The sequence below is a fragment of the Williamsia herbipolensis genome (assembly GCF_036153515.1).
Classification (GTDB): domain Bacteria; phylum Actinomycetota; class Actinomycetes; order Mycobacteriales; family Mycobacteriaceae; genus Williamsia_A; species Williamsia_A herbipolensis.
Map to the genome: position 1 here is coordinate 115,343 of NZ_CP108021.1, position 57,671 is coordinate 173,013.

Sequence of the window (57,671 nt, forward strand, 5' to 3'; positions counted from 1 at the left end):
GCGGCAAGAACGGCTCGAAGGGGTCGGCACCGCAGGCGCTCTACGAGGAGCCCGACCTCCTCGTCAAGGTCGTGCGCGACCTGTTCAACGAGGACTTCACGAGCCTCATCGTCGACGGCAACTCGGCCTGGGATCAGGTGCACGGGTACGTCGAGGCGGTGGCACCCGACCTCATGGAACGGCTCGAACGTTTCGAGAAGGCCCACGCCGACGCGCCGGACGCGTTCGTGGTGCACCGCATCGACGAGCAGCTCGCCAAAGCCCTCGAGCGCAAGGTGTGGCTGCCCTCGGGCGGCACGCTGATCATCGAGCACACCGAGGCCATGACCGTGGTCGACGTCAACACCGGCAAGTTCACCGGGTCGGGCGGCAACCTCGAGGAGACGGTCACCCGCAACAACCTCGAGGCCGCCGAGGAGATCGTGCGGCAGATGCGTCTGCGCGACATCGGCGGCATGATCATCGTCGACTTCATCGACATGGTGCTCGAGTCGAATCGCGACCTGGTGTTGCGTCGACTGACCGAGGCACTCTCCCGTGACCGCACCCGGCACCAGGTGTCCGAGGTGACGTCGCTGGGTCTGGTCCAGATGACCCGTAAGCGACTGGGAACCGGTCTGCTGGAGGCGTTCTCGTCGACCTGCACCTGCTGTAACGGTCGTGGCATCGTGGTGCACGCCGATCCGGTGGAGGTGCAGTCGGGGGACGAGGCGCCCCGTCAGGAGGGGTCGAAGCGGTCCCGTCGTGGCGGCAAGCGCAAGTCGGAGGCGTCGACCGAGTCGAAGCCCGCGCACAATCCCTCCGAACACCCGATGTTCCGGGCCATGGCCTCCCACGGCGACGAGCCCGCCGACGACTCGGGCCACGAGACCGCGGGCCACGAGACTCCGGCAACGGGCACCGCGGCCGACACGAGTGGTCCGGCCACCGAGGTCGAGGTGGTCGTCGAGACGGCGACCGACGCCGAGGTCGCCGTCGTCGAGGTGACCGGACCCGCGGAGGTCGACGCCTCCCCGGAGGTCGCCGACGACGTCGAGATCGCACCCGACGCCGCAGCACCGGAGACCGCAGCGCCCGAGACCGACGCACCCGAGACCGCGGCGCCCAAGCGGCGCCGTCGGGCTGCCCGTCGTCCCGCCGCGGCACCCACCGGCGGCGGCGAGGCCGTCGCCGGGACCGCGGAGACCCTGGCCGCGACGGTCACCACGACCACCCCGGTCACGACGATCACCGCCGCGAGCTCGGAGGAACCGACCGTGGCGGTGCGAACCCGCCCGCGGCGACGAGCCGCCGGTCGCCCCGCGGGACCGCCGGTCGAGGAGTGATACGAGGTGGGCGGGTCGCGGTTTGACCCGGCCGACGGCGCTCCCGTAACCTTGGACGGTCGCCTCAGGGCGAGCATGGTGACGCTGTGTCCGAAACCAGCGTGACGCCCCTGCGCGGAGAACGTTCCACGACAGACGGCGACCGAGCTCACCGAAGGCATCGTCGGATCCCACGCGGTGCGACCGTGACACCCGCACGACAGACAGACGCCAACAGCGCCCGCGCAACCGCGGGCGCCCGGACAACAGACAGTAAGAGGTAGTGCTTCGATGGCAACGTACGCGATCGTCAAGACCGGCGGTAAGCAGTACAAGGTCGCTGAAGGCGACCTCGTGAAGGTCGAGAAGATCGACGGCGCCGTCGGCGCGACGGTCTCGCTCCCGGTCACCCTCGTGGTGGACGGTTCGACGCTGACCACCGACGCCGCCGCGCTCGCCAAGGCCTCGGTGACCGGCGAGGTCGTCGAGCACGTCAAGGGCCCCAAGATCCGGATCCACAAGTTCAAGAACAAGACCGGCTACCACAAGCGCCAGGGGCACCGTCAGAAGCTGACGGTCCTCAAAGTCACCGGTATCAAGTAACGCGACGCGACTGCTAGAAGGGATCCACAGACATGGCACACAAGAAAGGCGCGTCCAGCTCGCGCAACGGTCGTGACTCCAATGCCCAGCGCCTCGGCGTGAAGCGTTTCGGCGGCCAGCAGGTCAGCGCAGGCGAGATCCTCGTCCGTCAGCGCGGCACCCACTTCCACCCCGGCGTGAACGTCGGCCGCGGCGGCGACGACACCCTGTTCGCCCTCTCGGCGGGTGCGGTGGAGTTCGGCGCCAAGCGTGGTCGCAAGACCATCAACATCGTCCCGGCCGCCGCGCAGGCCTGACGCGCGGCGTTCTGACCGGACAACGCTTCACGCTCCACGAGGGGCGGGCCAGGGTGATCGTGAACCCGGCCCGCCCCTCGTGGCGTTTGCATCCTTCTTCTCCACCCCCGCCGACCCGGCGAACCGAACACCCTGAGCACCGAGAAAGGCCCGCACATGTCGAGATTCGTCGATCGCGTGACCATCCACGCAACGGCGGGCAACGGCGGTCACGGCTGCTCGTCGGTGCATCGCGAGAAGTTCAAGCCCCTCGGTGGTCCCGACGGCGGTAACGGCGGAAACGGCGGCAACGTGACCCTCGTCGTCGATCCCCAGGTGCACACCCTTCTCGACTTCCACTTCCGCCCGCATGCGAAGGCGGGCAACGGGCGTCCCGGCGCCGGATCGAACCGGGACGGCGCCCACGGCGACGACCTCGTGTTGCCCGTCCCCGACGGCACCGTGGTCCTCGACGGTGACGGCACGATCCTCGCCGACCTCGTCGGTGCCGGCACCACCTTCGCCGCGGCCGCCGGTGGACGCGGAGGACTCGGCAACGCCGCCCTCGCCTCCCGTGCGCGCCGCGCACCCGGCTTCGCGCTGCTGGGCGAGGAGGGCGAGATCAACGAACTCGTCCTGGAACTGAAGTCGGTCGCCGACGTCGGGCTCGTCGGCTTTCCGTCGGCGGGCAAGTCGTCGCTGGTGTCGGTGCTCTCGGCCGCGAAGCCGAAGATCGCCGACTACCCGTTCACCACCCTCGCCCCCAACCTCGGTGTCGTCACCGCGGGCGCGGAGGTGTTCACCATCGCCGACGTCCCCGGACTCATCCCCGGCGCGTCGGCAGGCAAGGGCCTCGGCCTCGAGTTCCTCCGCCACCTCGAGCGATGCGCCGTGCTGGCGCACGTCGTGGACTGCGCGACCCTCGAACCGGGTCGGGACCCGCTGTCGGACATCGACGCCCTCGAGGCCGAACTCGCCGCGTACACCCCCGCGCTGAGCTCCGATCACGGGCTGGAGGATCTCGCGACCCGCCCCCGCGCGGTGATCCTCAACAAGATCGACGTGCCCGACGCCGCCGACCTGGCCGACCTGGTCCGTCCCGAGCTGGAGGAGCGCGGTTGGCCGGTCTACGCGATCTCCGCGGTGAGCCGGACCGGACTGAACGAGTTGACCTATGCGCTCGCCGACCTCGTACGCAGGCACCGCACGGAGAACCCGCCGCCGGTGCCGCGTCGCGCGGTCGTGCGCCCGAAGGCCGTCGACGAGGCGGGCTTCAGCGTGATCGCCGACCCGAACCAGCCCGGTGGCTTCATCGTCCGCGGTACGCGCCCCGAACGATGGATCAAGCAGACCGCCTTCGACAACGACGAGGCCGTCGGCTACCTCGCCGACCGGTTGAACCGGCTCGGTGTCGAGGCCGAGTTGGTGAAGCGAGGCGCCCAACCGGGTGCCCCGGTCACCATCGGTGCCGTCACGTTCGACTGGGAGCCCCAGGTGCCCAGCGGTGAGGACGTCCCCATCCAGGGACGCGGCACCGACGTCCGTCTCGACCGTCCCGACCGCATCGGCGCCGCCGACCGCAAGGTCGCACGCAAGGCCAGGCGTCATCACGCCGACGACATCGGCGCGGGGTGGGTGTCGATCGGGTCCGACGACACCGTCGACCCCGGCGCCGTCGCCCCCGCCACGACGTCGGAATCCGCGCAGAGCGACGACTGAGGGGTCCGGTGAGCACCTCCGAGAATCCGACGGTCCGCGCCGAGATCGCCTCGGCGCGCAGCGTCGTGGTCAAGATCGGTTCGTCGGCTCTCACCGACATCGACAGCGGTCTCGATCTCGACCGCCTCGACCGGCTGGCCGACGCCCTCGAGGCGAGGATGGCCGCGGGCAGTGACGTCATCGTCGTGTCGTCGGGCGCCATCGGTGCGGGCATCGCGCCACTGGGTCTCAAGCGCCGACCGACGGATCTCGCGACCAAACAGGCCGCGGCCAGCGTCGGGCAGCTCGCGCTCGCCCACGCCTGGGGCACGTCGTTCGCCCGCCACGGACGGACGGTCGGTCAGGTCCTGCTGACCGCGCACGACATCTCCATGCGGGCCCAACACGCGAACGCCCAACGGACACTGGACCGTCTGCGGTCCCTCGGCGCGGTGGCCGTGGTCAACGAGAACGACACCGTGGCCACCGACGAGATCCGCTTCGGCGACAACGACCGACTGGCCGCGCTCGTCGCCCACCTCGCTGGCGCTGACGCCCTCTTCCTGCTGTCCGACGTCGACGGCCTCTACGATGGCGACCCCCGCAAGGGGGACGCGCGGTTGATCCCCGAGGTCGCCGGACCCGCCGACCTCGACGGGGTCATCGCGGGCTCGGGTGGCGCGCTCGGTACCGGCGGCATGGCCTCCAAGCTGTCGGCGGCGCGCCTGGCCGCCGACGCCGGGGTACCGGTGTTGCTCGCCGCGGCCGCCGACGCCGGGGCGGCGCTGGGTGATGCCACCGTCGGGACCGCGTTCGCCGCGCGTCCCACCCGCATGTCGGCGCGCCGGTTCTGGGTGCGGCACGCCGCCGAGACCCGGGGACGCATCGTCGTCGACGACGGTGCCGCGGTGGCCATCTCGCGCCGCAAGTCGTTGCTGCCGGCCGGCGTCCTCGATGCGCACGGGCGGTTCTCGGCCGGCGACGTCGTCGACGTCGTCGACAGCGGGGGAGCGATCCGCGCGCGCGGCGTCATCGCCTACGACGTCGACGAGGTCGGGGAGATGGTGGGGAAGTCGACCGGCGACCTGCCTCCGGGCCTACGGCGACCGGTGGTGCACGCCGACGACCTCGTCGGGGTGTGAAGCGACGCCCGCGCCGATCCGCTCGACGAGCGCGGTGAGGACCTCGGCGCAGCGGTGGTCGATGGTGAGGTCGGCGAGGCTGTCGCCCCGGGTGCGGCCACGGTTGACGATGGCGACCGACTTGCCCTGTCGTTTGGCGTGTTTGACGAACCGCAGGCCGGACATGACCGTCAACGACGACCCGAGGACGATCAGGGTGTCGGCGGCGTCGACCATCGCGTACGCCCGGTCGACGACGTCGGCGGGAACACTCTCCCCGAAGTAGACGATGGCCGGTTTCAGCGGACCGCCGCACGCGGGACAGTCGATCATCACGAAGTCGTCGGTGTCGCCGACGGCGACGTCGGCGTCGGGGGCGACCTCGATCGCGCCGCGGCTGCGGATGCGCGCGGTGAAATCGGCGTTGAGGGGTTCGAGCATGCTCGCGAGGCGATGTCGCGAGACCTGCCACCCGCAGTCGATGCAGCAGACGCGGCCGTAGCACCCGTGCAGTTCGAGCACGGGGTGGTTGCCCGCCTTGGTGTGCAGCATGTCGACGTTCTGGGTGATCACCCCGGATACGAGCCCGAGCCGCTGCAGATCGGTGATGGCGTGGTGAGCACGGTTGGGTGTCGCGGCGTCCATGTGACGCCACCCGAGATGGTTGCGCGCCCAGTAGTGGGTGCGGAACTCCCGCGACGCCAGGAACGCGTCGATGGTCATCGGGGTGCGCGGCGCGGCGTCGGGACTGCGGTAATCGGGGATCCCGGAGTCGGTGGACATGCCCGCCCCGGACAGGATCACCGTGTGTCGGCCCGCGACGAGGGCCGACAGCCGCGCGACCGCGCCATCGAGGTCGAGGTCGATCTCGGTGGGTTCTCCCGGAGTCCAGGCGACCTGGCTACGCGTCCGCATCACCATCCACGGTACCGACGATGCGCCGATCTGCGTCGGCCGTCGACCGAGGTCGCGCCGGTCCGATCAGTAGGTGCTGTCGGGGGAGACGGTCGAGAGGAGTTCCTCGCCGGCCCGGAAGCGTCGGAGGTTCTCGGCGACCCACGGCGCCAGTGTCCGTGTGAGTCCCGAGGCGGGGTTGGCGACATGCGGGGTGACGATGATCCGGGGCTCGTCGAAGAGGGGGTCGTCAGGACCCGGGGGCTCGGGGTCGGTGACATCGAGGGCCGCACCGGCGATCTCGCCCGCGCGGACCGCCCGCAGCAGGGCGGCCTGATCGATGAGGGTGCCGCGCGCGACGTTGACGATCCAGGCGTGGTCGGGGAGCGCGGCGAGAACCGAGGCATCGATCAGGTGACGGGTCTCGGCGGTCGACGGCGCGGCGAGCACGACATGGTCGCAGCGCGGCCACACCTCGGCGACGCGATCGGCGGGCAGGGTCTCGCGGGCTCCGTCGACCCGACGACCGGATCGGTTGACGGCGATGACCTCGGCGCCGCACGCCACGAGTCGGGGGATCAGCGATCGGGCGATGCCGCCCGCGCCGATGATCGCCACGGTGGAGCCGTGCAGCGAGCGGATGGTGGTGTCGATGACCTGCTTGTCCCAGCGCGACGTCACGGCCGCGGGGATCTGACGCGGCCCGGCGAGCAGCAGCGCCAGGGCGTGCTCGGCGACGTTCTCGGCGTAGAAGCCCGACGCATTGGTCCATGTACGACGGTCGTCGATGAGTCCCGCCGCCATGAACTCCTCGATTCCGGCGAGTTTGAGTGCCACCCATTCGACGGCGTCGGGAAGGTCGGTGGGGAAGTCGTCGACACCTCCCGCCCACACCAGGACCTGCGCATCGGCCAACGAGACGAGCACCCCACCCGCGGATTCGATCGCGGCGGTGAGGTGCTCGTCGTGTCCCGGCGCCAGGGCGACCGGGGTTGTCTCGCTTGTCATCCCATGACGATAAGGGGTCAGTCGACGGTGACGAGCGGGTAGACACCGTTCTCGTCGTGGGTCTCGTTGCCGACCACCGGCGGGTTGAACACGCAGTACATGCGCAGCTCGGTGGTCGCGGTGACGGTGTGGCGCTCGTGGCCGTTCAGCAGGTACATGGTGTCGGGCCCCAGCGGGTACTCCTGGCCGGTCTCACGGTCGAGCAGCGTGCCCTCACCGGAGATGAGCCACACGGCCTCGACGTGGTTCGCGTAGTGGAACTCGTTGACGGTACCGGCCTTGATGACGGTCTCGTGCAACGAGAAACCGACCTTGTCGCCACCGAGGATGATCCGCTTGGAACGCCAGTTGCCGTTCTCGGCGACGATGTCGCGATCGGTGTCGGTGATCTCTGTGGTGGTGCGGACGATCATGGACGCGTTCCTTCCCGTTGCGGTCCGGCCCGGTCGGGCCGGGGACATGCGTGTGTTCTCCGAGTGCTCAGACGACCTTGGCGGTCGCCCGCGCGAGGATGTCGAGTCCCTGCTCGAGCTCGTCGTCGGAGATCGTCAGCGGCGGAAGCAGTTTGACGACCTGATCCGACGGCCCGGCGGTCTCGGTCAGCAGGTGCTCGTCGAAGGCGAGCGAGCACACCTTGCCGGCGTTCTCGGCGACCTCGAACACGAGGCCCTGGGCCATGCCGCGACCCCGGGTGCTGACGCCGTCGTACTTCTCCGACAGCTCGGTGAAGGCCTCGTGGATCCGGTTGCCCTTGGCGATGGTCGCCTTCTCGAAGGTGTCGTCGGACCAGAAGTGGTCGATGGCGGCCTTCGCGGTGACGAACGACGGGTTGTTCCCGCGGAAAGTGCCGTTGTGCTCGGCGGGGCTCCACACATCGAGATCGCGCTTGAACAGGGTCAGGGCCATCGGCAGGCCGTAGCCGCCGATCGACTTCGACAGGGTGACGATGTCGGGGGTGATACCGGCGATCTCGAACGAGAAGAACGGACCGGTACGGCCACAACCCATCTGGACGTCGTCGACGATGAGCAGGATCTCGTGGCGCTTGCACAGATCGGCCAGACCACGCAGCCACTCGGCGCGGGCGACGTTGACGCCGCCCTCACCCTGGACGGTCTCCACGATGACACCGGCGGGCTTGTTGAAGCCGCTGCCCGAGTCGCCGAGGACCTGCTCGAACCAGCGGAAGTCCTTCATGTCGCCGTCGAAGTAGTCGTCGTAGGGCATCGGGGTGGTGTGCACCAGCGGCACGCCGGCTCCGGCGCGCTTGAACGCGTTGCCGGTCACCGACAGCGCGCCCAGCGTCATGCCGTGGAAGGCGTTGGTGAAGTTGATGATCGCCTCGCGGCCGGTCACCTTACGGGCCAGCTTGAGGGCGGCCTCGACGGTGTTGGTGCCCGTGGGGCCCGGGAACATGACCTTGTAGTCGAGGTTGCGCGGCATCAGGATCGTGTCCTGGAAGGTCTGCAGGAACTCGCCCTTCGCGACGGTCGACATGTCCAGACCGTGGGTGATGCCGTCGCCGGACATGTACTCCAGCAGTGCCTCTTTGAGCACCGGGTGGTTGTGCCCGTAGTTCAGCGCGCCGGCGCCGGCGAAGAAGTCGAGGTAGCGCACGCCCTCGCGGTCGGTGAGCCACGAGCCCGACGCCTTCTCGAAGACGGCGGGCCAGCCGCGGCTGTAGCTGCGGACCTCGGACTCCCGCGTTGCGAATATGTCGGATGAGAAGGTCATTGTCGTCCTCAGATCTCCAGATGGTGAGTGGTCACGGCTGCGGCGAGATGCGCGCGCCGGGCGACACGGCTGTACCCGGGTACGCGGCGAACGTCGTCGTCCGCTCGCACTGGAAGGCGCGCCCGGACCGTCGTCTGTACATCCGGCACGCGAAACGGGGTCTAGGCGCGCGGCGCGATGGTGTAGAGGTCCTCGGGCTCATGGGAGTCCGGGAAGTCCTCGGGCGCGAAATAGTCGCGACGGCTGATCGTCATGTCCCGACGCTCGGCGAACGAGGTGAACAGCTTCTGCGACGCCTCGTTGTCCGGGCTGATCGTGGTCTGCATCCGAGTGATGGAGTCGGTCTCCACTCGGTCCATGAGCGCTGACAACATCCGTCCGGCGAGACCGAGACCACGCTGGTCGGCGTCGACCGCGACCTGCCACACCATCACGGTGTCGGGGGCCTGCGGGCGCACGTAGCCGGTCACGAAGCCGACGACGGTTCCGTCGACCTCGGCCACGATGCTCGTGCGCGCATAATCCTGGCACCACAGCACGTAGGCGTAGCTGCTGTTGAGGTCGAGGACCTCGGAGTCACGGGCGATTTCCCAGAGACGAACGCCATCGGCGACATCGGGCTCCCGGAAGGAGACCTCGGGTGTAGTGGTCAGGGTGGCACTCGTCTGTATGGGGGTCATGGCATCTCTGAAGTTAACAACGGGTCACACCGATGTCACCCAGAACCGGATATTTGCTGGTGAAAGCGCCTCTAAGCGCCAGTACAGACCCTCTTTGTGATACCCGTCACGAAGTGGCGTGCCACGTCGGTGCGACGGGGTCGTGTCATGCCCGAACGGCCGTCGCCACGTCGCGGGGACGTCGGCGCCCTGGCGCGACCACCGGGTAGGACAATCACGGGCATGAGGATCATCGCGGGTTCGGCGCGCGGACGCCCGATCACGGCGCCGCCCGCCGGCACCCGACCCACATCGGATCGCGTTCGCGAGTCGGTGTTCGCGATGCTCGACGCCCGCGTCGACCTCGATGGGGCCCGCGTCCTCGACCTCTACGCGGGGTCCGGCGCTCTGGGACTCGAGTCGCTCTCGCGGGGGGCGGTGCGGGCGGTGTTCGTCGAGTCCGATGCGAAAGCGGCGTCGACCATCGCCGGCAACGCCGCGCGGTGCGGATTCGCGGCCGCGTCGCTCGACGTGCGGCGACGACGCGTCGAGACGGTGGTCTCCGCCGCGGCCGACGACCGTTTCGACATCGTGTTCTGTGACCCGCCCTACGACGTCGACACCGAGGTCGTCGAGGGACACCTGCAGGCGCTCGCCGACCATGACTGGTGTGCGCCGGGCGCGTTCGTCGTGGTGGAGCGTTCGGCCCGGACGCCGCAGATCACGTGGCCGTCGGCCTTCACCCCCGAGCGTTCGCGACGGTACGGCGAGACCCGTGTCGACCTGGGCGAGGTGGCCGACCCGGAGCAGGAATGACGACCGCGGGCACCGGCGGGGGACTGCTAGCTTGACCGGTATGGCTGGAGCCGTCTGTCCGGGATCGTTCGATCCGCTCACCCGCGGTCACCTGTTCGTCATCGAGCGCTGCGCCCCGCGATTCTCCGAGCTGGTCGTGCTGGTGACGGTCAACCCGTCGAAATCGGGTCTGTTCGACATCGACGAGCGGGTTGCGCTGATCACCGAGTGCACATCGCACCTGCCGAACGTCCGCGTCGACCGTTGGCAGGGACTCCTCGTGGACTACCTCCGCACCCACGAGCTGACCACGGTGGTGAAGGGACTGCGGGGAGCGGTCGACTTCGAATACGAGATGCCGATGGCCACCATGAACCGCGACCTGGCCGACGTGGAGACCTACTTCATGCTCACCGAGCCCCGATGGGCGCACGTGTCGAGTTCGCTGGTGAAGGAGGTCGCGCGACTCGGCGGCGACGTCGAGGCGTTCCTCCCGCCGCCGGTGTTCGCCGCGCTCGGCGCCAAGCTCGCGCAGTAGTGCCGACGCGCCGACACACCGAGGCTCGCCTGCCCGGGATTCGTCGTACCAATGGGCACAATAGTCACAGGAACAACACCAACCACTCGAGTCGGGCTCGTCCCGGCCGAGAAACGAGGTAGCTGTGTATCGGGTATTCGAAGCTCTGGACGAACTGGGCGCCATCGTCGAGGAGGCGCGCGGGGTCCCGATGACCGCCGGATGCGTCGTCCCCCGTGGCGATGTGCTCGAACTCCTCGACGATGTCAAGGACTCCATCCCCGCTGAACTCGACGACGCGCAGGACGTGCTCGACCAGCGCGACAAGCTCATCGGTGACGCGCGTGCGCATGCCGACACCGCTGTCTCCGAGGCGACGTCGCAGTCGGACTCGATGGTCGCCCACGCGCGTGCCGAGGCCGACCGCATCCTGTCCGAGGCGAAGTCGCAGGCCGACCGGATGGTGGGCGAGGCCTCGGCCCACGCCACCGAGCTGGTCACCGACGCCACCGCCGAGGCGCAGCGAACCGCGGCCGGTGCCGCCCGCGAGTTCGAGGCCGTGACCGGCCGGGCCCGCGCCGAGGCCGCCCGGATGATCGAGTCCGGCAACGCGAGCTACGAGAAGTCGGTCGCCGACGGCATCGCCGAGCAGCAGCGACTGGTGTCGGAGACCGAGGTCGTCGCGGCCGCGAAGAGCGAGGCCGACCGCATCATCGACGCTGCTCACGCCGAGTCCGACCGCCTGCGCGGCGAGTGCGACGTCTACGTCGACAACAAACTCGCCGACTTCGAGGAGGTCCTCACCTCCACGATGCGCTCGGTGAACCGCGGCCGACAGCAGCTCCGCACCGGGGCCGGCGTGCACGACTACAGCGAGCATCCCCGCGCCGTGCGGGACGACTACCCGACCGGCGTCGCGGTCTGACCTCGTCTCCCACCTCGGGCGAGGTGGGAGACGGTGGCCCTTGCGGCGTATCGTCTACTCCCGTGTCCGATCAGCGTCTTCGATCGAGTTCCGCGGTCACCCCGTTTGTTCTCGACATCCGTTCCCTGGGACGTCGTCCCGGCACGATGACCCAGATCCATCGCACGGTCACCTGTGACCACAGCCTGGGTCTCGACCTCATCGCCATCCCCGCCGACAGCGAGATCGATCTCGACCTCCGGCTCGAGTCGGTCAACGAGGGAGTGCTGGTGACCGGCACGGTCAGCGGCGAGACCGAGGGGCAGTGCGCGCGCTGCCTCGATCCGGTGAGCGGCACGGTCAACGTCTTCCTCACCGAGCTGTTCGCCTACCCCGACAGCGTCACCGAGCAGACGACCGACGCTGACGACGTGCACCGCATCGTCGACGACAGGGTCGACCTCGAGCAGGCGGTCATCGACGCGGTCGGTCTCGATCTGCCGATGACGCCGCTGTGTCGCGAGGACTGCGGCGGCCTGTGTGTGGAGTGCGGCGTGCGACTCGACACCGCAGATCCCGAACACGGACACGAGTTCATCGACCCGAAGTGGGCGGCGTTGCGCGAGAAGTTCGCGGACCCGGCTTCTGCGGATGCACCCGGACCGGCCCGCGACGCGGCCGGCCCCACCGGGTGAGCACGGTGTCGCCGAAGGCCTCCGATCCCGCGGGCGCCGCGTCGCTGCCGGGGCTGCCCGATCTCGTCGACGATCCGACCGACCTGCTCGAGGCCCTCGGTCTCGACATCTCGCGCGGGCTCCTGACGCTCGCGCTGACCCACCGCTCGTACGCCTACGAGAACGGTGGTCTGCCCACCAACGAGCGGCTCGAGTTCCTGGGCGACTCGGTGCTCGGTGTGGTGGTGACCGAGACGCTGTATCTCACCTATCCGGACCGTCCCGAGGGCGAACTCGCGAAGATCCGTGCCAGCGTTGTCAACATGTACGCACTCGCCGACATCGCCCGCGGGCTGGGACGCGGCGGCCTCGGTCGCCACATCCTGCTCGGCCGCGGTGAGGAGCTCACGGGCGGTCGCGACAAGGCGAGCATCCTCGCCGACGGCACCGAGTCGATCCTGGGCGCGGTCTACCTCGACCACGGCTTCGCGACGGCGCAGCGCGTCGTCGGTGCCCTGTTCGCGCCCTCCCTGGATCGGGCCGCCGTGCTCGGCGCCGGACTGGACTGGAAGACCTCGCTGCAGGAGCTGACCGCCGAGCGCGGCCTGGGCGTCCCGCAGTACGAGATCACCTCCACCGGACCCGATCACTCCAAGGAGTTCACCGCCACCGCGGTCGTCGCCGGTGCGTCCATGGGTGTCGGTGCGGGCCGCACGAAGAAAGAAGCCGAGCAGAAGGCGGCCGCCACGGCATGGCAGGTGATCTCGGAGTCGAAGGCCGGCCCCACCTCGTGACCGGCGCGCTCATCCCGCGGGTGTGCGGTGCCTGAGCTTCCCGAGGTCGAGGTGGTGCGGCGCGGGCTCGACGCCCACGCCGTCGGCCGGACGATCGAGTCGGTCACCGTGCACCACCCTCGCGCGGTACGTCGTCATCTCCCCGGCGCCGAGGACCTCGCAGGTGTCCTCGCCGGCACACGCATCGTCGCGGCCCGCCGCCGCGGCAAGTATCTCTGGCTCGACATCGACACGTCGGCGTCCTCGTCGTCCGCGGTCGACCCGCTGACCGAGGCCGCCCCTGATGTGGCCCTCGTCATCCATCTCGGGATGAGCGGTCAGATGCTGGTCTGCGATCCCGCGACCCCGGACCCCACACACCTGCGGGTGCGGGCGGCCCTCGGCGACGGCATGGAGCTGCGCTTCGTCGATCAGCGGACGTTCGGCGGATGGTTCCTCGACGCGCACACCGACACCGACACCGGGGTCGGGATCCCCTCGACGATCGCGCACATCGGACCCGACCCGTTCGATCCCGCCTTCGACCCGCGGGCCGTGGTCGCCACATGGCGCACCCGACACACCGAGATCAAGCGGGCACTGCTCGACCAGACCGTCGTGAGCGGCATCGGCAACATCTACGCCGACGAGGCGTTGTGGCGCGCCAGGATCCACGGCGCGCGGCCGACCGACGAGATCGGACCGCGCAAGCTGAACGACCTCCTCGCCGCGGCGACCGAGGTGATGGAGCAGGCGCTGGCCTCGGGCGGGACGTCGTTCGACTCGCTCTACGTCAACGTCAACGGCCAGTCGGGGTACTTCGAGCGATCGCTGAACGCCTATGGGCGCGAGGGGCAACCGTGCCGTCGATGCGGACGCATCATGCGTCGCGAACAGTTCATGAACCGCAGCTCGTTCAGCTGCCCGAAGTGTCAGGTGCGTCCGCGCGGCGCCTGACATCCGCGCGGAGAAGAACTTAGCGAACCGAACTATAGCGTAGAAACACCGCCGCTCGCCGTAGGGATCCCGTAAAGGCGCCAGGTCGCGGCGTCGGAAGTCCGTTAACGACGGCGGAACCGGGGATCCGGATGGGTCACGATCGGGCTCGTAGATCGGACCACCTCGAGTCCGGTCCTTGCCGTTCGTCAGGAGATCGCGTGACCGACTTCGTCTTCGTGCTCACCATCATCGGGTTGTTCGGAGCCTGTGCACTGGTGCTGCGCGCCGTGTCGGGACGGATGTCGCGATGACCGCCTCGGGGACGGTCAACGTCATCCTCCTGGTCGCCGCGCTCGTGGTGGCCGTCTATCTGCTCGTCGCACTGGTCTTCCCGGAGAGGTTCTGACACACGTGAACCCCGCACTCGCCGCCGCCCTGCAGGTCGGCGTCGTCATCGTCGTCCTCGCCCTCGTGTACGTCCCCCTCGGCGACTACATGGCCCGCGTCTTCACCAGTGCCCGCGACCTTGCCGTCGAGCGCGTCTTCTACCGCGTGGTGCGGGTGGACGCGGGTCGGCAGCAGACCTGGGTCGGCTACACCGCAGCGCTCCTCGGCTTCTCGCTGGTCGGTGTCCTGTTCCTCTATGTGCTGCAACGTATCCAGGGTCACCTGCCGATGTCGGGGGGACGGCCCGGGGTGCCGGGCGCGATGGCCTTCAACACGGCGGTGTCGTTCGTCACCAACACCAACTGGCAGTCGTACTCACCCGAGGTGGTGATGGGGAACCTCACCCAGGCCGGTGGCCTGGCGGTGCAGAACTTCCTCTCCGCCGCCGTCGGCCTGGCGGTCGCGGTCGCGCTCGTCCGCGGCATCATCGCCCGCACCACCACCGGTGAGATCGGCAACTTCTGGGTCGATCTCGTGCGCGGTGTCGTCCGAATCCTGTTGCCGCTCAGCGTGCTGTTCGCGATCCTGTTCGTGGCCCAGGGTGTGGTGCAGTCGTTCCATTCCGGGTTCGACTTCACCGGACTCGGCGGCGGCAGCGGCCACGCCGTGGTCGGCCCCTTCGCCTCGCAGGAGGCCATCAAGGAACTCGGCACCAACGGAGGTGGCTCGCTCGCCACGAACTCCGCGCACCCGTTCGAGAACCCCACCCCGCTGACGAACATCGCCCAGATCATCGCGATCCTCGTGATCCCGGTGTGCCTCACGAGGACCTACGCCACGATGGTCGCCGACCGTCGGCAGGGCTACACCGTCCTCGGTGTCATGGCGACGCTGTTCGCCCTGATCCTCGCCGTCACTTGGTTCTTCGAGGAGCGGACCAACGGAGCCGCCGCCACCGCGGCCGGCGCGATGATGGAGGGCAAGGAACAGCGCTTCGGTATCCCGGCCTCGGTCCTCTACGCCGTCGCCACCACCGGCACGTCCACCGGTGCCGTCAACGCCCAACACGACAGCTTCTCCGCGGCGAGCGGCGGCGCGGTGATGTGGAACATGCTGCTCGGCGAGGTGGCGCCCGGCGGGGTCGGGACCGGACTCTACGGCATCCTCGTGCTGGCCATCATCGCGGTCTTCGTCGGCGGTCTGCTCGTCGGACGTACCCCCGAGTTCCTGGGCAAGAAGATCGGCCAGCAGGAGATCACGATGGCCGCCCTGTCGATTCTCGTGATGCCCGCACTGGTGCTCGTCGGGACCGCGATCACCGCGATCCTGCCGTCCACCAACGGTTTTCAGGGCAACAGTGGCGACCCCGGGACCCCGGGATCGATCCACGGATTCTCCGAGGTGCTCTACGCCTACGCCTCGGCCGCCAACAACAACGGCAGCGCGTTCGGCGGCCTCACCGTGACCAGCGACTGGTTCCAGGTGTCGCTCGGCGTGTGCATGCTGTTCGGCCGGTTCCTGCCCATCATCTTCACCCTCGCCCTCGCCGGACTGCTCGCGAAGCAGAAACCGAAACCCGCATCGACGGCGACCCTGCCCACCCACGGCCTGCTCTACGGCGGCCTGGTGACCGGCACCGTGCTCCTCGTGGCCGGTCTCACCTTCTTCCCCGCCCTTGCCCTGGGGCCCATCGCGGAGGCACTCGCATGACCATCACCGATCCCGGTCCCTCCGGACCGAGCACCTCAGATACCGCGGGTGCACCCGCGGTGTCGGACGACATGGCCGGCAGCGGGGCGTTCTCGCCGACCCAGCTCGTCCGTTCCCTGCCCGACGCCGTACGCAAGCTCACCCCGCGCGACCAGGCCCGCAACCCCGTCATGTTCGTGGTCTACCTCGGGGCCATCGCGACCACCGCGCTCGCGATCTACCAGCCGTCGTGGTTCTCGTGGGCCATCGCCTTCTGGCTCTGGTTCACCTCGCTGTTCGCCAACCTCGCCGAGGCGGTGGCCGAGGGTCGCGGGAAGGCCCAGGCCGCGAGCCTGCGGAAGGTGAAGCGCGACACCATGGCCCGGCGTCTCGGTGACGACGGGTCGATCACCGAGGTCCCCGGCTCGGATCTGACGATCGGTGACCGCATCGTCGTCGAGGCGGGCGAGGTGATCGCCGGTGACGGCGATGTCGTCGAGGGCATCGCCACCGTCGACGAATCGGCGATCACCGGTGAATCGGCGCCGGTGATCCGAGAGTCCGGCGGCGACCGCTGCGCGGTGACCGGGGGCACCGTGGTCCTGTCGGACCGCATCGTCGTCGAGATCACCACCATGCCCGGCGAGTCGTTCGTCGACCGGATGATCGCCCTCGTCGAGGGCGCGTCGCGGAAGAAGACACCGAACGAGATCGCCCTCGACATCCTCCTCGCGAGCCTCACCGTCATCTTCCTGCTCGCGGTCGTCGCCATCGGACCCATGCAGCAGTACGCGGGGTCGACCCCCGATCCGGTGAAGCTCATCGCGCTGCTGGTATGCCTCATCCCGACCACGATCGGCGCACTGCTGTCGTCGATCGGCATCGCGGGCATGGACCGGCTCGTCCAACGCAACGTGCTCGCGATGTCGGGGCGCGCGGTCGAGGCGGCCGGCGACATCGACACCCTGTTGATGGACAAGACCGGCACCATCACCTTCGGCAACCGCAGGGCCACCGCGCTCGTCCCGGCACCCGGCGTCGCGATCGGCGACATCGCCGGCGCGGCATGCCGTTCGAGCCTCGGCGACGACACCCCCGAGGGCCGCAGCATCATCGACCTCTGCCGTGAGCGCTACGGCGTCGACGTCGACGCGCTGCGACCCGCACCGGGCGCCGCCACCATCGTCGCCTTCACCGCCCAGACCCGGATGAGCGGTCTCGACCTCCCCGACGAGGGTGACCTGCTGATCCGTAAGGGGGCCGCTGACGCGGTGGTGCGCTGGGCCCGCGAGGGGGGAACGACCGTCGACGACGCGGTCACCTCCGCGGTCGAACAGATCGCGGCCGGTGGCGGCACACCGCTGCTGGTGGCCGACCGCGCAGGGTCGGCCCCGGTCCGTGTCCTCGGGGTGATCGCGTTGTCCGACGTGGTGAAACCCGGTATGGCCGAACGGTTCGCGCAGTTGCGCGCCATGGGCATCAAGACGGTGATGGTGACCGGCGACAACCCGCGCACCGCCGCGGCGATCGCCGCCGAGGCCGGCGTCGACGACTACATCGCCGAGGCCACCCCGGAGGACAAACTTGCACTGATCAAGACCGAGCAGACCGGTGGACGGCTCGTCGCGATGACCGGCGACGGCACCAACGACGCACCGGCGCTGGCGCAGGCCGACGTCGGCCTGGCGATGAACACCGGTACCTCGGCGGCCAAAGAGGCCGGGAACATGGTCGATCTCGACTCCGACCCGACCAAGCTCATCGACGTGGTCGCGATCGGCAAGCAGTTGCTGATCACCCGCGGTGCCCTCACCACGTTCTCCCTCGCCAACGACCTCGCCAAGTACTTCGCCATCCTGCCCGCACTGTTCACCGGCATCTACCCCCAGCTCCACTCGCTCAACGTGATGCGCCTGCACTCGGCGCAGTCGGCGATCGTGTCGGCGGTCATCTTCAACGCGCTCATCATCGTCGCGCTGATCCCGCTGTCGCTCAAAGGCGTTCGCTACCGGCCGTCGTCGGCCTCGAGGCTGCTCGGGCGCAACCTGCTCCTCTACGGCGTCGGCGGTGTGGTGTCACCGTTCGTCGGCATCTGGCTCATCGATCTCGTCGTCCGCTTTCTCCCGGGAATGGGGTAGCAGCACATGCTCGTCATCCGAAACGTCGTGCGCCAGTCGCTCGTCGGTCTCGCCGTGCTCATCGGCCTGACGCTGCTGTTGGGGGTGGCCTATCCCGCCGCGGTGTGGGGCGTCTCGCGCCTGACCACCCACTCCGCCGAGGGATCGCAGGTCACCGACGCCAACGGGTGCGTCGTCGGGTCGAGGCTGCTCGGCGTCGACGTCGCGGTTCCCGCCGGTACGCCCGACCCCTATCTGCACTCACGGGTGGTCGGCTCGGCCGACGACCCGTTCGCCCCCGGAGACCCGTCGGCGTCGGCGGCGAGCCAGCAGGGACCCAACAGCGAACTGCTCGCCAAGAACATCGAGGCACGCCGCGCGGCCATCGCGGCCCGCGAGGGCATCACGCCCGGGCAGGTCCCCGTCGACGCCGTCACCGGGTCGGGTTCCGGGCTCGACCCCGACATCAGCGAGTCCTATGCGGCGCTGCAGGTGCCCCGGATAGCACGCGTCCGCAATCTGACCCCGCAGCGCGTGCAGGCGGTGATCGACGCGCACACCTCCGATCGGCAGCTCGGGTTCCTGGGCCAGTCACGCGTGAACGTCCTCGAGGTCAACATCGCGTTGGGCGCCACGGCACCGAAGTGCGGGTAGCGGGCGGTGGCGGCGTCCGACGATGATCGTGTGGTGACCACCGGACCCGAGAGCGCCGAACGGCGCGGCACCCTGCAGATCTTCCTGGGCTGCGCTCCCGGCGTCGGCAAGACCTACGAGATGCTGGCGCAGGCCGCGACACTGGCGGCCGAGGGTGCCGACGTGGTCGCCGCGGTCGTCGAGACGCACGGTCGGACGGGCACCGCACGGATGCTCGAGGGCATCGAGGTCATCCCGACCGTGACGATCGAGTACCGGGGCACCGTCCTGTCCGAACTCGATCTGGAGGAGGTGCTGGCCCGCGCTCCCGACGTGGTGTTGGTCGACGAACTCGCGCACAGCAACGCCCCCGGCAGTCGCAACGCCAAAAGGTGGGAGGACATCCGCGACATCGTCGACGCCGGCATCTCGGTGCTCTCCACGGTCAACATCCAGCACCTCGAGAGCCTCAACGACGTCGTCGCCCAGATCACCGGCGTCACCCAGCGCGAGACCGTCCCCGACGAGATCGTGCGTGCGGCCGACGCGATCGAACTGGTCGACATCGCCCCCGAGGCGCTGCGGCGCCGCCTCGCCGCGGGCAAGGTCTACCCGGGTGAGCGCATCCAGGGTGCGCTGGTCAACTACTTCCGCCAGGGCAACCTCACGGCCCTGCGGGAGTTGGCGCTGCTGTGGCTCGCCGACCGGGTCGACGACTCGCTGGCCGACTACCGAGCCGAACACGCGATCACCGACACCTGGGAGACCCGCGAACGCGTCGTCGTCGCGGTCACCGGTGGCCCCGAGTCGGCGACCCTGCTGCGCCGCGCATCACGGATCGCCTCGCGGTCGAGCGCGGAACTGATCGCGGTGCACGTGGTCCGCGGCGACGGCCTCCTCGACCGACTCTCCGGGGAGATGCCCTCGCTCACCGAACTGGCCGCCGGTTTCGGCGCCCGGATCCACACCGCGGTGGGCGATTCCATCCCCGAGACCCTCCTCGACTTCGCCCGCGGCGTGAACGCCACGCAGCTGGTGATGGGGACCTCGCGCCGATCACGATGGCAACGACTCCTCGACGAGGGGACCGGGGCCACCGTGGTGCGGATGTCGGGGAAGATCGACGTCCACATGGTCACCCACGACCAGGCGCGACGACGCAACCGGCTCGACATCCGCGAGACCCGTCTGCACCGACCGCTGAGCTGGGTGCTGGCGGTGGTGGTCCCGTGCGTGGCGGCCGCCGCGATCTTCGGTCTCGACCGGTGGCTGGGGTTCGCCAGCGAGACCGCCATCTTCTTCGTGGTGGTGCTGGCGATCTCGATGCTCGGCGGTGTCGGGCCCGCGGCGCTCACCGCGATCACCTCGGGACTGCTGCTCAACTTCTTCTTCACCGCACCCCGCTACACGTTCACCATCGACAGCGTCGAGAACCTGTCGACGATCGTGGTGATGTTGCTGATCGCGATCGCCGTTGCCGTACTGGTGGATTCGGCGACCGTGCGGAGGCGGGAGGCCACCCGCGCGGCCAGGGAGGCCGAGCTGCTGACCACCTTCGCCGGGGCAGTGCTCCGGGGACAGGGCCTCGCCACCCTGCTCGATCTCGTCCGGACCACCTTCGATCAACGGTCGGTGTCGGTGGTGCGGATCGACGAGGGCGCCTCGGCACCCGTGGTCACCGACGCGGTCGGCGACGACCCGGCGACCGCCCCGGCGCAGGCCGACACCGTCTGCACCGTGCCGTCGGGTCCCTACGCGTTGCTGCTGCGCGGCCCGGTGGTGACCGGCCGCGACCGTCGGGTGCTGACCGCCGTCGCGTCGCAGGCCGCCGCGGTGGTGGAGCGCCGCCAACTAGCCGAGGAGGCCTCGAACGCCAAGGCGCTCAGCGAGACGGATCGACTGCGGCGTGCCCTGCTCTCGGCGGTGAGCCACGATCTGCGGACCCCGCTCGCCGCGGTGAAGGCCGCGGCGTCGAGCCTGCGCAGCACCGATGTGTCCTTCTCGGCCGAGGACACCGCCGAGCTGCTGGCGACGATCGAGGAGTCGACCGACCACCTCACCGCCCTGGTGGGCAACCTGCTCGACTCCTCGCGTCTGGCCGCCGGTGTGGTGCGACCGCAGATGAAGTTCGTCTACCTCACCGAGGTCGTCAGCCGCGTGCTCGTGGGAATGTCGGCGTACGACACGCGCCAGCTCGCGCGGGTGCGACTCGAACTCGGTGACACGCTCGTCTACGCCGATCCCGTTCTGCTGGAACGCGTGTTGGCGAACCTCATCGACAACGGGTTGCGGCACAGTGGGCGCGGTGACGGATACGGGGCAGAGGGTGAGGGCGAGGTGACCGTGTGCGCCGAGGTCGTCACCGAGGGTCCCGGCCAGGGCGTCGGCACCTCGACCTCGGTCACCGATCCCGACGCCCCGACGCGCGTGCTGATCCGTGTCATCGACCACGGCGCGGGCATCGCCCCGGCCGATCGCGAGCAGATGTTCGCCGCGTTCCACCGGGTCGGTGATCAGAACGCGAGTTCCGGTGTGGGTCTGGGTCTGTCCGTGGCGCAGGGGTTCACCGAGGCGATGGACGGTCGACTCGAGGCGGTCGACACCGACGGTGGGGGCCTGACCCTCGTCGTCGACCTCCCCGGCGCGCCGGGGGAACCACGACCGTCCGACGACCACCGCCTCGCGCGCGAATCCCTGGGGGGCCACTGATGTCACAACCGCAACCGGTCGAGCACACACGCGTCCTCGTCGTCGACGACGAGCCGCAGATCCTGCGCGCGCTGCGCATCAACCTGAACGCCCGTGGATTCGACGTGACGACCGCCTCGACCGGTGCCGGCGCACTGCGCGCGGCCGCCCAGACCAACCCCCAGGTGGTGATCCTCGACCTCGGCCTGCCCGACATCGACGGGTTCGAGGTCCTCGAGGGCCTGCGCGGGTGGACGACCGTCCCGGTGATCGTCCTCTCGGCGCGCACCGACTCCGGCGACAAGGTCCAGGCCCTCGACGCCGGCGCCGACGACTACGTGACCAAGCCGTTCGGGATGGAGGAACTGCTGGCCCGTCTCCGTGCCGCCGTCCGGCGTGCGAGCGCCCCCTCCCCGGGGCTGGAGGAACCCGTCGTCGACGCCGGGTCGTTCGTGGTGGACCTGCGCGCGAAGCTCGTCACCCGGGAGGGGACCGACGTCCATCTCACCCCGACCGAATGGGGTGTGCTGGAGATGCTGGTGCGCAACGAGGGCAAGCTGGTGGGGCAACGCGAGTTGCTCCACGAGGTGTGGGGACCGTCCTACGACTCGCAGACCCACTATCTGCGCGTGTATCTCGCGGGTCTGCGACGCAAACTCGAACCCGATCCGACGCACCCGCGCCACCTCATCACCGAGGCCGGGATGGGGTACCGCTTCGTCCGGTGAGCGGAATTCGGGGTCCCGGCACGGTGTTCAATGCTGCTATGAGCACCGAGAACACCACCCCCGCCGCCACGACACTCTGGGTCGAGCGCACCGGCACCCGCCGCTACACCGGCCGAAGCTCGCGCGGCGCGCAGGTGCTCGTCGGGTCCGAGGACGTCGAGGGCGTCTTCACCCCGGGTGAGCTGCTGAAGATCGCCCTGGCCGCGTGCACCGGGATGAGCTCGGACGCACCGCTGGCGCGGCGGCTCGGCGACGACTACGCCGCGACCGTGCGCGTCTCCGGCGCCGCCGATCGCGACGCCGAGGTCTACCCGCGGCTCGACGAGGAGCTCGACATCGACCTGTCCGGGCTCGATGCCGACACCGCGCAGCGTCTCCTCACCGTGGTCGCACGCGCCGTCGACGCGTCGTGCACGGTCGGCCGCACCCTGAAGGCGGGCACCGAGGTGTCGCTCACCCTGCCGACACGATGAGCGGGCCCTCCGACGACACCCTGCGGCTCACGGCGTGGGTGCACGGGCACGTGCAGGGTGTGGGGTTCCGTTGGTGGACGCGGGCGCGTGCGCTCGAACTGCGGTTGGTCGGGCACGCCACCAACCAGCCGGACGGCCGGGTGCTCGTCGTCGCCGAGGGACGACGCGACGCCGTCGACGGACTCCTCCGTCTCCTGCGGGGTGACACCACACCGGGGCGGGTCGATCTTGTGGTGGACGACGTCGGACCCGCCGTCGGGGGACTCGAGGGATTCGTCGAACGGTGAACCGAACCGACAGGTGAGGCGGAGGTTTCGCCCCGGTGACCGCCCGGCGACGACTGGGATGTCCACCGGTGGTGTGCGACGTGGGTAATCTCTACCGTCGTGCACCTCAAGAGCCTGACGCTGAAGGGATTCAAGTCCTTCGCGTCGGCCACTACCCTGCGCTTCGAGCCGGGGATCACCTGCGTCGTCGGACCGAACGGATCGGGTAAGTCCAACGTCGTCGACGCGCTGACCTGGGTGATGGGGGAGCAGGGGGCCAAGGCCCTGCGCGGCGGCAAGATGGAGGACGTCATCTTCGCCGGGACCTCCGGGCGCCCGCCGCTTGGTCGAGCCGAGGTCACCCTCACCATCGACAACTCCGACGGCGCCCTGCCGATCGACTACTCCGAGGTCTCGGTGACCCGGCGGATGTTCCGGGACGGCGCCGGCGAGTACGAGATCAACGGCAGCACGTGTCGCCTCATGGACGTGCAGGAACTGCTCAGCGACTCCGGCATCGGCCGCGAGATGCACGTGATCGTGGGGCAGGGACGACTCTCTGCGATCCTCGAGTCGCGTCCCGAGGACCGTCGTGCGTTCATCGAGGAGGCAGCCGGGGTCCTCAAGCACCGCAAGCGCAAAGAGAAGGCCGTCCGCAAACTCGAGTCGATGCAGGCGAACCTCGCCCGTCTCACCGATCTCACCGACGAGCTGCGTCGACAGCTCAAGCCGTTGGGTCGCCAGGCCGAGGTCGCCCGTCGCGCGCAGACCGTGCAGGCCGACCTGCGCGACGCCCGTCTGCGGCTGGCCGCCGACGACCTCGTGACCCTGCGGACCGCCATGGCCGAGCAGACCGCCACCGAGAGCCTCATCAGGGAGAACTCCGACCGCGTCGCCGCCGAACTCGATCGCGCGACGGCCGAGATGACCGACCTGGAGACCCAGGTCGCCTCGATCGCCCCCGCGGCACAGCAGGCCGCCGCGGCCTGGTTCCGACTCTCGGCCCTCGCCGAACGGGTCGACGCCACCCGGCGCGTCGCCTCCGAGCGGGTGCGCCACCTCGCCGAACCCGTGGTCGCGGCCGCCACCGGACGCGATCCCGACGAACTCGACGCCCAGGCGGCCGCCGCCGCCGAGGAGGAGGAGATCCGCGCCTACGCGGTCACCGAGGCCGACGATGCGCTCCAGGCCACCCGTGCGGCGCTGGCGGCTGCGGAATCGGTTGCCGCGCAGGCCGACAGGGCCCATCTGGCGGCGGTCCGCGCGGTCGCCGACCGGCGTGAGGGATTGGTGCGTCTGGAAGGTCAGGTCACCAACCTCGCCACCCGCGCGGGGTCGACCGACGCCGAGGCGGCCCGCCTGTCGGCCGCGATCGTCGACGCCGACCGCCGCGCCGACGAGGCGCAGGCCGAACTCGACACCGTCGCGGCGACCGTCGGCGACCTCGACGCGACCGAACGCGGCCTCGACGAGCACCACGAACGCAGCGTTGTCGCCCTCAACCACGCGAACGAACGCGTCGCGGAGCTGCAGGCCGCCGAACGCGCCGCCGAACAACGGGTCGCGTCGCTCACCGCTCGTATCGAGGCGTTGTCGACGAACCTCACGCGCAAGGACGGCGGCGCCTGGCTCCTGTCGAACGACGTTCGGGGACTGCAGGGTTCGGTGGTCGACCTGGTGAAGGTCGCCCCCGGCTACGAGGCCGCGATCGCCGCCGCGCTCGGTCCGGCCGCCGACGCTGTCGCCGCCGACGACACCGACGCCGCCCGCACCGCGCTCGCGACACTCAAGGACGCCGACGCCGGCCGTGCCGCCCTGTTGCTCGGCGGGTTGAGTGCGCCCCGGCGCCAGGGCCCCGCGCTGCCGCCGGGCGCGCGGTGGGCCGCCGAGGTGGTGACCGCCCCGGAGCAGTTGCGTGGCGCGGTCGACCTGCTGCTCGCCGACACCGTCGTCGCCGACAGCGACGCCGTCGCCGCCGACGTGGCCGCCCGCGTCCGTGAGGCCGGCGACCGACTGCACGTGGTGACCCTCGACGGCGACGTGCTGGGCCCGGGGTGGATCAGCGGCGGCTCCGACCGTCGGCCCTCGACCCTCGAGTTGCAGGCCGACATCGACTCCGCGAAGGCGGATCTCGTCATCACCGCCCACCAGGGCGAGGAGATCGCCGCGGCGCTCTCGGGCGCTCTCGGCGAGCAGGAGGCCCGCCGCCAGTCCGCCGACGACGCCCTGGTGGCCCTGCACGAATCCGACGCGGCGGTGGGCGCGGTCTACGAACAGCTCGCCCGCCTGGGTCAGACCGTGCGCGCCGCCCGCGACGAGTCGGCCCGCCTCGCCGCCCAGCGCAGCGCGATCGAAGCGGGCCGCACCACCGCCCTCGCCGAACTCGCCGAGATGGAGGAGCGGCTGCGCGCGGCGCAGGTGGACCCCGACGACGAGGGGACCGATCTCGACACCGACGGTGAACGTGTCGCCGCGGCCGGCGCCGTGGCCGAGGCCCGGACCACCGAGACCGAGGCGCGGCTGGCGTTGCGCACCGCCGAGGAACGCCTGGCGTCGGTGCGGGGACGTGCCGATTCCCTGCGCCGCGCCGCCGAATCCGAGCGCGAGGCCCGTGCCCGCGCCGAACGACAGAACCGCGCCCGGGCGCACGCCGCCGCAGTGGCCGAGGTGGTGGTGACCGCGGCCGACGACATCATCGTCCGCCTGAGCGGTGCGGTGGCCGATGCGCAGCGGACCCGCGACGACCTCGAGACCGCACGCACCGACCGTGCGGCGCTGCTCGACGCCGCCCGACGCCAGGTCGCCGAGCTCACCGGTGAACTGAACCGACTGCGCGATCGGCTCCACGCCGACGAGGTCGCCGGGGCGCAGGCGGCGCTGCGGGTGGAGCAGCTCGAGGAGCAGATCGTCTCCACCCACGCCATCGGCCTCGACGACCTGCTCGCCGAGTACGGCCCCGATGTGGAGTTGCCGCCGACCGAGCTCGAGATGACCGAGTACCGGCAGGCCGTCGAGCGTGGCGAGATCGTGGTCGCGCCGGCACCCATGCGATTCGACCGCGCGGTCCAGGAGGCGCGCGCCAGACGCGCCCAGAAGGACCTCACCACCCTGGGCAAGGTCAACCCGCTCGCCCTGGAGGAGTTCGCGGCCCTCGAGGAGCGCTACACCTTCCTCTCCACCCAGCTCGAGGACGTCCGCAGCGCGCGTCGCGATCTCCTCGACGTCGTCGACGACGTCGACGCGAAGATCCTGCAGGTGTTCACCGAGGCCTATGCCGACGTCGAGCGCGAGTTCGTCGAGGTGTTCAAGACCCTGTTCCCCGGGGGCGACGGACGGCTGGTGCTCACCGACCCCACCGACATGCTCACCACGGGCATCGAGGTGGAGGCGCGCCCCCCGGGCAAGAAGGTCAAGCGGCTCTCGCTGCTGTCGGGTGGGGAGAAGTCGCTGACCGCCGTGGCGATGCTCGTCGCGATCTTCCGGGCGCGGCCCTCGCCGTTCTACGTGATGGACGAGGTGGAGGCCGCCCTCGACGACACGAACCTGCGGCGCCTCATCCGGCTGTTCGAGCAACTCCGGGAACGCTCGCAGCTGATCGTCATCACCCACCAGAAGCCGACGATGGAGATCGCCGACGCGCTCTACGGGGTGAGCATGCAGGGCGACGGCATCACCACCGTCATCTCCCAGCGCCTGCGCGGGATCGACGTCACCACGTCGGGCGCCTGATCGGCTCGTCGGCGCCGAGGCGTCGGCTGACACAATGACTCAGGTGAACACCGAACTCATCATCGGCATCGTCGTCGGCGTGATCGTCGCGATCCTCGCCGTCGTGTTGATCGCCCGGGTCGTCGCGAACCGGCGCCGTATCTCGTTGCGGGACGGCACCTCGACCGATCAGCCCACCCGTGAGGTCGATCGCTCGGGCGGCTACCAGGCGGGCGGTGGTTTCACCTTCAGCCAGGGTGGCGGCGCCGGTCTCGCCGATCCGCCCGCGGAGACGACGTCGGTGCCCCCGCCGACCGTGACACCGCCTGCCACGACCTACGAGCGCACCGAGACCGACGGCCAGCCCGGTGTCGGCGACGACGCGTCGGTCCCGCGGGATTCCGCGCAGCGGGGGATGAAGGACATCTCCCTGCCCGATCTGGACACACCGGATCTCGACACGCCGGATGTGGACACGACCGGCGCCGAGCCCGAGACGGCCGACACCGATGCCTCGGCCCTCGCCACGCCCGCGCCGCTCGACGTCATCGAGCCGGTCGACGGCCGGTTGCTCCGATTGCGCGGCCGCCTGGCCCGTTCGCAGGGCACCCTCGGCAAGGGCGTGCTGGGACTGCTCGGTGGCGGCGATCTCGACGAGGACTCCTGGGAGGAGATCGAGGACACGCTCATCTCGGCCGACCTCGGCAGCGCCACCACCGCCCGCGTCGTCGACGCGTTGCGCACCGGGTTGGCGACGTCGTCGGTCCGCACCGCCGCGGAGGTCCGCGCACTGCTCCGAACGGTGCTCATGGCCGAGTTGATGCCCGATCTCGACCGCTCGATCCGGGCGCTCCCGCACGCCGGCGTACCCGCGGTGTTGCTGGTGGTGGGCGTCAACGGCACGGGCAAGACCACCACCGTCGGCAAGCTCGCGCGCGTGCTGGTCGCCGACGGTCGTCGTGTGCTGCTGGGCGCGGCGGACACCTTCCGCGCCGCGGCCGCCGATCAGCTGCAGACCTGGGGGGAGCGCGTTGGGGCGCAGACCGTCCGGGGACGCGAGGGTGCCGATCCCGCGTCGGTCGCGTTCGATGCAGTCGCCACCGGTGTCGCCGACGGTGTCGACGTCGTGGTGGTCGACACCGCGGGCCGGCTGCACACCAAGACCGGTTTGATGGACGAGCTCGGCAAGGTCAAGCGCGTGATCGAGAAGAAGACCGCGGTCGACGAGGTGCTGCTGGTCCTCGACGCGACGACGGGCCAGAACGGGATGATGCAGGCGAAGGTGTTCGCCGAGGTCGTCTCGATCACCGGCGTCGTGCTCACCAAGCTCGACGGCACGGCGAAGGGCGGCATCGTCTTCCACGTGCAGCACGAGCTCGGGGTCCCGGTGAAACTCGTCGGACTCGGCGAGGGTGCTGACGATCTGGCGCCGTTCGAGCCGGGTGCGTTCGTCGACGCCTTGTTGGGCTGAGCACACCCGCCGCCGTCCGGCTGCGCCCGTTTTGCCCGATCGCGCGAGTCGTTTGCCTCGGCTCACGACTTTCTGACCTGGGGCGATACCTGCGCGAAATATGAGGCGCCGATCCGTTCACACCCGGGAAACATGCAGTAGCCATCACCGAAACATCCGGATAGGAAAGTTCTCCCAGATCGAAGCCGCGGCCTCATGCCGCGGTGATGAAAATCGAGGAGGAATAGGGTGGCTTACCCCGCAATGGGTGTCCCGGATACCGGAGACACCGCCTGGATGCTCGCGAGCGCAGCGCTCGTGTTGCTGATGACCCCAGGTCTGGCGTTCTTCTACGGCGGCATGGTGCGCGCCAAGAACGTCCTCAACATGATCATGATGAGCGTCATCGCGATGGGCATCGTGACCGTGCTCTGGGTGCTCTACGGATTCTCCTTCGCCTTCGGCGACGACAAGGGTGGCGTGATCGGTGATCCCGGTCAGTACCTGGGACTCAAGGGCGTCATCGGCGGCAACGGTGCGGCTGCGGTCGCCGCCGATCCCGCCACCGGGACCGCGGCCTCCGATGCGGTCAACATCCCACTCTTCGGCACGCTCCCGCTGTCGGTGTTCGTGGTCTTCCAGCTCATGTTCGCGATCATCACCGTGGCGCTGGTCTCCGGTGCCGTCGCCGATCGCATGAAGTTCAGCGCGTGGGCGGCCTTCACCGTCCTGTGGTCGACCATCGTCTACTTCCCGGTCGCGCACTGGGTGTTCGCCTTCGACGGCTACACCGGTGAGCACGGCGGCTGGATCGCCAACAAGCTTAAGGCGATCGACTTCGCCGGCGGTACCGCGGTCCACATCAACGCCGGTGTCGCGGGCCTCGTGCTCGCGATCATCCTCGGTAAGCGTCGAGGCTGGCCCAAGACCCCGATGCGTCCGCACAACCTGCCGTTCGTGATGCTCGGTGCCGGTCTGCTGTGGTTCGGCTGGTACGGCTTCAACGCCGGTTCGGCGACGTCGTCCAACGGCACCGCGGGCACCACCTTCCTCACCACCACCGTCGCCACCGCCGCGGCGATGCTCGCCTGGCTGGTCGTCGAGGTCATCCGCGACGGACACGCCACCTCGCTCGGTGGTGCATCCGGCGTGGTCGCCGGCCTGGTCGCCATCACCCCGTCGTGTTCCTCGGTGAACGTGCTCGGCGCACTGGTCATCGGCATCGTCGCGGGCGCGATCTGTGCCCTCGCGGTCGGACTCAAGTTCAAGCTCGGTTTCGACGACTCGCTCGACGTCGTCGGCGTCCACCTCGTCGGTGGTCTGCTGGGCACCCTGATGGTGGGTCTCGTTGCCACACACCAGGCCCCGGCTGCGGTCGACGGTCTGTTCTACGGCGGCGGATTCGATCAGCTGTGGCGCCAGGCGGTCGGGGCGTTCGCGGTGCTGGGCTACTCCGCCATCGCAACTGCCATAATTGCTCTGATCATCAAGTTCACCATCGGACTCCGTATCGATCCCGAGGGTGAGGCCGAAGGTGCCGACGAGTCGCAACACGCCGAGTCCGCCTACGACTTCGCCGCACTCGGTGGAAGCTCCGGAAGCAGCGCATTGAGCCAGAGCGGCGTCGCTCTCGGCAAGGAGGGATGAGTCAGTGAAACTGATCACAGCAATCGTCAAGCCGTTCACGCTGGAGGACGTCAAGACCGGGCTCGAGCAGGCCGGGGTCCTGGGTATGACGGTCAGTGAGGTCCAGGGCTACGGCCGCCAGAAGGGCCACACCGAGGTCTACCGCGGTGCGGAGTACTCGGTCGACTTCGTCCCCAAGGTCCGCGTGGAGGTCGTCGTCGACGACGCCGCCGTGGACAAGGTGGTCGACGTCATCGTCGAGGCCGCGCGCACCGGCAAGATCGGTGACGGCAAGGTCTGGGTCTCGCCGGTCGACTCGGTGGTGCGGGTGCGCACCGGCGAGCGTGGCGGCGACGCGCTCTAGAGGTATACGTACACCTGTGCCCTTCGTGACCAGCGGTGACGATTCGCACGGCGACCACGCGGAAGGCCCTGCGTCCGACTCGACGTCGAACGCGGGGCCTTCCCCGTCGCCGGATCGATCGTCAGGGCCGCGCACCCCGACCCCGGCCGCACCCGCGGCGGCGACCGACCTCGTCGACGCCCGCCGCCGACTCCTGCGCACCACCGACGGCACCAAGCGGGCAGACGCACCCGCACTCCGGCAGATCCTCGTCGACCTCCACGATTTCTGGCTCACCACCAAGGGCGCCGAGATCGGCGTCCGCCCCGACAGCGGTTTCGCGATCGTCGCCGTCGGCGGATTGGGGCGCCAGGAACTGCTGCCGCACTCCGATCTCGACCTGATCCTGCTGCACGACGACATGGACACCGCCCGTGTGTCCGAGGTCGCCGACGCGCTCTGGTACCCCCTGTGGGACGCCCACATCAAGCTCGACCACAGTGTCCGCACCGTCCCGCAGGCCCTGCAGGTCGCCGCAGCGGACATGACCGCCGCGCTCGGACTGCTCGAGGCCCGGCACATCGCCGGTGACGAGGCGCTGACCACTCTGCTCATCAGCGGCGTCCGGCGTCAGTGGCGCAGCGACATCCGCACCCGGTTCCCGGAACTGGTCGACCAGGCGTCGGACCGGTGGCGCCGCAGCGGCGACATCGCCCACCGCGCCGAACCCGACCTGAAGAACGGCCGCGGCGGACTGCGTGACGTGCAGATGCTCGGCGCACTCGCGATCGCGCAGCTCACCGACGGCATGGCCAACCTGCGTCCCGACTCCCCGGGGGCGGGGCTGCAGGTGGCCTACAACCGGCTGCTCGACATCCGCACCGAACTGCACCGGATCGCCGGCCGCCCGCGCGAACAACTCCGCGCCCAGGACGCCGACGAGATCGGTGCCGCACTGCGCATCGGCGACCGCTTCGACCTCGCGCGGGTGATCAGCGACAGCGCCCGCACCATCAGCTACTCGGTGGAGGTGGGGCTGCGCACCGCAGGCAACGCGCTGCCGCGCCGCGGTCTCGCAAAGCTGCGTCGCTCACCGGTACGTCGCCCTCTCGACGAGGGTGTCGTCGAACACTCCGGTGAAGTGGTGTTGGCGCGCAACGCGATTCCCAGCAAGGACCCGGGACTGATCCTGCGCGTGGCCGGCGCGTCGGCCCGCACCGGACTCCCCATCAGCGCCTCGACCCTGTCGCGGCTCGCCGACTTCGCGCCCGAACTGCGTGAGCCGTGGCCGGCCGAGGCACTGAGCGACCTGTTGGTGCTGCTGGGCACCGGGCGACACATGGTGGCGCCGATCGAGGCCCTCGACCGCACCGGCCTCTGGGGACGTCTGCTGCCCGAATGGGGTGCGGTGCGCGACCTCCCGCCCCGCGACGCCATCCACACCTGGACCGTCGACCGGCACCTCGTGGAGACCACGGCCTATGCCTCGACGATGACGACGCGGGTGTCGCGGCCGGACCTGCTGGTCCTCGGTGCCCTGCTCCACGACCTCGGCAAGGGGCGCGGAGCCGACCACAGCATCGTCGGCGCCGAACTCGCCACGCAGATCGGCAACCGGTTCGGACTGTGGCCGCAGGACGTCGCGACGCTGTCGGCCATGGTGCGTCATCACCTGCTGCTCCCGGCGACGGCGACCCGCCGCGACCTCGACGACCCCGCCACGACACAGGCCGTCGTCGACGCGCTCGGGGGAGACCGGGTGCTGCTCGAACTGCTCGCCGCGCTCGCCGAGGCCGACTCGCTGGCCACCGGGCCCGGGGTGTGGGGCGACTGGAAGGCCTCGCTCATCGGCGACCTGGTCCGCAAATGCCTGCGCGTCATGGACGGTGAGCAGCTGCACCGCCCGGACCCGCTGACCGACGACCAACGCGACCGGGCGAAGGCCGGCGGGGTCCACGTCGACATCGTCGGGACCGGCAGCATGCACACACATTTGGTCACGATGATCGCGCCCGACCAGCCGGGCCTGCTGTCGAAGATGGCCGGGGTGTTGTCGCTGAACGGTCTGCGCTGCCGCAGCGCCGCGGTCCAGTCGTACGCCGACAGCATCGTCAACACCTTCCTCGTGGTGCCCGCCTTCGGCGACCCGCCCGACGCCGGTCTGCTGCGACAGCAACTGCTGCAGGCGACCGCGGGCACCCTCGACGTCATCGCACGCATCGACGCCCGCGAACGGGATTCACCGATCCCCACGGCACCGCCGCCGGTCACCGACCCCGACGGCGCCCCGGTCGCGGTACCCGCCCTGTTCGCCCAGGCCCCGCCGAAGGTGCTGTGGTTCGACGTCGAGCCCGCCGGGACCGACACCGCCGGCGCAGCCGCCGACTCCGGAGCGCCCGAGCGTGTCGTGATGGAGCTGCGCGCGGCCGACCGCTCCGGGTTGCTCAGCCGGGTCGCCGCGGTGCTCGACACCCACGGGGTGACCATCGAGTGGGCCTCGGTGTCGACCATGGGCGGAACTGTCGTGGACACGTTCTGTCTCCGGCTGCCGACGGGAACGCCGGACGGCGACGAGATGCGTCGGACGCTGGCCGACGCGGTGCTCACGGTGGTCCCACCGCCCGAACCGCCCCGCGAGAACGACGACGGGACGAGCGCGGCCGGCGTCCCGATAGGGTAGGGCCATGTTCGATTCGCTGTCCGACCGGTTGACCGGGGCACTCAAAGACCTGCGCGGCAAGGGAAAGCTCACCGATGCCGACATCGACCGCACCTGCCGGGAGATCCGCCTGGCCCTGCTCGATGCCGACGTGTCGCTGCAGGTGGTCCGCAGCTTCATCGCCCGGATCAAGGAGCGCGCCAAGGGCGCGGAGGTGTCGGGTGCGCTGAACCCGGCGCAACAGATCGTCAAGATCGTCAACGAGGAGCTCGTCGGCATCCTCGGTGGTGAGACCCGGCGCATCGCGTTCGCGAAGACCCCGCCCACGGTCATCATGCTCGCGGGTCTGCAGGGTGCCGGTAAGACGACGTTGGCGGGCAAGCTCTCGGCGTGGTTGACCAAGCAGGGTCACACCCCACTGCTCGTGGCGTGTGACCTCCAGCGCCCCGGCGCGGTGAGCCAGCTGCAGATCGTCGGTGAGCGTGCGGGCACCCCGGTGTTCGCGCCGCATCCGGGGACCTCGGTCGGCGGCGAGGGCGAGCTCGGGGTGAGCGCCGCCGACCCGGTGGAGGTCGCGCGCGCCGGTGTCGCCGAGGCCCGCGCAAAGCACCACGACATCGTCATCGTCGACACCGCCGGCCGACTCGGCATCGACGAGGAACTGATGGCGCAGGCCGCGGGCATCCGCGACGCCGTGCAGCCCGACGAGGTCCTGTTCGTCGTCGACGCCATGATCGGTCAGGACGCGGTCACCACCGCCGAGGCCTTCGCCTCCGGTGTCGGTTTCACCGGTGTCGTGCTGACGAAACTCGACGGTGACGCCCGCGGTGGCGCCGCGCTGTCGATCCGCGAGATGACCGGTGCGCCGATCATGTTCGCGTCGTCGGGCGAGAAGCTCGAGGAGTTCGACACCTTCCACCCAGACCGCATGGCCAGCCGCATCCTGGGCATGGGTGACGTGCTGAGCCTCATCGAGCAGGCAGAGGAGCACTGGGACGCCACGCAGGCCGAGGCGGCCGCGGCGAAGATCACCCAGGGCGAGCTCACCCTCGAGGACTTCCTCGAGCAGATGCTGATGATCCGGAAGATGGGGCCGATCGGGAACCTGCTGGGCATGCTGCCCGGGGCCGGTCAGATGAAGGACGCCCTGAGCCAGGTCGACGACAAGCAGCTCGACCGTGTGCAGGCGATCATCCGCGGCATGACCCCCGCCGAACGCGACAACCCGAAGATCATCAACGCCTCGCGGCGTCTGCGTATCGCCAACGGATCCGGTGTCGCGGTGAGCGAGGTCAACCAGCTCGTCGACCGCTTCTACGAGGCCCGCAAGATGATGGCGGCTATGTCGGGACGCATGGGCATGCCCGGCGCGAACCGCCGCACCAACCGCAGCAAGAAGGGCAAGAAGGGGAAGAAGGGATCCGGTCGCGGACCCACCCCGCCGAAGATGCGCGGTGGCATGCCCGGGATGGGGATGCCCGGCATGCCCGCCGGGTTCCCGGACCTGTCGAACATGCCCGCCGGACTCGATCAGCTGCCGCCGGGGCTCGAGGGCATCGACATCTCGCAGTTCCAGAAGCCGAAGAAACGCGGCTGACCGCCCGCGTGATGCCCGAGTCACCCACTGCCGCACTGCACTTCCGCGGTCACTGCGTCGACACCGACACCCCGGTCGAGTTCTGGACCCACGACGGCCTCATCACCTTCGAGCCGGTGCCCGGTGCCGACACCGTCTGCGACGGCGGGTGGATCACGTCGGGACTCGTCGACGCACACAACCACGTCGGCATCGCCCCGGGGCTCGGCGTCACCCTCGACCAGGCCCGGGGTTTCGCCCGGCTCGACGCCCGCGCCGGGGCCCTGTTGATCCGCGAGGTCGGCTCGCCGCTGGACACCCACCCGCTCGACGCCGATCCGAACGGCCCGCGGTTCATCCGGTCGGGTCGCCACATCGCACGTACCAAGCGCTATCTGCGCGGGTACGGCGTCGAACTCGACGACCCCGACACCCTCGCCGACGAGGTCCGCCGGCAGGCCCGCGAGGGTGACGGCTGGGTGAAGCTGGTGGGGGACTGGATCGACCGCGAGGTCGGGGACCTCGCGCCGTTGTGGACCGACGCGCAACTCGCCGCGGCGGCCGAGGCCGCGCACGCCGAGGGCGCCCGCATCACCGCGCACATCTTCGGCACCGACGCCCTGCACGGCGTCATCGCCGCGGGATTCGACTGCATCGAACACGGCACCGGGCTCACCGACGACCTCCTCGCGGCGATGGCGCAGCGCGACATCGCGCTCGTGCCGACACTCATCCAGGTCGAGAACTTCCCGTCGATCGCCGACGGCGCCGACCGCTTCCCGACCTATCAGTCGCACATGCGCGCGCTGCACGCCGGCGCCCACGACGTGTTCGCGCACGCCGTCGAGGCCGGTGTGCCGATCTACGCGGGCACCGACGCCGGCGGGTTCGTCGACCACGGCCGCATCGTCGACGAGATGGTCGCGCTCACCACCATCGGGCTCGACGCCGCCACGGTGGTCGCCGCCGCAACCGTCGGATCCCGGGAGTGGCTGTCGGGGAGCACCCTCGGCGAGGGGGAGCGCGCCGATCTGATCGTGCTCGACGCCGATCCACGCGTCGACATCGAGACGCTGCGCGCCCCGCGCGCCGTCGTCTGCGGTGATGCCGTCCTGTAGACGACCGACTCGGCGAGATTTCGTCGGGGCCACCCCTGCGTGGCAGAATGGGTCGCTGGTTCGTCGGACCCGGTCACGCACCGCCCGACGGTCACACCACCACAAACCGCAAAACCGGGCCCACCACACCGGGTGGGTCGCTGAATTGCACTGTGACCGCAGATGAGAGAGAAACAATGGCTGTCAAGATCAAGCTCACCCGCCTCGGCAAGATCCGCAACCCGCAGTACCGGATCGTCGTCGCCGACGCCCGCACCCGCCGCGACGGCCGTGCGATCGAGACCATCGGCACGTACCACCCGAAGGAAGAGCCCAGCCTCATCGAGATCGACTCCGAGCGCGCGCAGTACTGGCTGGGCGTGGGCGCACAGCCCACCGAGCCCGTCGCGGCGCTGCTCAAGGTCACCGGTGACTGGCAGAAGTTCAAGGGCCTCCCGGGCGCCGAGGGCACCCTCAAGGTGAAGGAGCCCAAGACCAGCAAGCTCGACCTGTTCAACGCGGCCCTGGCCGCCGCCGACAGCGAGCCCGCCGCCGAGGCGACCACCCCGAAGAAGAAGGCCGCCAAGAAGGCCGACGCCGAGGAGCCCGCCGCCGACGCCGCACCGGCCGCCGGGACGGACGCGTGAGCACTGTCGTCGCCGACGCCATCGAGCACCTGGTGCGCGGTATCGTCGCCAACCCCGACGACGTCTCGGTGGACATGATCACCGGTCGCCGGGGACGGATGGTCGAGGTGCACGTGCACCCCGAGGACCTGGGCAAGGTCATCGGCCGTGGCGGTCGCACCGCCACCGCCCTGCGCACCCTCGTCACCGGTATCGGTGGCCGCGGGGTGCGTCTGGACATCGTCGACACCGATCGCTGATCGCCCGATCGCCGAACAGACCGATTCGATGGACCTCGTCGTCGGACGCATCGTGAAATCTCACGGCGTCCGCGGCGAGGTCGTCGTCGATGTACGCACCGACGACCCCGACAGCCGCTTCGCCGACGGTTCCCGCCTGCGCGGCCGCCTGCCCAAGGGCGGCGGTGAGCGCGAGTTCGTCGTCTCCGGTGCCCGCGACCACGGCGGACGGATGCTCCTGCGCATCGACGGCGTCGACGACCGTGGCGCCGCCGACGAGCTACGCGGTGTGTTGTTCCTGATCGACACCGCTGCAGTCGATTCCGGCGACGATCCCGACGAGTTCTACGACCACGAACTGATCGGGGTCCCGGTGACGACGGTCGGTGGCGAACCGGTCGGCGAGCTCACCGAGATCCTGCACCTCCCCGGCGGCGACACCCTCGTGGTGCGCACCCCGCAGGGCCGTGAGGTGCTCGTACCGTTCGTCGCCGAGATCGTCCCGACGGTCACCACCGAGCGCATCGAGATCGACCCGCCGGACGGATTGCTCGACCTCGAATGACCGGTCCGTCACCGCGGATGCGGATCGACGTGGTGTCGATCTTCCCCGAATACCTCGATCCGCTGCGGATGGCGCTGCTCGGTCGCGCCATCGACCGCGGCATCCTCGCCGTCGACGTCCACGACCTCCGCGACTGGACGCACGACGTCCACCGCGCCGTCGACGACTCGCCCTACGGAGGTGGTCCCGGCATGGTGATGAAACCGCAGGTGTGGGGCCCGTGCCTGGACGACGTGTGCCCCGACGACGCCGTCCTGGTGGTCCCGACACCCGCCGGGGAACCGTTCACGCAGCGCGTCGCGGAGGAACTGCGCAACGAGTCGCACCTGGTGTTCGCCTGCGGTCGCTACGAGGGCATCGACCAGCGCGTCGTCGACGACGTCGCGCGGCGCGGCCGTGTGCGTGAGCTGTCCATCGGCGACTACGTGCTGATCGGCGGTGAGGTCGCCGCGATCGCCATGATCGAGTCGGTGGTGCGCCTCATCGACGGTGTCCTCGGCAACGCCGCGTCGCACCAACAGGACTCGTTCTCCGACGGTCTGCTGGAGGGACCGAGCTACACCCGACCGGAACACTGGCGAGGACTCAGTGTGCCGCCGGTGCTCCTCGGCGGCGACCACGCCGCGATCACCCGGTGGCGCCACGAACAGTCACTGGCGCGGACCCGTGCGCGCCGCCCCGATCTGCTCGACGAGACAGGCACGGCTGCCCGTCGGCCGACCCCGCCGTCATCCCCACCGAAGTCCGACATGTCCGACGGCCCGCTCGACTAGCCTGACCTGGTGCACCACTGGTTCACCCACGACATCCTCGACGCCGGGCGCCTCCCGCTGTTCCTGTTCTTCATCGGGTTCATCGTCGGGTTCGCCTGCACCCGCGTCAGTGTCCGCCTCATCCGCGCCGAGAAGTCGTGGTGGTTCGGCAACGTCAGCACCGGCGCGACCCACGTCCACCACATGGTTTTCGGGGTGGTGCTCTCCCTGGTGTCGGGCGTGTCGATCGTCGCCGTCTCGGTCACGGGCTCACAGACCACGCTCTCGGTCCTCGCCTGCTTCTTCGGTATCGGCGCCGCCCTCGTCCTCGACGAGTTCGCGCTCATCTTCTACCTGCGTGACGTGTACTGGGCCGAGGAGGGACGTGCCTCGATCGACGCGGTGTGGGCCGCGCTCGGCGCGACCGGCATGGTCCTGCTCGGGTTCCGACCCCTGGAGCTGTTCCAGCTGTCGGGACTGTCCCCCGACGACGGCTGGGCAGAGGTCGCCATCACCGTCGTCCTCGCCGCGGTGAGCCTGCTGCTCGCCGCCGTCGTGTTGGCCAAGGGCAAGATCTGGACGGGACTCATCGGCATCTTCGCGTGGCCGCTGCTGCTGGTGGGCGCCCTGCGGCTCGCCCGCCCGGGGTCTCCGTGGGCGCGGTGGCGCTACACCCATCGACCCCGCCGGATGGAGCGGGCGATGTCGCGCGAGCGCCGGCTGCGGCGGCCGCTGATCCGCGCGAAGATCTATCTGCAGGACCTCATGGCCGGACGGCCGGATGTCCCGCACGCCATCTCCGAGGCCGAGTCGGTGCTCGACGAGGTCGTGCACGCCGCCCCGCCGCCACCGGGCTCGGCGATCACCCCGAGCGCCGGAACAGTCGGGGTCGCGTCGACGGTGTCGTCGATTTCCGCCCGGAGGGGGCGCTCTGGCACAATGGTCGGGTTGCCGTTCGAGGGAGACGCGGCTGCGTCGAGGTCGATGCAGTCCGTGCCACCGTCCGGCGAACCCCACGACTAGATCACGAACCGGTCGAACCGTGTCGCCGTCCGCGGCGCCGGCCGCCAGGTTCCTCTGACTCAGTGACGATGACCACCGATTGGATCCGCAGATGAACACCCTGGACTTTCTCGACAAGCAGTCGATGCGCGACGACATCCCGGCCTTCCGGCCCGGCGACACCCTCGACGTGCACGTCAAGGTCATCGAGGGGTCCAAGGAGCGCGTCCAGGTCTTCAAGGGCGTCGTGATCCGCCGCCAGGGTGGCGGTCTCCAGGAGACCTTCACCGTGCGCAAGGTGTCGTTCGGCGTCGGTGTCGAGCGCACCTTCCCGATCCACAGCCCGAACATCGCGAAGGTCGACGTGATCACCCGCGGCGACGTGCGTCGCGCGAAGCTGTACTACCTGCGCGACCTGCGCGGCAAGGCCGCCAAGATCAAGGAAAAGCGCTGACGTTGGTCAGTGGGCCGGGTCCCGACCATGCGGTCGGGCCGGCTCCCTCGGCGCGTCCACTAGGCTGATCGACGTGCCCGACACCCCCCGCCAGGACAGCCCGCAGGACCGGTTCGACGACGCCCGCGCGACGGACGACGCCGACTCGGACACCCACCGTCCCTGGCGAACTCGTGGCGACGGTGCCGGCGATGCCCCGCGTTCGGGCCGCAAGCGGTCTGCGCTGCGCGAGACCGCGATCATCATCGTCAGTGTCCTCGTCCTCACGTGGATCCTGCAGACCTTCATCGGTCGGCAGTACGTGATCCCGTCGGAGTCGATGGAGAACACGTTGCACGGGTGCACCGGATGCACCAACGACCGCATCGTGATCGACAAGCTCACCTACCGCTTCAGCGATCCCGCGCCCGGCGACGTCGTCGTGTTCAAGGCGCCGACCCAGTCGTGGGACGAGGGCTGGACCTCGCCGCGATCGGACAACACGATCCTGCGCGGTGCCCAGGACGCCCTGTCGTGGTTCGGGTTCGCCCCGCCCGACGAGAACGACCTTGTCAAGCGCGTCATCGCCGTCGGCGGCCAGACCGTCGCGTGCCGCAACGCCGACAAGGTCGGGGTCACCGTCAACGGCAAACCCCTCTCCGAGCCGTACGTCGACAAGGCGCTGCAGCAGCAGGACGCGACCGTCAACACCGGGCTCGTGGTCTCCGAGAGCGGAACCCTCAGCAGCTGTCTCGGACCCGATTTCGGGCCCGTCACCGTGCCCAAGGGCAACGTGTGGGTGATGGGCGACAACCGGGGCAACTCGGCCGACTCGCGCTATCACATCACCGATGAACTCAACGGCACCGTCCCGGTCTCCGACATCCGCGGCAAGGTGCGCTTCATCATCTATCCGTTCTCCCGGATCGGTGGTGTGGGCGCGCACAACCCGCAGACGTAGCGGGGGAGTGACGTGAACCGGTGGCCACCGCGTGCGCCCGTCCGTCGGGCCGCCAGCCTGCGCACCTATGAGTTCGCGCTCCACAACAGCGGTCTCGGCCCGGTGGCCGGTGTCGACGAGGCCGGTCGCGGCGCCTGCGCCGGTCCGCTGGTCGTCGCCGCGTGCGTCCTCAAACCGACCCAGCTGGTCTCGCTCGCCGACCTCGACGATTCCAAACGCCTCACCCCGACGATGCGCGAGACGCTGTACCGGTCGATCACCCGCCACGCCGTCGCGAGCAGTGTCGTGATCGTCGACGCCGACGAGGTCGACCGCATCGGCATCCACGTCGCCAACATCGAGGGCATGCGTCGCGCGGTCGCCACGCTCGACGTGACGCCCGGGTACGTGCTCTCCGACGGTTTCGTGGTGCCGGGTCTCACCGTCCCGTCGTTGCCGGTCATCGGTGGCGACGGCGCCGCGGCGTGCATCGCCGCCGCCAGCATCCTCGCCAAGGTCACCCGAGACCGCATCATGGTCGCGATGGAGGACGACCTCCCCGGATACGACTTCGCGGTGCACAAGGGCTACAGCACCGAGCTGCACATGTCGGCGCTCGACCGGCTCGGACCGTCCCGCGAGCACCGGATGTCCTACCGCAACGTCCGCGAGCGCGTCCGCGTCACGCCGGCCTGACATGGGTGACTAGGCTGACCTCCATGAGTGCGGAGGATCTCGAGAAGTACGAGACCGAGATGGAACTCTCGCTGTACCGCGAGTACAAGGACGTGGTCGGGCAGTTCACCTACGTCGTGGAGACCGAGCGGCGGTTCTACCTCGCCAACGCGGTCGACCTGGTCCCGCGCAACGCCGACGGTGAGGTCTATTTCGAACTACGGATGTCCGATGCCTGGGTGTGGGACATGTACCGACCGGCGCGGTTCGTCAAGCAGGTACGCGTGATCACGTTCAAGGACGTCAACATCGAGGAGCTCGAGAAGTCGGAGCTGCGCCTTCCCGAGGACGGCGCACTACCCGACTGACGCCGGCGTCCCCACCGGGACGATCGCCCGAGCTCGGGGGACGGCGAGGCTGATCGCCGCGACCGCCGCCGCGGTCGCGCAGATGATCCACATGATCGTCGAGAACGCCTCGAGGAAAGCCCTGGCCGCGGCCACCCGGGCCGCGGGACGCAACGCGGGCTGCGCCTCACGCACGATCGCGGCCTGCGGACCGGCATCGGCATCCGAACCCTGCGCCGAACACCCCGGTGGGGACACCTCGGGGCGTGGTGACGACAACTGGCGCGACACACAGTCGCTGAACCGGCTCACGACGATCGGTTGTGCGACGGCCGGAACCGCGGTGTCGCCCAGACGCACCCGCAGATCGTCGGCTCCGGCCGACGCACCCGCCGACGACGCCGACCCCACCAGGGCGAAGAACACGATGCCGATGATCGCCAGGCCCACCGACCCGCCGATCTGCTGGACCGTCGGGATCGTCCCCGATGCCGAACCGACCGTGCGGGAGGTCGTGCCCGACAGGATCACGGCCTGCAGCGGAGCGACGAAGACGCCGGTGCCCAGGCCCCCGAGGACCAGGGGAGCGATCAGCGATGCGATGGCGATGTCGTGGCGCGCGGGATCGATCACGATCGCCATCCACGCCACCGACGCGGCGAAGACGACCATGCCGACCGTGAGTGTCCGTGGTCCGATCCGCGTCACGACCATGGGCGACAGCAGCGAACCGACCGCGGCGCCGAGCGCGAAGGGCAACGTGATGAGTCCGGTGTGCAGCGGCGAGTAGCCGAGGCCGAACTGCGTGGTGATCGAGACGGTGAAGAAGAACGCCGTGAAGACGCTGAAGAACAACAACGAGAGCACCGCCCCGACCGCGAACGAGCGTTCGGCGAACAGGTCGAGCCGCAGCAGGGGTGCACCGCCGCGGCGCAGGAGCGCGCGCTCGTGGAGGACGAAGGCGACGAGCACGGCGATCGAGATCGCCAGCATCGCCAGCAGCCACCCCGGCCATCCCTTCTCGCGACCGGTCGACAGCGGGTAGATCAGCAGGAACAGCCCGATGGTCGACAGGGCCACCCCGACCGCGTCGAGGGATTCACGCACCGTCCCCACCACCGGCGGCATCGCCCGCGCGGCGATGACGCATGCGATGACACCGAACGGCAGGTTGACGAGAAAGATGGTGCGCCAACCGAGTCCGAAGGCATCGAGCCCCACGAGGGCGCCGCCGAGGACGGGGCCGAGCATCGCCGCGACGCCCGCGGTCGCGCCGTAGACCCCGAACACCAGTCCGTGACGCGCCCTGGGGAAGATCGCGGAGATGATCGCGATGGTCTGCGCCGAGGCGAACGCCGCGCACGCGCCCTGCAGTCCACGCGCCGCGATCAGCTCGCCGGGGCCGGCGGCGGTCCCGCACAGCAGCGAGGCGACGGTGAACCCCGCCAGCGCGATGATGAAGACCCGCCGTCGCCCGAGTCGCTCGCCGATGCGCGACGCGGTCATCAGGGTGCACGCGAACGCGAGCGTGTAGACCGTGAGGACGAGCAGTTGGTCGGCCGACGAGGCGCCGAGATCGGTCGTCAGGTCGGGCAACGCGATGTTGACGATCGTCGTGTCGACCATCTGCATGAACACCGCGACCAGACATGCGGCGAACGCAGGCCATGCACGTCGAGAGGCCGTGTACGGGCCCGCGTCAGCCGGGGCGGAGGTCACCGGGTGGTCGACGCCGCCGCAGGGCTGTAGTCGCCCGTCGTGGCGATCGAGTGGAACACGCCCAACAGTCGGTCGATGTAGAGCTTGATGGAGTCCCGCGCCTGGTCGGAGTCGGGATAGAGGAGCGTCATCACCGTGTAGTCGGGGAAGCGGTTCACCCAGAGGTAGACCTCCTCGGAACTTCCGCGGTTGCCGAACACACCGCCGTTGATGTGGTCGAACATCTGCGCACCGGGGAGCTTGCGCACGTCGATGTAGCTGACCATCGGCACCACCCACCCCGGTGCGATGTCGATGTCGGAGTCGTCGTCGATGAGCTGCAACACCCGGTGCAACGACACCTCCGACATCGTCTTGCCCGCCGCGAAGGACTCCTGCGCCGGACCGACGATCGAGGTGAACGTGGAGTCGGCGTGGACGTCGACCACGACCGGGATGAGGTTGGTGAACCAACCGACGGAGGTGAACTCGCTCGCCGTCGACCGGGTGTTCTTCGGCGTCATCCCCAGGTAGCGCTCGGTCCCGGTGAACTCGTGGGCGACGAGAGCGGCGGCCGCCATGACACCGGCGGCGACGCCGGAACCGTGGGCGCGGCAGACGTCCTCGAGTCGTTGTCCAGATGCGTCATCGTCGTAGACGCGCACCGTCGTGATGGCGCTGCGGGTGTAATCGGCGCCGCCGGCGCCGAGGTCGAGCGGGAAGGTTGGCAGGCGGCCACCGTTGTCGGCGAGCAGGGACAGCCACCGTGCGATCTGCGGCGACTCGGCGGTGAGCACCGCGGTGCCCTCGCGTTCGCGGCGGCAGTACTCGATGTAGCTGCCCGCGGGTGCGGGTGGGTTCGAACCGCCACCGAGCTCGTTGCCGTACAGGGCGATCAGGTCGACGCACGCCAGTGCCTGCGAGACGCCGTCGGAGTTGAGGTGATCGACCGCGAAGTAGATCGTGAACCCGGACTCGCGCTCGATGGTGCCGAAGGTGAAGCAGTCCCAGTGGAACGGTCCCGGCGTCTCGTCCTGCACGTGGGTGCGGATCTCCGACGCGTGCTCGCGGTGGCCGTGTGTCGTCGGCGCGAACTCGACACCGTCGGGGTCGATGACGTGACGGACGATGGAGTCGTCCTCGGCGTCGTGGGAGAACCAGCTCAAGAAGGTGTCGTGCCGTCGGATGAACTCGTTGACCGTCGCGGTCATGGCCTCGCGGTCGAGGGTGCCGTCGAGGTCGAAGGAGATCAGGCACAGGCGCGAGAACCGGAAGCCGGTACTGCTGTTGCGCGCGGCTGCGCGCAGGTACTCCTCCTGCTGGTGCGAGGCCGGCACGGGGTGGGCGGGGGCGGACGCGGCGCGGGCCACCGAGGCGGGGGTCGCGGTCCAGCTGGTGAGAGTTCCACCGCGGGGCTCCCACTCGTCGATCAGGCCGAAATTGATCATGCCGTCGCACCCGTCGTCGAGCGGAGTCCTGCCTGCGCAGGTGATGATCCGGGCATGAGATTTCCCTTCAGCATGTGATGTTCCCCGACGAAGTCGGCGGTCACGGGGCCGGTCGGCCGCAATGACGTGGGGCTTCGAACCGGCTGAGGACGGTTGGGCATCATCGCCTGCGGGTGTCGACGCCGTCGGAGTCGCGTTCGAATGGTCGGAAGGTACCGTCGGATGTGTGGTCGAGGCAACGATGATCCGGAAATCGGACATCGCACTTGTGACGTATTCCAAGCGGCCACCAATGTGCCTGTCTGACTGAATAGTTCGAGATATCAAATCATGGTGCGGGGGCTCTCCTGGGATACCGTCGCCGCAGCGTCCGCCGGGTGGTGGCCGTCGGGGAGTGCGTGAGCAGGGGGAGTGATGGCGAGGGTGACCGACCGGCGCGTGTCGACACACGACGGAGTCCGCAGACGCACGGTGTCGTCGCTGGTGAGCGGTGTCGTCGTGGCGCTGCTCGTGGGGCTGGGCGCCACCGTCGTCCCGTCCGCGACCGCGGCACCGACCTCGGCGACCCCCTCTGCGACGACCTCGGCGACGGTGGTCGGCAGTTCCACGGGACCCCATGGTGTCCGGTATCTCCGGGTCCGTTCGGCCGCGATGCGGGCCGACATGCAGGTACGTGTACTGCCGGCCCGCGATCCTGCTGCGCCGCACCCGACGCTCTACCTGCTGAACGGAGCCCAGGGCGGCTTCAACGACAGCAGCTGGTTCGACCAGACCGACATCGTCGACTTCTTCGCCGACAAGAACGTCACCGTGGTGGTGCCCATGGGCGGTACCGCCAGCTACTTCGCCGACTGGATCCGTGACGACCCGGTGCTCGGACACCAGAAGTGGGCCACCTACCTCACCCGCGAGCTGCCGCCCCTCATGGACTCGACGTTCGGGGGCAACGGCCGCAACGCGCTCGCCGGCATCTCCATGGCCGGTACCTCCGTGCTGCAACTCGCCGAGCAGAACCCCGGTCTCTACCGGGCGGTCGGTGCCTACAGCGGCTGCGCGATGACCGCCGACCCGATGGGTCAGGCCTACGTCCGTCTCACCGTCGCCCGTGGCGGTGGCAACGCCGACAACCTCTGGGGCGTGGCGAGCGATCCGCGCTGGCGGGAGAACGACCCGTACATCAACGCCGAACGACTGCGCGGCACATCGCTGTTCATCTCTGCGAGCACCGGACAGCCCGGACAGTACGACACCATCTCCGGGCCGGGGATCGACGGCAACATCGGCGAACTCGTCTCCCGGATCGGCGTCGGCGCGGTGATCGAGACCGCCGTCCGGCGTTGCACCGTCGCGCTGAGATCGCGACTGACCTCCCTCGACATCCCCGCGACGTTCCGTCTCCCGCCCGCCGGGACCCACAGCTGGCCGTACTGGCAGGACAGCCTGCACGCCTCCTGGCCCCAGTTCGCCCGCGCGCTGGACGACTGACGGCGCGACGCCCGGGCCCGCGACACGGTCGGGGTTGTGCACAGGAAGCTGGTGGTGCACAGAACAGCGGTGATCGGGCGTCGTGGCGACCGGGGCGGTCGGGTGCGGCGGTCATGGTTGCCCCGTGGCAACGCAGAGCAGACAACCGGACCGACGGCAGCTGATCGGTCGGCGGGGTGAGGACGCCGCGGTCGAGTACCTGACCGTGGCGGGATGGTCGGTACTCGACCGCAATTGGCGGTGCCGTCACGGCGAGATCGACGTGGTGGCCGTCGATCCGACCGATGTCGACGGCGAATCGCTGGTGATCGTCGAGGTCAAGACGCGCACCGGTTCGATGTTCGGGGACCCGGCTGCGGCGGTGACCGCGGAGAAGTATCGACGGTTGCGACGGCTGGCCGGTCTGTGGCTCGCCGAGTCCGAGAAACACTGGCCGATCATCCGGTTCGACGTCGTCGCGGTGCACATCGATGTCGCCGGGGTGTGCACGGTGTCGCATCTGCGTGGTGTCTTCTGATGGCGCGGGGGTTCTGATGTCGCTGGGTCGAGCCCGTTCGGCGGCGGTGGCCGGTGTCGAGGGTCAGATGGTCGAGATCGAGGCGTTCATCGGTCAGGGACTGCCCGGTGTGCAGCTCGTCGGTCTGGCCGACGCGTCGCTACGGGAGTCGAAAGACCGTGTGCGGGCAGCGATCACCAACAGCGACCGCAAGTGGCCCGATGGGCGCATCACGCTGAACCTCTCGCCGGCGACGGTGCCCAAGGGGGGTTCCAATCACGATGTGGCGATCGCGTTGGCGGTGCTCGCGGCCAAGGATCTCGTGGCGACCCATCACCTCGACGACACGGTGTTCATCGGCGAGTTGGCACTCGACGGGCGCATCCGTGGGGTCCGTGGGGTGTTGCCGTCGGTGGTGGCTGCCCGCGCGGCCGGTTTCGCGCGGGTGGTGGTGCCGCTGGTCAACGTGGCCGAGGCGGCGTTGGTGCCCGGTGTCGAGGTGGGTGGGGCGAGCACCCTGCGTGAGGTGATCGCGTGGCTGGCCGGCGAGCGGGTCCTGGACACGGTGTGTGAGGCCGGTGTGGTCGCGGCGGCGCCCGCGGTTCCCGACCTGGCCGATGTGGTGGGTCAGGCCGAGGCGCGCTACGCCCTCGAGATCGCCGCTGCGGGTGCCCATCACCTGTTCATGACCGGCCCGCCCGGGATCGGCAAGACGATGCTCGCCCGACGGTTGCCGGGCATCCTGCCCGCACTCAGTGAGACCGAGCAGTTGGAGGTGACCGCGATCCACTCGATCGCCGGGACGCTGCCGGCGGGTCGGCCGTTGATCACCGAGCCCCCGTTCATCGCCCCGCACCACTCGACGTCGCAGACCGCGCTGGTGGGCGGCGGGACCGGGATGGCCAAACCGGGGGCGGTGTCGCGGGCGCACCGGGGCGTGTTGTTCCTCGACGAATGCGCCGAACTCGGCGTCAAGGCGCTCGAATCGCTGCGGACACCTCTCGAGGACGGCGAGACCCGCGTGATGCGGCGCGACGGCGTCGCGGTGATGCCCGCGCGGTTCCAACTCATCCTCTCGGCGAACCCGTGTCCGTGCGCCCCGGCCTCCGACATCGACTGCGTCTGCTCGGCCCAGGTCCGGCGACGCTACCTGGGAAAGCTCTCGGGGCCCCTGATGGATCGGGTCGACATCCGCGTCCGGATGGACCCGCCGGGCAACACCGCGCTCATGAACCCGACCGGTGAGTGCAGCGCCGATGTGCGCGCCCGGGTGTCGGCGGCCCGCGCGACGGCTCGCGCACGGTGGTCCGAGCACGGATGGCAGACCAACAGCGAGGTGCCCGGTTCCGCACTACGGCAACGGTTTCGGCTCACGAGCGCGGCCATCCGGCCGATCGAGCTGTTCCTGCGCGACGGCCGGGTCACCGCGCGAGGTGCGGACAGGGCGTTACGACTTGCATGGACACTCGCCGACCTCGGCGGGCTCCCACAACCCACGGAAGACGAGGTGGCACAGGCATTGTTGTTCCGGGACAGGGGATACGCGTGAGCGACGACGGCGTCGGGGTCGACACCGACATGCATCCCCGTCCCGCGACGGTGATGGCCCCCACCGATCCGCATGACGTGACGCCCACGGTCATCGACTCCCGGGAGCGGCGCGCGTGGGCGTATCTCGCCGCGGTGGCCGAGCCGCCTGCGGCGTCGATCGCGCGGCTCGTCGACGCGGTCGGGGTGCGCGACGCCGCCCGGGCGGTGCGTTCGCGACGCTTTCCCGACGGACACCAGGCTGTGGCACGGTCGACGGCGTCGCGTCACCACCTCGTCGACCCCGATCAGGACCTTCTCGTCGTCGACCGGCTCGGTGGTCGACTGATCACCGCCGACGACGAGGACTGGCCGGCGTGGGCGCTGCACGGACTGAGCACAGCCGAGACCTCGGCGCGTGGTGGCCCTCCGCTGGCGCTGTGGACACGGGGCCCGGGGTCGATCGAGGGTGCAACCGAACGCGCAGTGGCCCTGGTGGGTTCGCGCGCCGCCACCGGCTACGGCACCCGCATGACCGCGGTCCTCACCAACGGTCTCGTCGACCGCGGACGCTGCGTCATCTCCGGCGGCGCCTACGGCATCGACGGCGCCGCGCACCGCGCCGCACTGGCCGCCGGTGGGGACACCATGGCGGTGATGGCCTGCGGCCTCGACATCGACTACCCGACCGATCACGGGCTGTTGTTCGACGAGATCGCTCGCGTTGGCACCATCGTGACCGAGTACCCGCCGGGGATGACGGCGTCGCGGCACCGGTTCCTCGCCCGTAATCGGCTCGTCGCGGCGCTGTCGAAGGCGGTCGTGGTCGTCGAGGCGGGCCATCGCAGCGGCGCGAAGAACACCGCCGCCTGGGCTCGTCGGCTCGGTGTCCCCCTGGGAGCGGTGCCGGGCCCGGCGACCTCGGCGATGTCGGTGGGGTGTCACGCGTTGATCAGCGATGGCGACGCCGTGCTCGTCGGGGACGTCGCGGGTCTGGAGCGACTGGTCGCGCCGGACGGGTCGGACGCGTTGTCGTCGACGCCCGCCGAGCGCGGCGAGACCGACCCGTTCGAGGCGCGTGTGGCGGCGGCGTTGGGGACACGGGGCGGGGTCACCCTTGCCGAGATCGCGCGTGCCTGCGATGCCGATACCGGTCGCGTGCGATCGACCCTGGCGCGGATGGAGGTCCACGGCCGCGCGCTCTCGGACGGCGCGACGTGGGGTCCGCCGCCCCGATGACGTGCGGGTGCGACGGCCACCGTCGGATGTCGGGCGGCGGCGATAGGCTCGGACACCGGACCGACGATCTCTCGTGGAGGGCAGAGCCATCGAGCCTCAGCCGTTGCCCGCCTCGAACCACGAGGCGTTCGAGCTGTTCCTGCGCGAGAGCGACCGCGGTGTCCTCACGCGCGCAGAGGCGACCGAGGCCGTCGCCGCCCTCACGTCGATCGCCACGGGATCGAGTCCGACCCTGCTCCCCGAAGCCGACCGCGCTGTCCTCGAACTCGCCGCGCGAGATGCGGTCCTCGCCGTCATCGCCGACGAGATCGTGATCGGCCCCGAGGCCGCGGCCGGAGTCGTCGGCGGGTGTGTGGCGGAGAGCTGTGTCCTCGAGGGCCGGGGGCCGACGCGTCGCATCGTGCGGTTGGCGGTCGGGCCGAACGACATCGGCTGGATCGCCTCCACCTTCCGGCACCAGATCGCGACCGCCGGCCTCGCCGATCCGGGTGCGCTGATCGGTCACTTCCTCGTCATCGGCACACCGTCGGGCGAACGCGTGGTGCGCGAGTACGAATCCGGGGTGGCACTGCAGGATGCCTGGATCAACAACATCGCCGTGGCGCGCGCTGCCGACCACCTAGGCTGAGGTATGGCAAACCCGGGTATGCGCATCCTGCTGATCGGCGCCGGTGGAGTGGGTGACGCGCTCGCGAAGATCGCGGCCCGCCGCGACTTCTTCGACCACCTCGTCGTCGCCGACTACGACCTCACGCGCGCGCAGCGCACCGTCGCCGCGATCGCCGACCGCCACGGCGACACCGTCGCAGCACGATTCACCGCTGCGCGGATCGATGCCTCCGACGCCGACGCGGTGGCCGCACTCGCACGCGAGCACCGGGCCACGCACGTCATGAACGCCGTGGAACCCGCCTTCGTGCCGACCGTGTTCGCCGGCGCCCTGGCCGCGGGCGCCGATTATCTCGACATGGCGATGAGCCTCAGCACACCCCACCCGACCGATCCGCACACGCAGACCGGGGTGATGTTGGGGGAGCAGCAGTTCGCCGCGCACGACGAGTGGGTGACCGCCGGCCGACTGGCGCTGGTGGGCATGGGTGTCGAGCCCGGACTGTCCGACGTGTTCGCGCGGTACGCCTGCGACGAACTCTTCGACACCGTCGACGAACTCGGCACCCGCGACGGCGCGAACCTCGTCGTCCGCGACGAGAACGGCGACGAGATGTTCGCACCGTCGTTCTCCATCTGGACGACCATCGAGGAATGTCTCAACCCGCCCGTGGTGTGGGAACGCGACCGCGGCTGGTTCACCACGCCGCCGTTCTCCGAGCCCGAGACGTTCGTGTTCCCCGAGGGCATCGGACCGGTTGAGTGCGTGAACGTGGAGCACGAGGAGGTGCTCCTCATGCCCCGGTGGCTCGACGCGCGCCGTGTCACCTTCAAATACGGGCTCGGCGCCGAGTTCATCGGTGTGCTGCAGACGCTGCACACCCTCGGACTCGACGCGACCGAACCGATCCGGGTGCGTTCGGCCGACGGCCCGGTGTCGGTGTCGCCGCGCGACGTGGTGGCCGCAGCGCTTCCCGACCCCGCGACGATCGGTCCGGTGATGACCGGCAAGACCTGCGCCGGTATGTGGGTCACGGGGACGAAAGACGGTGCGGCACGGGAGGTCTACCTCTATCACGTGAGCGACAACGAATGGACGATGCGCGAGTACGGCACCCAGTGCGTCGTCTGGCAGACCGCACTCGGCCCGGTCATCGCGCTCGAACTGCTCGCCACCGGAGCGTGGTCGGGAGTCGGTGTGCTCGGCCCGGAGGCCTTCGAGGCGTCACCGTTCCTGGAGTTGATGGCGCGCCCGGAGTCCGAGGGCGGATACGGCCAACCGTGGGGCATGCGCGAGGGCCCGGGCTGATCGCACCGCCCTCCGGCTACTTAGGGTGTCCTAATTTCTGGGTGTAGGCTGACGTCATGGCCAAGCGACTGAACACCATGGAGGTCACCGGTACCGAGTGGATCACCCCGCACATGATGCGGGTCCGCCTCGGTGGACCGGGCTTCTCCGACTTCGCCGCGAGCGACGACACCGACGCGTACGTGAAGATCCTCTTCGGAGCCCCTGGGGTGACCTACCCCGAGCCGTACGACCTCGAGCGCATCCGCGCCGAGTACACCCCCGAGCAGCAACCCGTCCTGCGTACCTACACCGTGCGGTCGGTCGATCCGGAACGCCGCGAGATCGCCGTCGACTTCGTGGTCCACGGCACCGAGGGCATCGCCGGGCCCTGGGCCGCGTCCGCGCAGGTCGGCGACGTCGTGCGCTTCCTCGGGCCCGGCAGCGGCTACCGCCCCGACGACGACGCGCCCTGGCACCTCCTCGCCTCCGACGAGGCCGGACTCCCGGCGCTGGCCGCGGCCCTCGAGGCGTTGCCCCCGACCGCCACCGTGCAGGCCTTCATCGAGGTCGCCGGGCCCGAGGACGAGATCACGCTCGCCGCGCCCGACGGCGCCCGGATCACCTGGGTCCATCGCGGCGCCGGTTCGGACGCTGCCGGCGACGATGTCGCCGGCGACAACGCGCCACTCATCGGTGCGGTCCGTGACGCACCGTGGCTCGACGGCGAGCCGCATGTCTTCATCCACGGCGAGGCGCAGGCGGTCATGCACAACCTGCGGCGTTACATCCGCACCGAGCGCGGGGTCTCGGCGCGACGCGCCTCGATCTCGGGCTACTGGCGGCGAGGGCGTACCGAGGAGGGCTTCCGGGCCTGGAAGGCCGAGCTGCGGGCAGCTGAAGAGGGTGCGGCCGTCGGCTCCTGATCGGTCATCGGCCCCACGGTCGTCGGCGGGGGAACACTTTGATCACGACGAGCGTGTCGGGAACAGGGTGCGCCACGTGAGCGGTGTTGGGTTGGCTATGTGAGCACCTCCTCGACACGACTCGGTGAGTTCGAGTCGTACCTGCGCTACGAACGGGGCAGCAGCGAACACACGATCCGCGCGTACGTCGGCGACGTCCGTGCGCTGGTCACCTTCGCCGGCGCACGACGGCTGTCCATCGCCGAGATCGACCTCGCGGTGCTGCGGGCCTGGTTGGCCGAGTCGACACGGCGTGGTGCCGCCCGCACCACCATCGCGCGACAGGTGTCCTCGGTGAAGACCTTCTGTACCTGGGCCGCCCGCGAGGGCGTGATGCCCCACGACGCCGCCACGCGACTGCAGGCTCCCCGTGCGCACCGCACCCTGCCCGCGGTGCTCTCGCCGGATCAGGCGCGCAGCGTGATGACCGGCCCGGCCCGGCCCGACACCGCCCCGCCCGAGACCGATGTGACGGCCGGTGTGTCGGCGGGCCGGTCCGCACAGACCCCGATCATGCTGCGCGACAGAGCGATCCTCGAGATCCTCTACGCCACCGGTATCCGGGTCGGCGAGCTCTGCGGACTCGATCTCGACGACGTGGACGACGGCCGTCGTGTGGTGCGGGTGATCGGCAAGGGCGACAAACAACGCACGGTGCCGTACGGCGCACCTGCCGGGGCCGCCCTCGATGCCTGGCGCGCACGCGGCCGCCCTCTGCTGGCGGGCCCGACGTCGGGAACGGCGCTGTTGCTCGGCGCGAAGGGCGGGAGACTCGACCCGAGGATGGCTCGCTCCGTCGTCCACGCGGCCACGCGTGCCGTCGAGGGTGCGCCCGAGATCGGCCCGCACGGTCTGCGTCACTCGGCGGCGACGCACCTGCTCGAGGGCGGCGCCGACCTGCGCGTCGTGCAGGAACTGCTGGGCCACTCCTCGTTGGCGACCACGCAGCTCTACACCCACGTCGGCGTCGAGCGTCTGCGTGCGGTCCACCGTCAGGCCCATCCCCGGGCCTGAACGCCGACCGGTCCGGCGGCACCGACGGCGCCGACGGGTTTGAGTCGCACACGGACCGCGCCGAGCAGGGCCAGCGGATTGAGGTAGCGGGCCGCCGACCCCGCTCCGCGCCGTGCGCCCCAGTGCAGACACGTCGGCGCACAGCCGGGATGGACGCCGTCGACCGTGCCCAGCAGCGAGCCCCGCACGACCGTCGTCCCGACCGACACCGTCGAGGACACCGGTTCATAGGTGGTGAGCACGCCGTCGGGATGCATCACCGACACCACGGGTTTCCCGGCGACCACACCCGCGAAATGCACCACGCCCGATCCGGGCGAGAGGACCGGCGCACCGGTCGCGGCGGCCAGATCGACCCCGCGATGACCCGCCAGCCAGCGTTTCGCCGGGGGATCGAAACCCCGGACCACCTCCGGGCGCGGACTCAGCGGCCAGCCGTATCCGCCCGGGGTGAGTCCCTCGGCCCTCGAGGCCCCGGGCACGGCGACGATCGCGACGAGGAGCACCGCGACGAGAGCCACCAGCGTCAGCGCCGACCTCAGCAACTCCGTCGGACACCTCCCGTCCGACCGCGACGACCTCGGTCGCCGCGACGAGACGAGCACAGATGCCGCCGACCCCTCGTGCCGTATCGACGACCCACCCGGTCCGGGGCGGTTCGCGACCGGGTCCTCACCGGCGACATCTGTGCTCACACCGGTTCAGACGGTGGCCGTCGACCTGCGGTTCCATCGGGGGATCAGCGATTTCGTGGGCGGGGCGGCCCGTGCGTACACTGAACGACGCACTTCGTCCATCCGGACGGGGTGACTTCGCACGCCTGCACAACCCGGGGGCACCTCGCACATGCGGGGCTCGCGCCCGGAACACCTCCGAACAGGCAGTCCGGCGGACCCTCGAGTCCGCACGGTTCTGATCGGACCCAGGCGTCAGGGTCGGGCGCACGACGCTCCCGACGACCAACTGCACACGGAAGAAGAACACACACATGGCTGTAGTGACCATGAAGCAGCTGCTCGACAGCGGCGCTCATTTCGGGCATCAGACCCGTCGTTGGAATCCCAAGATGAAGCGATTCATCTTCACCGATCGCAACGGCATCTACATCATCGATCTGCAGCAGACGCTGACCTACATCGACAAGGCCTACGAGTTCGTCAAGGAGACCGTCGCCCACGGCGGCACCGTCCTGTTCGTCGGCACCAAGAAGCAGGCCCAGGAGTCGATCGCCGCAGAGGCGACCCGCGTCGGCATGCCGTACGTGAACCAGCGCTGGCTCGGTGGCATGCTCACCAACTTCTCCACCGTCCACAAGCGTCTCCTGCGCCTCAAGGAGCTCGAGACGATGGAGCAGACCGGCGGTTTCGAGGGTCGCACCAAGAAGGAAATCCTCATGCTCACGCGTGAGATGACCAAGCTCGACCGCACCCTCGGCGGTATCCGCGACATGGCCCGCGTGCCCTCGGCTGTGTGGATCGTGGACACCAACAAGGAGCACATCGCCGTCGGCGAGGCACGCAAGCTGAACATCCCGGTCATCGCGATCCTCGACACCAACTGCGATCCCGACCTGGTCGACTACCCGATCCCGGGTAACGACGACGCCATCCGCAGCGCCGCCCTGCTGACCCGCGTGGTCGCCTCGGGCGTCGCCGAGGGCCTTCAGGCGCGTGCCGGCCAGAACGCCGGCGACACCAAGCCCGAGTCCGGAGCGGGCGAGCCGCTCGCCGAGTGGGAGCAGGAACTGCTCACCCAGGCGACGACCCCCGCAGCAGGCACCGAGGCACCGGCCACCGAGGCGACCGCCCCGGCGACCACGACCGAGGCAGCGCCCGCGGCCGCCGACGAGGCGCCCGCACAGGCCTGACCGATCGAGCCCTCGGGCTCGAGCGACGACGAGGGCGTCGGGCCATCAGGCCCGGCGCCCGAATCGCGTCCGACATCGTCGGCGTCACACGACGTCGACACCACACGACGCGACGACGCGCCTCATGAGCGTGGGCGTCGCGACACCGATGAAGGAGGCTCGCCGCACATGGCGAACTACACCGCTGCCGACGTCAAGCGGCTCCGCGAGCTCACGGGCTCGGGAATGCTCGACTGCAAGAACGCCCTGGCCGACAACGACGGCGACTTCGACAAGGCCGTCGAACAGCTCCGCATCAAGGGCGCGAAGGACGTCGGCAAGCGTGCCGAGCGGTCCACCGCCGAAGGCCTCGTCGCCACCCGCGACGGCGTCATGATCGAGATCAACTGTGAGACCGACTTCGTGGCGAAGAACGACGAGTTCCAGAAGCTCGCCGACGCCGTCGTCACCGCGGCCGCCGAGCAGAAGGCGACCGATCTGGAGTCGCTCGGTGCCGCGACGCTGGGCGACCAGACCGTCACCGAGGCCGTGGCCGCATTGTCGGCGAAGATCGGCGAGAAGCTCGAGCTGCGTCGCGTCGTCTCCTACGACGGCCCCGTCGCGAGCTACCTCCACAAGCGCGCCTCGGATCTGCCGCCGGCCGTCGGCGTCCTCGTGCAGTACTCCGGTGACGGCGCGGAGGCGGCCGAGGCCGCACGCGGTGCCGCCATGCAGGTCGCCGCACTGAAGGCCCGCTACGCCACCCGCGACGAGGTCCCCGCCGACATCGTCGAGAACGAGCGGTCCATCGCCGAGAAGACCGCCCGCGAGGAGGGCAAGCCCGAGCAGGCGCTGCCCAAGATCGTCGAGGGTCGCGTGAACGGCTTCTACAAGGACGTCGTCCTCATCGACCAGTCGTCGGTGCAGGACTCGAAGAAGACGGTCAAGGCCGTCCTCGACGAGGCCGGCGTCACCGTGACCGCGTTCTCGCGCTTCGAGGTCGGCCAGGCCTGACCGACCCGACCCAGTCCACGACAGGCCCCGGTGAGCACCGCGCTCACCGGGGCCTGTCGTGTACGCATAGGATCACTACCGACAACCGGTCTTCTCCGACGCTGCCGCGGTGGCCCGGATCGCCCGTCCGGTGAGCGCTGAACGGAAGGCATGATGTGACCGATATCGACGGGGGAACGATCGACGGGGGAGCGCGCCCCGGTTTCCGTCGGGTGGTCCTCAAACTCGGCGGCGAGATGTTCGGCGGCGGCAAGGTCGGGCTCGATCCCGACGTGGTCTCCACCGTCGCCGCCCAGATCTCCGAGGTGGTGCGCAGCGGCGTACAGGTCGCGGTCGTCATCGGCGGCGGCAACTTCTTCCGCGGTGCCGAACTCCAGCAGCGAGGGCTCGAGCGCAGTCGCTCGGACTACATGGGCATGCTCGGTACCGTCATGAACAGCCTTGCGCTGCAGGACTTCCTGGAGAAGTCGGGCGTGGTCACCCGGGTGCAGACCGCGATCACCATGGGCCAGGTGGCCGAGCCCTACATCCCGCTGCGTGCCCAGCGCCACCTCGAGAAGGGCCGCGTGGTCATCTTCGGCGCAGGCATGGGCATGCCGTACTTCTCGACCGACACCACCGCCGCGCAGCGCGCACTCGAGATCAAGGCCGAGGTCGTGCTGATGGCCAAGGCGGTCGACGGTGTGTACTCCGACGACCCGCGCACGAACCCCGACGCGACGCTCTACAGCGAGATCAGCCACCGCGAGGTCATCGAGAAGGGCCTCGCCGTCGCCGACTCCACCGCGTTCAGCCTCTGCATGGACAACAAGATGCCGATGCTCGTGTTCAACCTGCTGCGCGAGGGGAACATCGCGCGTGCGGTGGCGGGTGAGAAGATCGGAACCCTGGTCACCACGTGATCACCACCAGTCACAGCAGCACGAATCGCGTGACCCGCAGCGAGCACACAACGGAGGCGAAACCGTGATCGACGAAGCACTCTTCGATGCCGAGGAGAAGATGGAGAAAGCCGTCGGTGTGGCCAAGGACGACATGGGGTCGATCCGGACCGGACGAGCGAACCCGTCGATGTTCAACCGCATCGTCATCGACTACTACGGCGCGATGACACCGATCACGCAGGTCTCGTCGATCACCGCCCCCGAGGCGCGGATGATCATCATCAAGCCCTACGAGGCGTCATCGCTCAACGCGATCGAGACCGCCATCCGCAACTCCGACCTCGGCGTGAACCCCACCAACGACGGCAACATCATCCGGGTGGCGATCCCGCAGCTGACCGAGGAGCGTCGCCGCGAGCTGGTGAAGCAGGTGAAGTCGAAGGGTGAGGACGCGAAGATCTCCATCCGCAACGTCCGCCGCAAGGCCGCCGACGAGCTCAAGCGGATCCAGAAGGACGGCGAGGCCGGCGAGGACGAGGTCAACCGGGCCGAGAAGGACCTCGACAAGACCACAGCCGGTTACGTCGCCCAGGTGGACGACCTGGTGACGCGCAAAGAGGGCGAACTGCTGGAGGTGTGAGGCCCTCCGACGGGAACCGGCGTCCCCGGTGACCGCGACGAACGGCGATCAGCTCCGGCGGCGCCACCGAACGACAGACAAGGACTGGGAGTGAGTGAAGCGAGGCCGACGGCCGCCCCGGATCCGTCCCACCCGGACCCGTCTTCCTCCGATCCCTCCGCGTCCGGGGCGCCGCAGAAGAAGTCCCGGGCCGGGCGCGATCTGCCCGCGGCCTTCGCCGTCGGCGGCGGTCTCGGCGTCGGCGTCATCCTGATCCTCGTCTTCGCGCCGCTGGTGTGGATCCCGGTGGTGGCGGTGTCCATCGCGGTCGCGACCTGGGAGGTGGCCAAGCGGGTCCGCGCCGGTGGCTACGACGTCGGGATCGTCCCGCTCATCGGCGGCGGCCAGGCGATCATGTGGACTGCGTGGCCTTTCGGCGCGACCGGTGCGCTCGTGTCGTTCGTGGCGACCGTCCTCGTCGCGATGATCTGGAAGTTGCTGTCACAGGGGCGCACCACGGCGCCGGTCAACTATCTGCGCGATCTCGCCGTCACGGTGCTGATCCTCGCGTGGTTGCCGCTGCTCGCGTCGTTCGCCGTCGCGATGGTGCTGCAGAGTCACG

General features: G+C 69.7%; 56 protein-coding genes (2 of these 56 running past the window's edge). 48 read left to right on the top strand and 8 right to left on the bottom strand.

Features of this window, described 5'->3' with window-relative positions; translation table 11 throughout:
- The 5 genes from OG579_RS00480 to proB form a co-directional block, all read left to right on the top strand.
- Positions 1-1,325 carry the end of a translation initiation factor IF-2 N-terminal domain-containing protein gene (locus OG579_RS00480; protein ID WP_328857705.1) on the top strand. The gene continues 2,029 nt to the left of window position 1, outside the view, so the window shows 1,325 of its 3,354 coding nt (coding positions 2,030-3,354); its start codon lies off the left edge, out of view; the stop codon is at positions 1,323-1,325.
- Positions 1,326-1,595: 270 nt separating this feature from the next.
- Positions 1,596-1,907, top strand: a complete 312-nt coding sequence (gene rplU, locus OG579_RS00485; protein ID WP_045822393.1) for a 50S ribosomal protein L21 — start codon at positions 1,596-1,598, stop codon at positions 1,905-1,907.
- 32 nt (positions 1,908-1,939) lie between these two features.
- On the top strand, positions 1,940-2,203 hold the full coding sequence (gene rpmA / locus OG579_RS00490) for a 50S ribosomal protein L27 (RefSeq protein ID WP_055789151.1): 264 nt from the start codon (positions 1,940-1,942) through the stop codon (positions 2,201-2,203).
- Positions 2,204-2,359: 156 nt separating this feature from the next.
- A complete protein-coding gene (gene obgE, locus OG579_RS00495; RefSeq protein ID WP_328857706.1) occupies positions 2,360-3,901 on the top strand; it encodes a GTPase ObgE in 1,542 nt (513 codons plus the stop codon).
- An 8-nt stretch (positions 3,902-3,909) separates the two neighbouring features.
- Complete coding sequence (gene proB / locus OG579_RS00500) at positions 3,910-5,022, top strand: glutamate 5-kinase (protein ID WP_045822395.1); 1,113 nt, start codon at positions 3,910-3,912, stop codon at positions 5,020-5,022.
- Here proB and OG579_RS00505 read toward each other — a convergent pair.
- From OG579_RS00505 to ectA, 5 genes are all read right to left on the bottom strand, one after another.
- Positions 4,978-5,916 carry a Sir2 family NAD-dependent protein deacetylase gene (locus OG579_RS00505; RefSeq protein WP_328857707.1) on the bottom strand — a complete coding sequence of 313 codons (939 nt, stop codon included), beginning with the start codon at positions 5,914-5,916 and terminating at the stop codon, positions 4,978-4,980. The two genes, proB and OG579_RS00505, sit on opposite strands and share 45 nt — an antisense overlap.
- Before the next feature lie 66 nt (positions 5,917-5,982).
- On the bottom strand, positions 5,983-6,903 hold the full coding sequence (locus OG579_RS00510; RefSeq protein WP_328857708.1) for a D-isomer specific 2-hydroxyacid dehydrogenase family protein: 921 nt from the start codon (positions 6,901-6,903) through the stop codon (positions 5,983-5,985).
- A gap of 17 nt (positions 6,904-6,920) precedes the next feature.
- A complete protein-coding gene (locus OG579_RS00515; protein WP_045822398.1) occupies positions 6,921-7,316 on the bottom strand; it encodes an ectoine synthase in 396 nt (131 codons plus the stop codon).
- 67 nt (positions 7,317-7,383) lie between these two features.
- Positions 7,384-8,637, bottom strand: coding sequence for a diaminobutyrate--2-oxoglutarate transaminase (gene ectB / locus OG579_RS00520; protein WP_045822399.1), 1,254 nt, complete (start codon positions 8,635-8,637; stop codon positions 7,384-7,386).
- Between the two features lie 161 nt (positions 8,638-8,798).
- Positions 8,799-9,317, bottom strand: coding sequence for a diaminobutyrate acetyltransferase (gene ectA, locus OG579_RS00525; RefSeq protein ID WP_045822400.1), 519 nt, complete (start codon positions 9,315-9,317; stop codon positions 8,799-8,801).
- A gap of 147 nt (positions 9,318-9,464) precedes the next feature.
- Between ectA and rsmD the strand changes: the two genes are divergently transcribed.
- From rsmD to OG579_RS00675, 30 genes are all read left to right on the top strand, one after another.
- Entirely contained in the window at positions 9,465-10,112 is a 648-nt protein-coding gene (gene rsmD, locus OG579_RS00530) for a 16S rRNA (guanine(966)-N(2))-methyltransferase RsmD (RefSeq protein ID WP_328857709.1), read from the top strand.
- Between the two features lie 40 nt (positions 10,113-10,152).
- Positions 10,153-10,629 carry a pantetheine-phosphate adenylyltransferase gene (coaD, locus tag OG579_RS00535; RefSeq protein WP_328857710.1) on the top strand — a complete coding sequence of 159 codons (477 nt, stop codon included), beginning with the start codon at positions 10,153-10,155 and terminating at the stop codon, positions 10,627-10,629.
- 124 nt (positions 10,630-10,753) lie between these two features.
- Positions 10,754-11,533, top strand: coding sequence for a DivIVA domain-containing protein (locus tag OG579_RS00540; protein ID WP_045822403.1), 780 nt, complete (start codon positions 10,754-10,756; stop codon positions 11,531-11,533).
- Between the two features lie 62 nt (positions 11,534-11,595).
- Entirely contained in the window at positions 11,596-12,207 is a 612-nt protein-coding gene (locus OG579_RS00545; protein WP_328857711.1) for a YceD family protein, read from the top strand.
- A gap of 44 nt (positions 12,208-12,251) precedes the next feature.
- Positions 12,252-12,980, top strand: coding sequence for a ribonuclease III (rnc, locus tag OG579_RS00550; RefSeq protein WP_328859103.1), 729 nt, complete (start codon positions 12,252-12,254; stop codon positions 12,978-12,980).
- A 27-nt stretch (positions 12,981-13,007) separates the two neighbouring features.
- Positions 13,008-13,916 (top strand): bifunctional DNA-formamidopyrimidine glycosylase/DNA-(apurinic or apyrimidinic site) lyase, encoded by a 909-nt coding sequence (gene mutM / locus OG579_RS00555; RefSeq protein WP_328857712.1) that lies wholly within the window; start codon positions 13,008-13,010, stop codon positions 13,914-13,916.
- Positions 13,917-14,205: 289 nt separating this feature from the next.
- Positions 14,206-14,304 carry a potassium-transporting ATPase subunit F gene (locus OG579_RS00560; protein ID WP_045822406.1) on the top strand — a complete coding sequence of 33 codons (99 nt, stop codon included), beginning with the start codon at positions 14,206-14,208 and terminating at the stop codon, positions 14,302-14,304.
- A gap of 5 nt (positions 14,305-14,309) precedes the next feature.
- Positions 14,310-15,995 carry a potassium-transporting ATPase subunit KdpA gene (kdpA, locus tag OG579_RS00565; RefSeq protein ID WP_328857713.1) on the top strand — a complete coding sequence of 562 codons (1,686 nt, stop codon included), beginning with the start codon at positions 14,310-14,312 and terminating at the stop codon, positions 15,993-15,995.
- A gap of 71 nt (positions 15,996-16,066) precedes the next feature.
- Positions 16,067-18,112, top strand: a complete 2,046-nt coding sequence (gene kdpB, locus OG579_RS00570; RefSeq protein ID WP_328859104.1) for a potassium-transporting ATPase subunit KdpB — start codon at positions 16,067-16,069, stop codon at positions 18,110-18,112.
- Between the two features lie 6 nt (positions 18,113-18,118).
- Positions 18,119-18,745: a potassium-transporting ATPase subunit C gene (locus tag OG579_RS00575; RefSeq protein ID WP_328857714.1), complete on the top strand. Its 627-nt coding sequence runs from the start codon at positions 18,119-18,121 to the stop codon at positions 18,743-18,745.
- Positions 18,746-18,778: 33 nt separating this feature from the next.
- Positions 18,779-21,433, top strand: coding sequence for a sensor histidine kinase KdpD (locus OG579_RS00580; protein ID WP_328857715.1), 2,655 nt, complete (start codon positions 18,779-18,781; stop codon positions 21,431-21,433).
- On the top strand, positions 21,433-22,140 hold the full coding sequence (locus tag OG579_RS00585) for a response regulator (RefSeq protein ID WP_045822410.1): 708 nt from the start codon (positions 21,433-21,435) through the stop codon (positions 22,138-22,140). Before OG579_RS00580 ends, OG579_RS00585 begins: the two co-directional genes overlap by 1 nt.
- Before the next feature lie 38 nt (positions 22,141-22,178).
- On the top strand, positions 22,179-22,613 hold the full coding sequence (locus tag OG579_RS00590; protein WP_328857716.1) for an OsmC family protein: 435 nt from the start codon (positions 22,179-22,181) through the stop codon (positions 22,611-22,613).
- Positions 22,610-22,900 (top strand): acylphosphatase, encoded by a 291-nt coding sequence (locus OG579_RS00595; protein WP_328857717.1) that lies wholly within the window; start codon positions 22,610-22,612, stop codon positions 22,898-22,900. The genes OG579_RS00590 and OG579_RS00595 overlap by 4 nt, the downstream gene beginning before the upstream one ends.
- A gap of 99 nt (positions 22,901-22,999) precedes the next feature.
- Positions 23,000-26,608, top strand: a complete 3,609-nt coding sequence (smc, locus tag OG579_RS00600) for a chromosome segregation protein SMC (RefSeq protein ID WP_328857718.1) — start codon at positions 23,000-23,002, stop codon at positions 26,606-26,608.
- Between the two features lie 43 nt (positions 26,609-26,651).
- Complete coding sequence (gene ftsY / locus OG579_RS00605) at positions 26,652-28,058, top strand: signal recognition particle-docking protein FtsY (RefSeq protein WP_328857719.1); 1,407 nt, start codon at positions 26,652-26,654, stop codon at positions 28,056-28,058.
- A gap of 243 nt (positions 28,059-28,301) precedes the next feature.
- Positions 28,302-29,684: an ammonium transporter gene (locus tag OG579_RS00610; RefSeq protein WP_328859105.1), complete on the top strand. Its 1,383-nt coding sequence runs from the start codon at positions 28,302-28,304 to the stop codon at positions 29,682-29,684.
- A gap of 4 nt (positions 29,685-29,688) precedes the next feature.
- Positions 29,689-30,027: a P-II family nitrogen regulator gene (locus OG579_RS00615; RefSeq protein ID WP_045822416.1), complete on the top strand. Its 339-nt coding sequence runs from the start codon at positions 29,689-29,691 to the stop codon at positions 30,025-30,027.
- 16 nt (positions 30,028-30,043) lie between these two features.
- A complete protein-coding gene (locus OG579_RS00620; protein ID WP_045822417.1) occupies positions 30,044-32,686 on the top strand; it encodes a [protein-PII] uridylyltransferase in 2,643 nt (880 codons plus the stop codon).
- Between the two features lie 4 nt (positions 32,687-32,690).
- Positions 32,691-34,262 carry a signal recognition particle protein gene (gene ffh / locus OG579_RS00625; protein ID WP_328857720.1) on the top strand — a complete coding sequence of 524 codons (1,572 nt, stop codon included), beginning with the start codon at positions 32,691-32,693 and terminating at the stop codon, positions 34,260-34,262.
- An 11-nt stretch (positions 34,263-34,273) separates the two neighbouring features.
- Positions 34,274-35,359: an amidohydrolase family protein gene (locus OG579_RS00630; protein WP_328857721.1), complete on the top strand. Its 1,086-nt coding sequence runs from the start codon at positions 34,274-34,276 to the stop codon at positions 35,357-35,359.
- A 176-nt stretch (positions 35,360-35,535) separates the two neighbouring features.
- The gene (gene rpsP, locus OG579_RS00635) at positions 35,536-35,985 is read left to right on the top strand and encodes a 30S ribosomal protein S16 (protein WP_328857722.1); all 450 of its coding nucleotides are present in this window, start codon (positions 35,536-35,538) and stop codon (positions 35,983-35,985) included.
- Positions 35,982-36,224, top strand: a complete 243-nt coding sequence (locus OG579_RS00640; protein WP_045822421.1) for an RNA-binding protein — start codon at positions 35,982-35,984, stop codon at positions 36,222-36,224. Before rpsP ends, OG579_RS00640 begins: the two co-directional genes overlap by 4 nt.
- A gap of 28 nt (positions 36,225-36,252) precedes the next feature.
- Positions 36,253-36,768: a ribosome maturation factor RimM gene (rimM, locus tag OG579_RS00645; RefSeq protein WP_328857723.1), complete on the top strand. Its 516-nt coding sequence runs from the start codon at positions 36,253-36,255 to the stop codon at positions 36,766-36,768.
- A 17-nt stretch (positions 36,769-36,785) separates the two neighbouring features.
- Positions 36,786-37,541 carry a tRNA (guanosine(37)-N1)-methyltransferase TrmD gene (trmD, locus tag OG579_RS00650; RefSeq protein ID WP_328859106.1) on the top strand — a complete coding sequence of 252 codons (756 nt, stop codon included), beginning with the start codon at positions 36,786-36,788 and terminating at the stop codon, positions 37,539-37,541.
- Positions 37,542-37,550: 9 nt separating this feature from the next.
- On the top strand, positions 37,551-38,543 hold the full coding sequence (locus OG579_RS00655) for a hypothetical protein (protein ID WP_328857724.1): 993 nt from the start codon (positions 37,551-37,553) through the stop codon (positions 38,541-38,543).
- Positions 38,544-38,634: 91 nt separating this feature from the next.
- Positions 38,635-38,976, top strand: a complete 342-nt coding sequence (gene rplS / locus OG579_RS00660) for a 50S ribosomal protein L19 (RefSeq protein WP_045822423.1) — start codon at positions 38,635-38,637, stop codon at positions 38,974-38,976.
- Positions 38,977-39,049: 73 nt separating this feature from the next.
- Complete coding sequence (lepB, locus tag OG579_RS00665) at positions 39,050-39,916, top strand: signal peptidase I (RefSeq protein ID WP_328857725.1); 867 nt, start codon at positions 39,050-39,052, stop codon at positions 39,914-39,916.
- A gap of 12 nt (positions 39,917-39,928) precedes the next feature.
- Positions 39,929-40,591, top strand: coding sequence for a ribonuclease HII (locus OG579_RS00670; RefSeq protein WP_045822425.1), 663 nt, complete (start codon positions 39,929-39,931; stop codon positions 40,589-40,591).
- A 23-nt stretch (positions 40,592-40,614) separates the two neighbouring features.
- Positions 40,615-40,938 carry a DUF2469 domain-containing protein gene (locus tag OG579_RS00675; RefSeq protein ID WP_045822426.1) on the top strand — a complete coding sequence of 108 codons (324 nt, stop codon included), beginning with the start codon at positions 40,615-40,617 and terminating at the stop codon, positions 40,936-40,938.
- Here OG579_RS00675 and OG579_RS00680 read toward each other — a convergent pair.
- Both OG579_RS00680 and OG579_RS00685 read right to left on the bottom strand, forming a co-directional pair.
- A complete protein-coding gene (locus tag OG579_RS00680) occupies positions 40,927-42,636 on the bottom strand; it encodes a DHA2 family efflux MFS transporter permease subunit (protein ID WP_328857726.1) in 1,710 nt (569 codons plus the stop codon). The two genes, OG579_RS00675 and OG579_RS00680, sit on opposite strands and share 12 nt — an antisense overlap.
- Positions 42,633-44,063 (bottom strand): condensation domain-containing protein, encoded by a 1,431-nt coding sequence (locus tag OG579_RS00685; protein WP_328857727.1) that lies wholly within the window; start codon positions 44,061-44,063, stop codon positions 42,633-42,635. Before OG579_RS00685 ends, OG579_RS00680 begins: the two co-directional genes overlap by 4 nt.
- Positions 44,064-44,486: 423 nt before the next feature.
- On the opposite strand from OG579_RS00685, the gene OG579_RS00690 reads away from it, so the two are divergent.
- The 8 genes from OG579_RS00690 (at position 44,487) to OG579_RS00725 (ending at position 52,686) form a co-directional block, all read left to right on the top strand.
- Positions 44,487-45,548 carry an alpha/beta hydrolase gene (locus tag OG579_RS00690; RefSeq protein ID WP_408068718.1) on the top strand — a complete coding sequence of 354 codons (1,062 nt, stop codon included), beginning with the start codon at positions 44,487-44,489 and terminating at the stop codon, positions 45,546-45,548.
- Between the two features lie 124 nt (positions 45,549-45,672).
- A complete protein-coding gene (locus OG579_RS00695; RefSeq protein ID WP_328857728.1) occupies positions 45,673-46,065 on the top strand; it encodes a YraN family protein in 393 nt (130 codons plus the stop codon).
- A 16-nt stretch (positions 46,066-46,081) separates the two neighbouring features.
- Positions 46,082-47,593, top strand: a complete 1,512-nt coding sequence (locus tag OG579_RS00700; RefSeq protein WP_055789066.1) for a YifB family Mg chelatase-like AAA ATPase — start codon at positions 46,082-46,084, stop codon at positions 47,591-47,593.
- Entirely contained in the window at positions 47,590-48,810 is a 1,221-nt protein-coding gene (gene dprA, locus OG579_RS00705) for a DNA-processing protein DprA (protein ID WP_408068719.1), read from the top strand. Before OG579_RS00700 ends, dprA begins: the two co-directional genes overlap by 4 nt.
- A gap of 103 nt (positions 48,811-48,913) precedes the next feature.
- Complete coding sequence (locus tag OG579_RS00710) at positions 48,914-49,438, top strand: hypothetical protein (protein ID WP_328857729.1); 525 nt, start codon at positions 48,914-48,916, stop codon at positions 49,436-49,438.
- 18 nt (positions 49,439-49,456) lie between these two features.
- A complete protein-coding gene (locus OG579_RS00715) occupies positions 49,457-50,728 on the top strand; it encodes a saccharopine dehydrogenase family protein (RefSeq protein WP_328859109.1) in 1,272 nt (423 codons plus the stop codon).
- A gap of 56 nt (positions 50,729-50,784) precedes the next feature.
- Positions 50,785-51,633 carry a siderophore-interacting protein gene (locus OG579_RS00720; RefSeq protein WP_328857730.1) on the top strand — a complete coding sequence of 283 codons (849 nt, stop codon included), beginning with the start codon at positions 50,785-50,787 and terminating at the stop codon, positions 51,631-51,633.
- A gap of 99 nt (positions 51,634-51,732) precedes the next feature.
- Complete coding sequence (locus OG579_RS00725) at positions 51,733-52,686, top strand: tyrosine recombinase XerC (protein WP_328857731.1); 954 nt, start codon at positions 51,733-51,735, stop codon at positions 52,684-52,686.
- Here OG579_RS00725 and OG579_RS00730 read toward each other — a convergent pair.
- Positions 52,665-53,231: a M23 family metallopeptidase gene (locus tag OG579_RS00730; RefSeq protein ID WP_328859110.1), complete on the bottom strand. Its 567-nt coding sequence runs from the start codon at positions 53,229-53,231 to the stop codon at positions 52,665-52,667. The genes OG579_RS00725 and OG579_RS00730 overlap by 22 nt on opposite strands.
- Positions 53,232-53,674: 443 nt before the next feature.
- Between OG579_RS00730 and rpsB the strand changes: the two genes are divergently transcribed.
- From rpsB to OG579_RS00755, 5 genes are all read left to right on the top strand, one after another.
- Positions 53,675-54,553: a 30S ribosomal protein S2 gene (gene rpsB / locus OG579_RS00735; protein ID WP_045822437.1), complete on the top strand. Its 879-nt coding sequence runs from the start codon at positions 53,675-53,677 to the stop codon at positions 54,551-54,553.
- Between the two features lie 168 nt (positions 54,554-54,721).
- Positions 54,722-55,546 carry a translation elongation factor Ts gene (gene tsf / locus OG579_RS00740; RefSeq protein ID WP_045822438.1) on the top strand — a complete coding sequence of 275 codons (825 nt, stop codon included), beginning with the start codon at positions 54,722-54,724 and terminating at the stop codon, positions 55,544-55,546.
- Positions 55,547-55,710: 164 nt separating this feature from the next.
- Complete coding sequence (pyrH, locus tag OG579_RS00745; protein ID WP_082080045.1) at positions 55,711-56,448, top strand: UMP kinase; 738 nt, start codon at positions 55,711-55,713, stop codon at positions 56,446-56,448.
- 64 nt (positions 56,449-56,512) lie between these two features.
- The gene (gene frr / locus OG579_RS00750; RefSeq protein WP_045822439.1) at positions 56,513-57,070 is read left to right on the top strand and encodes a ribosome recycling factor; all 558 of its coding nucleotides are present in this window, start codon (positions 56,513-56,515) and stop codon (positions 57,068-57,070) included.
- Positions 57,071-57,154: 84 nt separating this feature from the next.
- On the top strand, positions 57,155-57,671 hold the 5' portion of the coding sequence (locus tag OG579_RS00755; RefSeq protein ID WP_408068788.1) for a phosphatidate cytidylyltransferase. It continues 398 nt past the right edge of the window; only the first 517 of its 915 coding nucleotides appear in the window; it begins with the start codon at positions 57,155-57,157; its stop codon lies off the right edge, out of view.

Coding starts and splice junctions, on each gene's coding strand:
- rplU (WP_045822393.1), top strand. CDS start 1,596: ATGGCAACGTACGCGATCGTCAAGACCGGCGGTAAGCAGTACAAGGTC.
- rpmA (WP_055789151.1), top strand. CDS start 1,940: ATGGCACACAAGAAAGGCGCGTCCAGCTCGCGCAACGGTCGTGACTCC.
- obgE (WP_328857706.1), top strand. CDS start 2,360: ATGTCGAGATTCGTCGATCGCGTGACCATCCACGCAACGGCGGGCAAC.
- OG579_RS00505 (WP_328857707.1), bottom strand. CDS start 5,916: ATGCGGACGCGTAGCCAGGTCGCCTGGACTCCGGGAGAACCCACCGAG.
- OG579_RS00510 (WP_328857708.1), bottom strand. CDS start 6,903: ATGACAAGCGAGACAACCCCGGTCGCCCTGGCGCCGGGACACGACGAG.
- OG579_RS00515 (WP_045822398.1), bottom strand. CDS start 7,316: ATGATCGTCCGCACCACCACAGAGATCACCGACACCGATCGCGACATC.
- ectB (WP_045822399.1), bottom strand. CDS start 8,637: ATGACCTTCTCATCCGACATATTCGCAACGCGGGAGTCCGAGGTCCGC.
- ectA (WP_045822400.1), bottom strand. CDS start 9,317: ATGACCCCCATACAGACGAGTGCCACCCTGACCACTACACCCGAGGTC.
- rsmD (WP_328857709.1), top strand. CDS start 9,465: ATGCCCGAACGGCCGTCGCCACGTCGCGGGGACGTCGGCGCCCTGGCG.
- coaD (WP_328857710.1), top strand. CDS start 10,153: ATGGCTGGAGCCGTCTGTCCGGGATCGTTCGATCCGCTCACCCGCGGT.
- OG579_RS00560 (WP_045822406.1), top strand. CDS start 14,206: ATGACCGCCTCGGGGACGGTCAACGTCATCCTCCTGGTCGCCGCGCTC.
- kdpB (WP_328859104.1), top strand. CDS start 16,067: ATGGCCGGCAGCGGGGCGTTCTCGCCGACCCAGCTCGTCCGTTCCCTG.
- OG579_RS00575 (WP_328857714.1), top strand. CDS start 18,119: ATGCTCGTCATCCGAAACGTCGTGCGCCAGTCGCTCGTCGGTCTCGCC.
- OG579_RS00585 (WP_045822410.1), top strand. CDS start 21,433: ATGTCACAACCGCAACCGGTCGAGCACACACGCGTCCTCGTCGTCGAC.
- OG579_RS00590 (WP_328857716.1), top strand. CDS start 22,179: ATGAGCACCGAGAACACCACCCCCGCCGCCACGACACTCTGGGTCGAG.
- OG579_RS00595 (WP_328857717.1), top strand. CDS start 22,610: ATGAGCGGGCCCTCCGACGACACCCTGCGGCTCACGGCGTGGGTGCAC.
- OG579_RS00610 (WP_328859105.1), top strand. CDS start 28,302: ATGGGTGTCCCGGATACCGGAGACACCGCCTGGATGCTCGCGAGCGCA.
- ffh (WP_328857720.1), top strand. CDS start 32,691: ATGTTCGATTCGCTGTCCGACCGGTTGACCGGGGCACTCAAAGACCTG.
- OG579_RS00630 (WP_328857721.1), top strand. CDS start 34,274: ATGCCCGAGTCACCCACTGCCGCACTGCACTTCCGCGGTCACTGCGTC.
- rpsP (WP_328857722.1), top strand. CDS start 35,536: ATGGCTGTCAAGATCAAGCTCACCCGCCTCGGCAAGATCCGCAACCCG.
- rimM (WP_328857723.1), top strand. CDS start 36,253: ATGGACCTCGTCGTCGGACGCATCGTGAAATCTCACGGCGTCCGCGGC.
- trmD (WP_328859106.1), top strand. CDS start 36,786: ATGCGGATCGACGTGGTGTCGATCTTCCCCGAATACCTCGATCCGCTG.
- rplS (WP_045822423.1), top strand. CDS start 38,635: ATGAACACCCTGGACTTTCTCGACAAGCAGTCGATGCGCGACGACATC.
- OG579_RS00675 (WP_045822426.1), top strand. CDS start 40,615: ATGAGTGCGGAGGATCTCGAGAAGTACGAGACCGAGATGGAACTCTCG.
- OG579_RS00685 (WP_328857727.1), bottom strand. CDS start 44,063: ATGATCAATTTCGGCCTGATCGACGAGTGGGAGCCCCGCGGTGGAACT.
- OG579_RS00700 (WP_055789066.1), top strand. CDS start 46,082: ATGTCGCTGGGTCGAGCCCGTTCGGCGGCGGTGGCCGGTGTCGAGGGT.
- OG579_RS00715 (WP_328859109.1), top strand. CDS start 49,457: ATGCGCATCCTGCTGATCGGCGCCGGTGGAGTGGGTGACGCGCTCGCG.
- OG579_RS00720 (WP_328857730.1), top strand. CDS start 50,785: ATGGCCAAGCGACTGAACACCATGGAGGTCACCGGTACCGAGTGGATC.
- rpsB (WP_045822437.1), top strand. CDS start 53,675: ATGGCTGTAGTGACCATGAAGCAGCTGCTCGACAGCGGCGCTCATTTC.
- tsf (WP_045822438.1), top strand. CDS start 54,722: ATGGCGAACTACACCGCTGCCGACGTCAAGCGGCTCCGCGAGCTCACG.